General features: G+C 72.9%; 44 protein-coding genes and 1 riboswitch (1 of these 45 cut by a window edge). Of the genes, 25 read left to right on the top strand and 19 right to left on the bottom strand.

The window, feature by feature from the left end; genetic code table 11:
* Window positions 1–347: 347 nt before the first annotated feature.
* Window positions 348–917, bottom strand: coding sequence for a hypothetical protein (locus AB0G63_RS06240; RefSeq protein ID WP_360745051.1), 570 nt, complete (start codon window positions 915–917; stop codon window positions 348–350).
* A complete protein-coding gene (locus tag AB0G63_RS06235) occupies window positions 910–1,707 on the bottom strand; it encodes an alpha/beta fold hydrolase (protein ID WP_360745149.1) in 798 nt (265 codons plus the stop codon). The genes AB0G63_RS06240 and AB0G63_RS06235 overlap by 8 nt, the downstream gene beginning before the upstream one ends.
* Window positions 1,708–1,839: 132 nt before the next feature.
* On the opposite strand from AB0G63_RS06235, the gene AB0G63_RS06230 reads away from it, so the two are divergent.
* The 5 genes from AB0G63_RS06230 to AB0G63_RS06210 all read left to right on the top strand — a co-directional run bounded on the left by AB0G63_RS06230 (window position 1,840) and on the right by AB0G63_RS06210 (window position 6,775).
* Window positions 1,840–2,598, top strand: coding sequence for a lysophospholipid acyltransferase family protein (locus AB0G63_RS06230; RefSeq protein WP_360745048.1), 759 nt, complete (start codon window positions 1,840–1,842; stop codon window positions 2,596–2,598).
* A 35-nt stretch (window positions 2,599–2,633) separates the two neighbouring features.
* A complete protein-coding gene (locus tag AB0G63_RS06225; RefSeq protein ID WP_360745045.1) occupies window positions 2,634–3,911 on the top strand; it encodes a DUF5931 domain-containing protein in 1,278 nt (425 codons plus the stop codon).
* Entirely contained in the window at window positions 3,908–4,585 is a 678-nt protein-coding gene (locus AB0G63_RS06220) for a response regulator transcription factor (protein ID WP_360745042.1), read from the top strand. Before AB0G63_RS06225 ends, AB0G63_RS06220 begins: the two co-directional genes overlap by 4 nt.
* Before the next feature lie 80 nt (window positions 4,586–4,665).
* Window positions 4,666–5,691 (top strand): 6-phosphofructokinase, encoded by a 1,026-nt coding sequence (locus tag AB0G63_RS06215; protein WP_360745039.1) that lies wholly within the window; start codon window positions 4,666–4,668, stop codon window positions 5,689–5,691.
* Window positions 5,692–5,779: 88 nt separating this feature from the next.
* The gene (locus AB0G63_RS06210) at window positions 5,780–6,775 is read left to right on the top strand and encodes a 2-hydroxyacid dehydrogenase (protein WP_360745036.1); all 996 of its coding nucleotides are present in this window, start codon (window positions 5,780–5,782) and stop codon (window positions 6,773–6,775) included.
* Here AB0G63_RS06210 and AB0G63_RS06205 read toward each other — a convergent pair.
* A complete protein-coding gene (locus AB0G63_RS06205) occupies window positions 6,727–8,607 on the bottom strand; it encodes an anthranilate synthase family protein (RefSeq protein ID WP_360745033.1) in 1,881 nt (626 codons plus the stop codon). The genes AB0G63_RS06210 and AB0G63_RS06205 overlap by 49 nt on opposite strands.
* A gap of 108 nt (window positions 8,608–8,715) precedes the next feature.
* Entirely contained in the window at window positions 8,716–8,772 is a 57-nt protein-coding gene (locus AB0G63_RS06200; RefSeq protein WP_078912442.1) for a trp operon leader peptide, read from the bottom strand.
* Between the two features lie 109 nt (window positions 8,773–8,881).
* Here AB0G63_RS06200 and AB0G63_RS06195 point away from each other — a divergent pair, with 109 nt between their 5' ends.
* Together AB0G63_RS06195 and AB0G63_RS06190 are read left to right on the top strand one after the other, a co-directional pair.
* Window positions 8,882–10,234, top strand: a complete 1,353-nt coding sequence (locus tag AB0G63_RS06195) for a class II 3-deoxy-7-phosphoheptulonate synthase (RefSeq protein WP_360745030.1) — start codon at window positions 8,882–8,884, stop codon at window positions 10,232–10,234.
* Window positions 10,235–10,382: 148 nt separating this feature from the next.
* Window positions 10,383–10,616 (top strand): (2Fe-2S)-binding protein, encoded by a 234-nt coding sequence (locus tag AB0G63_RS06190; protein WP_360745027.1) that lies wholly within the window; start codon window positions 10,383–10,385, stop codon window positions 10,614–10,616.
* 51 nt (window positions 10,617–10,667) lie between these two features.
* On the opposite strand, the gene bfr is transcribed toward AB0G63_RS06190, so the two are convergent.
* A complete protein-coding gene (bfr, locus tag AB0G63_RS06185) occupies window positions 10,668–11,147 on the bottom strand; it encodes a bacterioferritin (protein WP_360745024.1) in 480 nt (159 codons plus the stop codon).
* 174 nt (window positions 11,148–11,321) lie between these two features.
* On the opposite strand from bfr, the gene AB0G63_RS06180 reads away from it, so the two are divergent.
* Window positions 11,322–11,969, top strand: coding sequence for a sulfite oxidase-like oxidoreductase (locus AB0G63_RS06180; protein WP_360745021.1), 648 nt, complete (start codon window positions 11,322–11,324; stop codon window positions 11,967–11,969).
* 16 nt (window positions 11,970–11,985) lie between these two features.
* Here AB0G63_RS06180 and AB0G63_RS06175 read toward each other — a convergent pair whose 3' ends face one another.
* The 6 genes from AB0G63_RS06175 to thiO form a co-directional block, all read right to left on the bottom strand.
* Window positions 11,986–12,408 (bottom strand): DUF4396 domain-containing protein, encoded by a 423-nt coding sequence (locus AB0G63_RS06175; protein WP_360745146.1) that lies wholly within the window; start codon window positions 12,406–12,408, stop codon window positions 11,986–11,988.
* Between the two features lie 279 nt (window positions 12,409–12,687).
* Window positions 12,688–13,566, bottom strand: a complete 879-nt coding sequence (locus AB0G63_RS06170; RefSeq protein WP_360745018.1) for a deoxyribonuclease IV — start codon at window positions 13,564–13,566, stop codon at window positions 12,688–12,690.
* A gap of 62 nt (window positions 13,567–13,628) precedes the next feature.
* Entirely contained in the window at window positions 13,629–15,599 is a 1,971-nt protein-coding gene (gene pknB / locus AB0G63_RS06165; RefSeq protein WP_360745015.1) for a Stk1 family PASTA domain-containing Ser/Thr kinase, read from the bottom strand.
* 122 nt (window positions 15,600–15,721) lie between these two features.
* Entirely contained in the window at window positions 15,722–16,516 is a 795-nt protein-coding gene (locus AB0G63_RS06160; protein WP_360745012.1) for a thiazole synthase, read from the bottom strand.
* A gap of 3 nt (window positions 16,517–16,519) precedes the next feature.
* Window positions 16,520–16,720: a sulfur carrier protein ThiS gene (thiS, locus tag AB0G63_RS06155; protein ID WP_360745009.1), complete on the bottom strand. Its 201-nt coding sequence runs from the start codon at window positions 16,718–16,720 to the stop codon at window positions 16,520–16,522.
* Window positions 16,717–17,871: a glycine oxidase ThiO gene (thiO, locus tag AB0G63_RS06150; protein ID WP_360745006.1), complete on the bottom strand. Its 1,155-nt coding sequence runs from the start codon at window positions 17,869–17,871 to the stop codon at window positions 16,717–16,719. Before thiO ends, thiS begins: the two co-directional genes overlap by 4 nt.
* A riboswitch (TPP riboswitch) is annotated at window positions 17,869–17,980 on the bottom strand. (Overlaps the previous gene by 3 nt.)
* Before the next feature lie 52 nt (window positions 17,981–18,032).
* Here thiO and AB0G63_RS06145 point away from each other — a divergent pair.
* The 6 genes from AB0G63_RS06145 (at window position 18,033) to AB0G63_RS06120 (ending at window position 23,134) form a co-directional block, all read left to right on the top strand.
* Entirely contained in the window at window positions 18,033–18,386 is a 354-nt protein-coding gene (locus AB0G63_RS06145) for a hypothetical protein (RefSeq protein ID WP_360745003.1), read from the top strand.
* Between the two features lie 28 nt (window positions 18,387–18,414).
* Window positions 18,415–19,644: an FAD-dependent oxidoreductase gene (locus AB0G63_RS06140; RefSeq protein WP_360745000.1), complete on the top strand. Its 1,230-nt coding sequence runs from the start codon at window positions 18,415–18,417 to the stop codon at window positions 19,642–19,644.
* Between the two features lie 160 nt (window positions 19,645–19,804).
* On the top strand, window positions 19,805–20,170 hold the full coding sequence (locus AB0G63_RS06135) for an Rv2175c family DNA-binding protein (RefSeq protein WP_360744997.1): 366 nt from the start codon (window positions 19,805–19,807) through the stop codon (window positions 20,168–20,170).
* Between the two features lie 219 nt (window positions 20,171–20,389).
* A complete protein-coding gene (gene thiE / locus AB0G63_RS06130) occupies window positions 20,390–21,070 on the top strand; it encodes a thiamine phosphate synthase (RefSeq protein ID WP_360744994.1) in 681 nt (226 codons plus the stop codon).
* A gap of 131 nt (window positions 21,071–21,201) precedes the next feature.
* Window positions 21,202–22,125, top strand: a complete 924-nt coding sequence (gene metF / locus AB0G63_RS06125; RefSeq protein ID WP_360744991.1) for a methylenetetrahydrofolate reductase [NAD(P)H] — start codon at window positions 21,202–21,204, stop codon at window positions 22,123–22,125.
* A gap of 55 nt (window positions 22,126–22,180) precedes the next feature.
* Window positions 22,181–23,134 (top strand): hypothetical protein, encoded by a 954-nt coding sequence (locus tag AB0G63_RS06120; RefSeq protein WP_360744988.1) that lies wholly within the window; start codon window positions 22,181–22,183, stop codon window positions 23,132–23,134.
* Window positions 23,135–23,201: 67 nt separating this feature from the next.
* Here the strand turns inward: AB0G63_RS06120 and AB0G63_RS06115 are convergent, their stop codons facing one another.
* The 4 genes from AB0G63_RS06115 to AB0G63_RS06100 all read right to left on the bottom strand — a co-directional run bounded on the left by AB0G63_RS06115 (window position 23,202) and on the right by AB0G63_RS06100 (window position 28,785).
* On the bottom strand, window positions 23,202–24,740 hold the full coding sequence (locus AB0G63_RS06115) for an NAD(P)/FAD-dependent oxidoreductase (protein ID WP_360744985.1): 1,539 nt from the start codon (window positions 24,738–24,740) through the stop codon (window positions 23,202–23,204).
* Window positions 24,741–25,215: 475 nt separating this feature from the next.
* Complete coding sequence (locus AB0G63_RS06110; protein ID WP_360744982.1) at window positions 25,216–25,848, bottom strand: TetR/AcrR family transcriptional regulator; 633 nt, start codon at window positions 25,846–25,848, stop codon at window positions 25,216–25,218.
* 47 nt (window positions 25,849–25,895) lie between these two features.
* Window positions 25,896–27,980, bottom strand: a complete 2,085-nt coding sequence (locus AB0G63_RS06105; RefSeq protein WP_360744979.1) for a YhgE/Pip domain-containing protein — start codon at window positions 27,978–27,980, stop codon at window positions 25,896–25,898.
* Window positions 27,952–28,785, bottom strand: a complete 834-nt coding sequence (locus AB0G63_RS06100; protein ID WP_360744976.1) for an ATP-binding cassette domain-containing protein — start codon at window positions 28,783–28,785, stop codon at window positions 27,952–27,954. Before AB0G63_RS06100 ends, AB0G63_RS06105 begins: the two co-directional genes overlap by 29 nt.
* A 173-nt stretch (window positions 28,786–28,958) precedes the next feature.
* Here AB0G63_RS06100 and AB0G63_RS06095 point away from each other — a divergent pair, with 173 nt between their 5' ends.
* The 3 genes from AB0G63_RS06095 to AB0G63_RS06085 all read left to right on the top strand — a co-directional run bounded on the left by AB0G63_RS06095 (window position 28,959) and on the right by AB0G63_RS06085 (window position 31,193).
* Complete coding sequence (locus AB0G63_RS06095; protein ID WP_360744973.1) at window positions 28,959–29,525, top strand: SAV_6107 family HEPN domain-containing protein; 567 nt, start codon at window positions 28,959–28,961, stop codon at window positions 29,523–29,525.
* Window positions 29,526–29,699: 174 nt separating this feature from the next.
* A complete protein-coding gene (locus AB0G63_RS06090; RefSeq protein WP_360744970.1) occupies window positions 29,700–30,527 on the top strand; it encodes a methyltransferase in 828 nt (275 codons plus the stop codon).
* A gap of 276 nt (window positions 30,528–30,803) precedes the next feature.
* On the top strand, window positions 30,804–31,193 hold the full coding sequence (locus tag AB0G63_RS06085; protein ID WP_324783737.1) for a DUF3040 domain-containing protein: 390 nt from the start codon (window positions 30,804–30,806) through the stop codon (window positions 31,191–31,193).
* A 715-nt stretch (window positions 31,194–31,908) separates the two neighbouring features.
* Here AB0G63_RS06085 and AB0G63_RS06080 read toward each other — a convergent pair.
* The 4 genes from AB0G63_RS06080 to AB0G63_RS06065 all read right to left on the bottom strand — a co-directional run bounded on the left by AB0G63_RS06080 (window position 31,909) and on the right by AB0G63_RS06065 (window position 37,619).
* A complete protein-coding gene (locus AB0G63_RS06080) occupies window positions 31,909–34,335 on the bottom strand; it encodes a DUF3488 and transglutaminase-like domain-containing protein (RefSeq protein WP_360744966.1) in 2,427 nt (808 codons plus the stop codon).
* Window positions 34,332–35,777 carry a DUF58 domain-containing protein gene (locus AB0G63_RS06075; RefSeq protein ID WP_360744963.1) on the bottom strand — a complete coding sequence of 482 codons (1,446 nt, stop codon included), beginning with the start codon at window positions 35,775–35,777 and terminating at the stop codon, window positions 34,332–34,334. Before AB0G63_RS06075 ends, AB0G63_RS06080 begins: the two co-directional genes overlap by 4 nt.
* Window positions 35,777–36,805 carry a MoxR family ATPase gene (locus tag AB0G63_RS06070; protein WP_360744960.1) on the bottom strand — a complete coding sequence of 343 codons (1,029 nt, stop codon included), beginning with the start codon at window positions 36,803–36,805 and terminating at the stop codon, window positions 35,777–35,779. The genes AB0G63_RS06075 and AB0G63_RS06070 overlap by 1 nt, the downstream gene beginning before the upstream one ends.
* A 268-nt stretch (window positions 36,806–37,073) precedes the next feature.
* A complete protein-coding gene (locus AB0G63_RS06065) occupies window positions 37,074–37,619 on the bottom strand; it encodes a carbonic anhydrase (protein WP_360744957.1) in 546 nt (181 codons plus the stop codon).
* 445 nt (window positions 37,620–38,064) lie between these two features.
* Between AB0G63_RS06065 and rsmH the strand changes: the two genes are divergently transcribed.
* The 8 genes from rsmH to ftsW all read left to right on the top strand — a co-directional run.
* On the top strand, window positions 38,065–39,024 hold the full coding sequence (gene rsmH / locus AB0G63_RS06060) for a 16S rRNA (cytosine(1402)-N(4))-methyltransferase RsmH (protein ID WP_360744954.1): 960 nt from the start codon (window positions 38,065–38,067) through the stop codon (window positions 39,022–39,024).
* A gap of 292 nt (window positions 39,025–39,316) precedes the next feature.
* Window positions 39,317–39,775 (top strand): septum formation initiator family protein, encoded by a 459-nt coding sequence (locus tag AB0G63_RS06055; RefSeq protein ID WP_360745143.1) that lies wholly within the window; start codon window positions 39,317–39,319, stop codon window positions 39,773–39,775.
* Between the two features lie 5 nt (window positions 39,776–39,780).
* Complete coding sequence (locus tag AB0G63_RS06050; protein WP_360744951.1) at window positions 39,781–41,751, top strand: penicillin-binding protein 2; 1,971 nt, start codon at window positions 39,781–39,783, stop codon at window positions 41,749–41,751.
* 161 nt (window positions 41,752–41,912) lie between these two features.
* The gene (locus tag AB0G63_RS06045) at window positions 41,913–43,433 is read left to right on the top strand and encodes a UDP-N-acetylmuramoyl-L-alanyl-D-glutamate--2,6-diaminopimelate ligase (protein ID WP_360744948.1); all 1,521 of its coding nucleotides are present in this window, start codon (window positions 41,913–41,915) and stop codon (window positions 43,431–43,433) included.
* Window positions 43,434–43,437: 4 nt separating this feature from the next.
* Window positions 43,438–44,853 carry a UDP-N-acetylmuramoyl-tripeptide--D-alanyl-D-alanine ligase gene (murF, locus tag AB0G63_RS06040; protein ID WP_360744945.1) on the top strand — a complete coding sequence of 472 codons (1,416 nt, stop codon included), beginning with the start codon at window positions 43,438–43,440 and terminating at the stop codon, window positions 44,851–44,853.
* Window positions 44,853–45,923 (top strand): phospho-N-acetylmuramoyl-pentapeptide-transferase, encoded by a 1,071-nt coding sequence (gene mraY / locus AB0G63_RS06035; protein WP_324783879.1) that lies wholly within the window; start codon window positions 44,853–44,855, stop codon window positions 45,921–45,923. The genes murF and mraY overlap by 1 nt, the downstream gene beginning before the upstream one ends.
* A complete protein-coding gene (gene murD, locus AB0G63_RS06030) occupies window positions 45,905–47,329 on the top strand; it encodes a UDP-N-acetylmuramoyl-L-alanine--D-glutamate ligase (RefSeq protein ID WP_360744942.1) in 1,425 nt (474 codons plus the stop codon). Before mraY ends, murD begins: the two co-directional genes overlap by 19 nt.
* Before the next feature lie 259 nt (window positions 47,330–47,588).
* Window positions 47,589–48,650, top strand: partial view of a putative lipid II flippase FtsW gene (gene ftsW, locus AB0G63_RS06025; protein ID WP_360744939.1) — the 5' portion only. It continues 303 nt past the right edge of the window; 1,062 of the gene's 1,365 nt are visible here — the first part of the coding sequence; it begins with the start codon at window positions 47,589–47,591; its stop codon lies off the right edge, out of view.

The raw sequence follows: 48,650 nt of genomic DNA, 5'->3' as shown, positions 1-48,650 counted from the left end.
CGTGCCGCGCTGTGGTGGCTGGTTGCGTGGTTCCTCGTGCCCCTTGGGGGGCGGCCGCTGAGGCTTCCGGCGGGCTGAGGGGTGTTGTGCTGGGCGTGGCGGGCCGTGCTGTTGGTTGCGTGCCGCGCTGTGGTGGCTGGTTGCGTGGTTCCTCGTGCCCCTTGGGGGGCGGCCGCTGAGGCTTCCGGCGGGCTGAGGGGTGTTGTGCTGGGCGTGCCGGGCCGTGCTGTTGGTTGCGTGCCGCGCTGTGGTGGCTGGTCGCGTGGTTCCTCGCGCCACTTCGGGGCGCACCGCTGCGGACTTCGCCCGGCCCGCTCGGAGTCCCGGAGCCCAGCCGGAGACGGGGCTCACACGACGGCGCCGCGGCCTGGGTCGCCGTCGTCCTCGTCGTCCGTCTTCATCCGCGTCACCAGCGTGGTGAAGCCGCCCAGGAAGCCGCCGATGCCGAGCGTGGCGAGCCACCAGGTCATGTCCCAGCCGAGCAGCACCGCCAGCAGGAGCAGGACCGGGCCGCCGATCACCGCCAGCCAGGCGAACTTCGCGGTCGCGTCGGCGGCGGGCAGCGGCGGCGGCTCCGGCGGGACGAAGTGGCCCTCGTCGTCCTCCTCGAAGTCGTCGTCGGACGCCTCGGGGACCGTGTGGTCCCGCGGGCCGACGCCCGGTGCGAAGGCCACCGACGCGCCCAGCGGCTTCGCGGGCTCGTCCTTCTTCGGCGGGTCGTCACCGCCGTCGCCGTCGTTCGTGACGGTCTCCAGCAGTGCCAGGTCCTCGACCGACTTGAAGGGCTTGCTGCCCGGCGGGTCCGGAGGCTCCTCGCCGTACCCCGCGACGATCGCCGCCCACGCGGCCTCCTCGTCGAACGGCACGCCCTGCTCCTCCGGCTCCCGGTCCTCCCGGTCGGAGTCGTGCTCAGCCACCTGCCGCCGTCCCTTCGTTGCCCACACCGGTCTCCTTGCCGACACCGGTCGCGAGCCGGCCGATGAACGCGAGGCTCTCCGCGAAGATCCGGTCCGCGTCGTGGTCCAACGTCGCGACGTGGTAGCTGTGTTCCAGCAGGATCTCCGTCACGTCCAGCGAGGAGACGCGGCCCAGGATGCGCGCCGAGTCGGCCGGCGGCACCACGTGGTCCTGCGGGCTGTGCAGCACCAGCAGCGGCTGGGTGACCTGCGGCAGCTCGCCGTCGACCAGCCGGAAGAAGGCGCGCAGGGAGTGCGCGGCACCCAGCGGCACCCGGTCGTAACCCAGCTCGGTACTGCCCTCCTTGGCGATGTCGCTGGCGATCCCCTTCGTCGAGCGGACCAGGTGGCGGACGACGGGGAGGGCGTGGGCGGCCAGGCCGTGCATCCGGTTCGCCGGGTTCACCAGCACCAGGCCGCGCACCGCGTCCCCGTGCTTCGCGGCCAGCCGCAGGGCCAGCGTGCCGCCCATGGACAGGCCCGCCAGGAACACCTCCGAGCAGCGCTCCAGCAGGCCGCGCAGCTCCCGGTCCACCTCCGCGTACCAGTCCTGCCAGCCGGTGAGCTGCATGTCCTCCCAGCGGGTGCCGTGCCCGGGCAGCAGCGGCAGCGAGACGGTCAGGCCGCGCGCGGCGAGATGCTCCGCCCAGGGGCGCAGCGACTGGGGGGAACCCGTGAAGCCGTGGCAGAGGAGGACTCCGACCTCGCCGCCCTCGTGGCGGTACGGCTCGGCTCCAGGAAGGACCGGCACCATCGGTCTCCTGTTCGTGGAATGGGGCTGGCACTTGGCATTGCAGGACCTTCACCGTACGCGACGGCACCGACACCGACCAGGCCCGTCGACGCCTTCCGGACGGGCCGGGTTAAGGTCTGACCCACGGACATGGGAGGCACTCGGTTGTTGTACGGCGCGATGAAGGTCGCCATCGGGGGACCGCTGAAGGTCACCTTCAGGCCCTGGGTCGAGGGACTGGAGAACATTCCCGCCGAGGGCCCCGCGATCCTGGCGAGCAACCACCTCTCCTTCTCGGACTCGTTCTTCCTGCCCGCGGTGCTGGACCGCAAGGTGACCTTCATCGCGAAGGCGGAGTACTTCACCACGCCCGGCGTGAAGGGCCGGCTGACCGCCGCCTTCTTCAAGGGCGTCGGCCAGCTCCCGGTGGACCGCTCCGGCGCGCGCGGCGCGGGCGAGGCGGCCGTCAGGAGCGGCATCGAGGTCCTTCAGCGCGGTGAACTGTTCGGCATCTACCCGGAAGGCACCCGCTCGCCCGACGGCCGCCTCTACCGCGGCAAGCCCGGCGGCCTCGCGCGCGTGGCGCTGGCGACCGGTGCCCCGGTCATCCCCGTCGCCATGATCGACACCGAGAAGATCCAGCCGCCGGGCAAGGTGATGCCCAAGCTGATGCGGCCCGGCATCCGCATCGGCAAGCCCCTGGACTTCAGCCGCTACCAGGGCATGGAGCACGACCGTTTCGTGCTGCGCGCCGTGACGGACGAGGTCATGTACGAGATCATGAAGCTCTCCGGCCAGGAGTACGTCGACATCTACGCGACCGCCGCCAAGCGGCAGCTCGCGGAGGCGGCGAAGGCCGGGAAGGAACAGGCCAGGGAACAGGCCAGGAAGGACAAGTCCGGGGCGTGACGCCCCGGGCCCGTCCTGGCCGGGGGGTGGGGGACGTGCCGAAGCGCGAGCGGGTCGTGAGGATGTCGGTCGAGCAGCCGCTGTGGCGTGCGCTGACCGCCTACCGGGTGCTGACCATGCTGTACGCGGTCGGCCTGTTCGTCACCGTCTACGACCGCTACGACCGCCCCGCCGTCGCCATCGCCTTCTACGCCGTCCTGTGCGTGTGGACGCTCGCCACCCTGCCGCGCGTGCAGAACGCGGCCGCCTGCACCAAGCGCTTCCTGGCCGTCGACCTCGCCATCGCGCTCACCGGCATCGTGCTCACCCCCCTCGCCGTCAGCGAGCAGCACATCGACGACGGCGGCCCGACCCTGCCGTCGATATGGACCGCCGGCTCGGTGCTCGCCTACGCCATCAAGGGCGGCTGGCGCTGGGCCGCGTTCGCCTCCACCCCGGTCGCCGCCGCCAACCTGATCGAACGCGGCAGCCCGGCCCGCGACACGGTCCACAACGTGATCCTCGTCTGGGTCGCCTCCATCGCCATCGGCTACGTCGTCGAGGTCGCCCGCGCCTCCGAGCGCACCCTCGCCCGCGCCCTGGAGATCGAGGCCGCGACCAGGGAACGCGAGCGGCTCGCCCGGGACATCCACGACAGCGTCCTGCAGGTGCTGGCCATGGTGCAGCGGCGCGGCGCGGTCATCGGCGGCGAGGCGGCGGAACTGGGCCGGATGGCGGGCGAGCAGGAGGTGGCGCTGCGCACGCTGGTCTCCGGCGGGCTGCTGCCGGCGCCGCGGGTGTCGGCGGACGCCGCCGCGGGGGCGCTCGTGACGGCCGTCGACGAGCCCGACGGACCGGACGGGCCCGGCGAGAACGGCACCGTCGACCTGCGCTCGCTGCTCGCCCCGTACGCCGGCGCCAGGGTCAGCCTCGCCGAGCCGGGCGCGCCGGTGTCGCTGGCGCCCGCGGCCGCGCGGGAACTGGCCGCGGCCGTCGGCGCGGCCCTGGACAACGTCCGCCGGCACGCCGGGGAGCACGCGCGCGCGTGGATCCTCGTCGAGGACGAGCCCGGCGAGGTCGTGGTGACCGTACGGGACGACGGGCCCGGCATCCCCGAGGGGCGGCTCGCCCAGGCGGAGGGGGAGGGCCGGCTCGGCGTGGCCCTGTCGATCCGGGGCCGGCTGCGCGACCTCGGCGGCTCCGCCGAGGTGATCTCGGTGCCCGGGCAGGGCACGGAGGTGGAGCTCACGGTGCCGAAGCACGCGAAGGGCGCGAAGGGCGCGAAGGACGCGAAGGACGCGAAGGACCCACGGGGGAAGGCGGAACAGCGATGAGTGAACAGCAGGACGCGATCAGAGTCATGGTGGTCGACGACCACCCCATGTGGCGCGACGCCGTGGCCCGCGACCTGGCCGAGTCCGGCTTCGACGTGGTCGCCACCGCGGGCGACGGCGAGCAGGCCGTGCGCCGCGCCAAGGCCGCCGCGCCCGACGTCCTGGTGCTCGACCTCAACCTGCCGGCCAAGCCGGGCGTGCAGGTGTGCAAGGAACTCGTGGGCCACGACCCGGCGCTGCGCGTGCTCGTGCTGTCCGCGAGCGGCGAGCACGCCGACGTGCTGGAGGCGGTGAAGTCGGGCGCGACCGGCTACCTGCTGAAGTCGGCGTCCACCGAGGAACTGCTGGACGCGGTGCGCCGCACGGCCGTCGGCGACCCGGTGTTCACGCCCGGCCTGGCCGGCCTGGTCCTCGGCGAGTACCGGCGCCTGGCCGCCGATCCCGCGCCCGCCGCGGACCCCGGCCGGCCGGACGCCCCACGCCTGACCGACCGCGAGACCGAGGTGCTGCGGCTGGTCGCCAAGGGCCTGAGCTACAAGCAGATAGCCGAACGCCTCGTCATCTCCCACCGCACCGTGCAGAACCACGTCCAGAACACCCTGGGCAAGCTCCAGCTGCACAACCGGGTGGAACTGGTCCGCTATGCGATCGAACGGGGGCTGGACGACGAGTGAACCGGCCTCCGCGAGCCGGGCGACGCCGATAGCGTGGAGCCACGAGAAACGGAAGCTGGGGCGAAGGGACGGGGAGATCCATGCGTGTCGGAGTGCTCACCGGAGGCCGTGACTGTCCGGGCCTGAACGCCGTGGTGCGGGCCGTCGTCCGCAAGGGCGTGCAGGAGTACGGCTACGACTTCGTCGGCTTCGTGGACGGCTGGCGCGGCCCCCTCGAAGGGGACACCGTCACCCTCGACATCACCGCCGTGCGCGGCACCCTGCCCCGCGGCGGCACCCTCCTCGGCACCTCGCGCACCCACCCCCTGGAGCACCCGGACGGCGTCCGCCGCATCCGGGACAACCTCGCCAAGCTCGAGGTGGAGGCCCTCATCACGATCGGCGGCCGGGACACCCTCGGCACGGCGGCCGTCCTCGCCCAGGACCACGGGCTGCCCTGCGTCGCCGTGCCCAAGACCATCGACAACGACCTGCACGGCACCGACCGCACGGTCGGCTTCGACACCGCCGTCGGGGTCGCGACCGCGGCCATCGACCGGCTGCACACCACCGCCGAGTCCCACAAGCGAGTGCTCGTGGTGGAGGTGATGGGCGGCGAGACCGGCTGGATCGCCGTGCACTCCGGCCTGGCCGGCGGCGCCAACGCCATCCTGATCCCCGAGCAGCCCTTCGACGTGGACCAGGTGTGCGCCTGGGTCACCTCCCGCTTCCGCGCGTCGTACGCGCCGATCGTGGTGGTCGCCGACGGCGCCGCCCCCCGGGACGGCAAGCCGGTGCTCACGCCGGTGGCGGGCCCCGCCTCCGGCGTGCGGCTGTCCGGCGTGGGGGAGTGGCTGGCCCAGGAGATCGAGCACCGCACCGGCAAGGAGGCCCGCACCACGGTCCTCGGCCACGTCCAGCGCGGCGGATCACCCAGCCCCTTCGACCGCTGGCTGGCCACCCGGTTCGGCCTGCACGCCGTGGACGCCGTCCACGACGGCGACTTCGGCACGATGGTGGCCCTGCGCGGCACGGACATCGTCCGCGTCCCGATCACCGCGGCGGCGGCCGGCCCGAAGACGGTCGACCCGGCGCTGTACGACGAGGTCAGCGTGTTCTTCGGCTGACCACCGGAACCGGATCCGGCATATACGCCGGGCATATATTCGGTGGGGTGCCCCCGGCAGAGGGGCGCCCCAGCAGAACGGAGAAGTCGTGGAGATTCTCGCCTTCGGCGTCCAGGCGGACGAGAAGCCCCTGATCGAGCAGGCCTTCCGGGGCCACCACGAGGTCCGCTGCCTGGACGTCTTCCTCAACCAGGACACCGCCCCCATCGCCTCCGGGTACGAGATCATCTGCACCAGCGTCAACTGCGCCCTGGACAACCACGTGCTGCAGACCCTGGCGGTCGGCGGGACGCAGATGATCGCCCAGCGCTCCACCGGCTTCAACAACATCGACCTCCCGGTCGCCGAACGCCTCGCCATGACGGTCGCCCGGGTGTCGTACTACTCGCCGTACTCCGTGGCCGAGTTCGCCTGGACGCTCGCCATGGCCGTCAACCGCCGCATCGTCCGCGCCTCCATCCGCACCCGCGACTTCGACTTCCGCCTCAACGGGCTGATGGGCCGCGACATGCACGGCCGCACCGCGGGCGTCCTCGGCACCGGCAAGATCGGCGAGGCGTTCGCCCGGATCGCCCACGGTTTCGGCATGCGGCTGCTCGGCTGGGACGTCGCCGAGAACCCGGCCTGCGTCGAACTCGGCATGGAGTACGTCTCCAAGGAGCGCCTCCTCGCCGAGTCCGACCTGATCACCCTGCACGTGCCGCTGATGCCCGCGACCCAGCACCTGATCGACGCCGACGCGCTGAAGACGATGAAGGACGACGCGATCCTGGTCAACTCCAGCCGCGGCGGCCTCATAGACACCGCCGCCCTCGTCGCCGAGCTGCGCGAGGGCCGCTTCACCGGCGTCGGCCTCGACGTGTACGAGGCGGAGGCGGGCCTGTTCTTCCTCGACAAGTCCCTCCAGGCCATCGAGGACGACACCCTGGCCCGCCTGGTCACCTTCCCCAACGTCCTGGTCACCTCCCACCAGGCGTACTACACCGTGGACGCCGTCCGGCAGATCATCGACGCCACGGTGCGCAACGTCCTGGACTACACGGAGGGCCGCCGCTCCGAGAACGTGCTGGTGCCGCGCAGCTGACCCATCAGCCGGCCGACGACGGCCGCGCCGTCGAGGGTGAGGACGGACTCGGGGTGGAACTGCACGCCGGCGAAGCCGGGCCCGCGCAGGGCGTGCACCTCCCCGCCCGCGGTCCGCGACACCTCCACGCCGTGCGCGGCCAGCTCCTCGGCCGCCTCGTCGTCGCAGCGCGCCACGAAGCTGTTGTAGAAGCCGACGGTCTCGCTGCGCCCGAACAGGTCGATCGTCGTCTGCGCCCCCTGGTACGGCACCTCCTTGCGTACGATCTCCAGCCCCAGCTCGGCCGCGATCAGCTCGTGCCCGAGACAGACGCCGAGCACGCCGTGCCGGTGGTCGCGCACCACCCGCGCGGTCAGGTCCCGCAGGAAGCGCATCTTGGGGTCGGCCAGGTCGGACGGGTCGCCGGGGCCGGGGCCCAGCACGACCGGCCCAGGATGCGCGAGCACCGCCTCCCGCAGGCCGGGCTCGTCGTAACGCCGGACGGTGACCTCCAGCCCACCGGAGCGCAGCACGTGGGCGAGCATCGCCGTGAAGGTGTCCTCCCCGTCGACGACCAGGGCGTGGCCCTCGAGCTCGTCCGACCGCTCCTGCATCCGCAGCCAGAACGGCGCCAGCGACGCGCGGCGTCCGTCCAGCGCCGCCCGCACCCGGGGGTCGTCGGCCAGCCGGGGGCGGGTGCGCTCCGACCGGGGCCGGGGCGGCCGTACGCCGAGGGCCGCCAGCACGCCCGCGGCCTTCGCGTGCGTCTCCGCGACCTCACCCGCCGGGTCCGACCCGCGCACGAGCGTGGCGCCTACCGGCACCCGCAGCCGCCCCTCGGCGTCGATGTCGGCGGTGCGGATCAGGATGGGGGAGTCGAGGGTCTGGGCGCCGCCGGAGTCCCGGCCGAGCAGGGCCAGCGCGCCGGCGTAGTAGCCGCGCCCGCCTGCCTCGTGGCGCTCGATGACCCGGCAGGCGTTCTGCACGGGCGAGCCGGTGACCGTCGCCGCGAACATGGTCTCCCGCAGCACCTCCCGGACGTCCAGCGAGGACTTCCCGCGCAGCTCGTACTCGGTGTGCGCGAGGTGCGCCATCTCCTTCAGCCGTGGCCCGACGACGACCCCGCCCCGGTCGCCGACGGTGCACATCATCTTCAGTTCCTCGTCGACGACCATCGACAGCTCCTCGATCTCCTTGCCGTCGGCGAGGAAGCCGAGCAGGTGCTCGGGGGAGGGGCCCTCGGCCGGATACCGGTAGGTCCCGCTGATCGGGTTCATGACGACGGTGCCGCCGGACATCCGCACGTGCACCTCGGGACTCGCGCCGACCAGCGTCCGGTCCCCGGTGCACACGACGAACGTCCAGTACGCGCCGCGCTCCCCCTCCAGCAGGCGCCGGAACAGGGCGAGGGCGTCATCCCGGCGGAAGCCCGGGATCTCGCCCTGGTACGTCCGCCGGATCACGAAGTTCGCGCCCTCGCCGCGCCCGATCTCCTCACGGAGGACACGCCCGACGATCCGCGCGTACTCCTCGTCCGGCACGTCGAAGCCGCCGCCGCGGACCTCGACGTCGTGGGCGGGGAGCTGGGCGAGCGCGGCCTCCAGCGGCAGGACGTGCGTCTCCTCGGGCCTGAGCACCGCCAGCGGGGTGCCGTCGTCGCGGACGTCGAAGCCGCGCTCGCGGATCTGCCGGAACGGCACGAGCGCGAGGCCCTCGTCGGGGAGGTCGGCGAGGCGGTCGTGCACCGTGACCGGGCCGAGCAGCAGCTCGACGACGTCCTGGTCGTGGCCGGGGGTGCGGCGGCGCAGCAGGGCGAACGGGCGGGGGTCGTGCAGCAGGTCCGTCAGGTTCATGGGTCCGTGTCCTGTCCTTCTCGGTCTCGATCGACGGAGAGGAACGGCCCGGAAAACGCGGAAGGCCGCCCCTCGGGCGGCCTTCGCGAAGTCTGTGCGTACGCGCAGTCAGTGGGCCGCCGGATGAGCGGTCCACCACCAGTTCTGGGTCGAAAGCGCGAACATGCCAGGCACCCTACCGCACCGGCGGGCGGCCCGTCCGGCCATTGATCGCTCCGTCTCACCAGGCGAACCGGAGACAAACCACGCGACACGACCCCGTAGTGTTTACAGGGTGACCGTGAACGCTAAGACCAGCGCGAGTGCTGGCAACACCTGGCGAGACCTGCCCGCGGCGCAGCAGCCCGAGTACCCCGACACCGAGGCTCTGCGCGCAGTGATCGCGGACCTCGAGTCGTATCCGCCGCTCGTCTTCGCGGGCGAGTGCGACCAGCTGCGCGCCCGGATGGCGGCCGTCGCCAAGGGAGAGGCGTTCCTCCTCCAGGGCGGCGACTGCGCCGAGGCCTTCGACGCGGTGTCCGCCGACCAGATCCGCAACAAACTCAAGACGCTGCTCCAGATGGGTGCAGTTCTCACGTACGCGGCCTCCGTGCCGGTCGTGAAGGTGGGCCGCATCGCCGGCCAGTACTCCAAGCCGCGCTCCAAGCCGGTCGAGACGCGCGACGGCGTGACGCTCCCCAGCTACCGGGGCGACTCCGTCAACGGTTTCGAGTTCACCGAGGCAGCCCGCATCCCCGACCCCGAGCGCCTGAAGCGGATGTACAACGCCTCCGCCTCCACGCTCAACCTGGTGCGCGCCTTCACCACCGGCGGCTACGCCGACCTGCGCCAGGTGCACGCCTGGAACCAGGACTTCGTGAAGTCCTCCCCCTCCGGCCAGCGCTACGAGCAGCTGGCCCGCGAGATCGACAACGCGCTGAACTTCATGCATGCCTGCGGCGCGGACCCGGAGGAGTTCAAGACCGTCGAGTTCTACTCCTCGCACGAGGCGCTGCTGCTGGACTACGAGTCGGCACTCACCCGCGTCGACTCGCGCACCGGGCACCTCTACGACGTCTCCGCGCACATGGTGTGGATCGGCGAGCGCACCCGGCAGCTGGACCACGCGCACATCGAGTTCGCCTCGAAGATCCGCAACCCGGTCGGCGTCAAGCTCGGCCCGAGCACGACGGCCGAGGAGGCGCTGCAGTACATCGAGCGCCTCGACCCGGACCGTGAGCCGGGCCGGCTGACCTTCATCGTCCGCATGGGCGCCGACAAGGTCCGCGACAAGCTCCCCGAGCTGGTCGAGAAGGTCACGGCGTCGGGCGCGACGGTGGCCTGGGTGACCGACCCGATGCACGGCAACACCTTCGAGGCGGCCTCCGGCCACAAGACGCGCCGTTTCGACGACGTGCTGGACGAGGTCAAGGGCTTCTTCGAGGTGCACAAGGCGCTGGGCACCCACCCGGGCGGCATCCACATGGAGCTCACCGGCGACGACGTCACCGAGTGCGTGGGCGGCGGCGACGAGATCTTCGTCGACGACCTGCACCAGCGCTACGAGACGGCCTGCGACCCGCGTCTGAACCGCAGCCAGTCGCTCGACCTGGCGTTCCTGGTCGCCGAGATGTACCGGGACCAGTGACCGCTCACCCCGTCACCGGGACATGAGGTGGGGCGCGGATCACATACGATCCGCGCCCCACTCCGCTTTCGCGGGCCGACCCCGACAGGTAAGGTTAGGTTAGCCTCACCGATCAACGGGGACGGCGTCATCTGGATCCGCTCGGGAAGTGAACCGCGTGTACGTCTGCAGTTGCTTCGGCATCACCGAACAGCAGGTCAAGCAGCACGCGGAGAGCGGCGCCTGCACGCCCCGCCGGATCGCCTCGGCCTGCAAGGCGGGCACCGACTGCGGTTCGTGCGTACGGCGCATCCAGGCCATCCTCGGGCGGGGTGCCGTCCCGGCGCGCGAGACGGCCGACCAGGGCGGACCGCTCCTCACCGGCCTCGACGAGGCGGCCTGACCGGCGCGGACGCCGCGGGTCGGTACACCCGGACGCCGCGGGTCGGTACGCCTAGCTCTCCGGCTGTTCGATCACCTGGGCGATGTAGAGCGCCTCGCCCAGCTTCTCCACCAGCTCCAGCTGGGTGTCGAGGTAGTCGATGTGGTGCTCCTCGTCCTCCAGGATCGATTCGAAGATGTTCGCGGACGTGACGTCGCCCTTCTCCCGCATCATCCTGATGCCGCGCTTGAGACGGTCGATCGCCTCGACCTCGATCTGCCGGTCGGCCTGGAACATCTCGGTGACGGTCTGGCCCACCCGGACGTGGAAGAGCCGCTGGTAGTTGGGCAGCCCCTCCAGCAGCAGGATCCGGTCGGTCAGCACCTCGGCGTGCTTCATCTCGTCGAACGACTCGTGCCGGGTGTACTTCGCGAGCTTGGTCCAGCCGAAGTTCTCCTGCATCTTCGAGTGCAGGAAGTACTGGTTGATCGCGGTCAGCTCACCGGTGAGCTGCTCGTTGAGGAATTCGATGACCTCGGGGTCGCCCTGCATCGCGAAGGCTCCTTCCAAGCCGGGGGTCAGGCGGAATGCGCCGCATGATTGCACCGGCGGCGAAGATCGTCCAGTAAGTCTGCGCTTACCACGTAGGTGCATACTTGGTGCCACTTGCCCGAATTTGAGTGGGGCCCGTCAGGTGCAGCGTCCCCGGTCTGTCAGGATGGAGTCATGGGTCAGCCGGTGGAGCGCGAGTCGGGAGAGCGCGATTCAGGAGGAGCGGCACAGCCCGAGCTACCGCCCGGACAGCGCCTCCAGCGCGGCTGGCCGGTCACGCACTACGGGCCGGTCCCGAAGTTCCGCCCCGAGCGCTGGGAGTTCCGGGTCTTCGGCGCCACCGCGGGCGGCGAGAAGCACTGCTGGAGCCACGAGGAGTTCACCGCGCTGCCGTACACGACCGTCGTGGCGGACCTGCACTGCGTCACGCGGTTCAGCATGCTCGGCGCCGAATGGGGCGGGATCCCGGCGCGCACGATCCTCGAGATCGCCCCTCCGGCGCCGGCCGTCACCCATGTGATGGTGTGGGCCGAGTACGGCTTCAGTGCGAACCTGCGCCTGTCGGACTTCGCGTCCGAGCGGACCGTCTTCGCCACCCACAAGGACGGTGAGCTGCTGACCGCCGAGCACGGCTTCCCGCTGCGCCTGATCGTCCCCCACCTGTACGCCTGGAAGGGCCCCAAATGGGTGCGCGGTGTGGAGTACATGACCACCGACCGCCGGGGCTTCTGGGAGGAGCGCGGCTACCACAACATCGGCGACCCGTGGAAGGAGCAGCGCTACTCCTACCAGGAGGAGCCCGGGGAGGGTCCCGAGCTCTGACTCCCGGCGTCCGCCGTCAGTGATGGTGGGCGTGCACCACCGCGTGACCCTTGCCGCGGCCGATCATCCACTTGTTGACGGGTGTCGTGACCACGAAGGCGATCACCAGGGACAGGGCGAGGGAGATCCAGAACAGCGCGTCGGCGAGTTCCGCGTCCATCGCATTCGGCCACAGCACGATCACGCCGTTGTCGATGAGTTCCATCACGGCGATCGACACGGTGTCCGCGGCCAGCGCCACCCGCAGGGCCGCCCGGAAGCCGAGGCCCGCCCGCAGTACCCCGCGCAGGGTGAGCGAGTAGCCGAAGAAGAAGGCAAGCACGACCGCCAGTACGGTCGTCGGGGCGTTGCCCCAGCCGAGCGCGGTGCCGATCACCATGCCGAGCACCTCGCCGATGGCGCACCCGGTCAGGCAGTGCAGGGTGGCCTGCGCGGCCATGGCCCAGCCGGCGGGGGAGCGGCCGTGGTCCGCGTGCGCCGCGTGGTCGTGCGCCGTGTGGTCGTGTGCCGTGTGGTCGTGCGCTGCGGGGTGGTGTGCCGTGCTCTGAAGCGCTGTGTGCTGATGTGCCGTGTGCTGGTGCGCTGTGTGCTGATGTGCCGCCGTCGCGTGCGCCTCGTGCGCCTCGTGCGCGTCGTGGTCCATGGGTGGCCCCCAATGCCGGGTGACGGTTTCTGTACCGGACAGGAACCAGATACCCCCGGGGGGTATTCCCATGCTTCAGGAGTCGCGGAGTTTCTTCAGCCGCTCCACGTCCGCCGCGTGTCCCTCCTTGCCGCCGGGCGTCTCGATGACCAACGGCACGCCCGCGGTCGCGGGGTGGGTCATCAGCGCGCGGAAGGGGTCCTCGCCGATGTGGCCGGCGCCGATGTTCGCGTGCCGGTCCTTGTGGGCGCCCGCCACGTCCTTGGAGTCGTTGGCGTGGATCAGCTTCAGCCGGCCCTCGCCGACGGTCTCCACCAGCAGGTCCAGCGTCCGGTGCATGCCGTCGGGACCGGTCAGGTCGTGGCCCGCCGCGAAGACGTGGCAGGTGTCCAGGCAGACGCCCAGCTTCGGATGGGAGTCCAGCGCCTCGAAGTACGGCGCGAAGTCCGCCGTCCGCGAGCACAGGGAGGCGCCCTGTCCCGCGGTCGACTCCAGCAGCAGGTACGGATCGTCGTCGTGGGTCAGCTCGTCGAGCAGCGGCAGCAGGCGCTCGCGCACCTGCGCCAGGGCCACGGCCCGCTCCCGGCCGCCGGTCGCGCTGCCGGTGTGCACCACCACGCCGAGCGCGCCTATCTCCCGCCCGCGCCGCAGGGAGTGCCGCAGCGACCGCACCGAGTGGTCCACCGTCGCCTCGGTGTGCGAGCCGAAGTTGATCAGATACGGGGCATGGACGTACGCCGGGATCGACCGCGCCGCGCACGCCGCACGGAACTCCTCGTCCTGCCGCGGATTGCCGGCGGGCGTGGCCCAGCCGCGCGGGTTGGCGACGAAGACCTGCACGGCCTCGGCCCCGAGGTCGCGGGCGTAGGCGAGCCCGACGGAGTTCAGGCCGCCGGCCACCGGGACGTGGCTGCCGACGGGGTTGCGGGCGGGACCGGGGTGCTGGCTGTTCACCCGTTCAGGGTGCCACGCCGCCGGTCCCGCGCCGTCACCGGATGTCGATCACCGGATGTCGATCACCGGATCTCGATGGTGATCGTCGATCCCTTGGGCGCCTTCTCGCCGCCCGCCACGGACTGGCCCTTGACCGTGTCGCCGAACAGGCCCAGCAGCCCGCGGTCCTCCTCGACCTTGAAGCCGGCCGCCTCGAGCGTCTTCGTCGCGTCGTCGACGCTGTCGCCGGTCACGTCCGGGACCTCCACCATCTCCGGGCCCTTGGAGACGGTGAGCGTCACCGTGTCGCCCTCGGCGAGCTGCTTGCCGCTCGCCGGTGTCTGCGCGGCGACCTTCCCCTTGTCGTACTCGGAGTTGACCTGCGTGGCCGCGACCTTCACCTTCAGGCCCGCGGCCGCCAGGTCCGCCTTCGCCTTCGCCAGGTCCTCGCCGGTGACGTCCGGGACGTCGACCGGGCTGCCCTTGCTGACGGTCAGCGCGATCGCCGAGCCCGCGTGCCGGCTGGTGCCCGCCTCCGGGTCCGTGGAGATCACGAAGCCCTTGGGAAGGCTGTCGCTGAACGCGCTGGTGACCATGCCCGGCTCCAGCCCCTCGGCCTTCAGCCGGGCCTTCGCCCTGTCGAGCCGGTCGCCCTGCAGGTCGGGCACCCGCACCAGCTCCGGGCCGTCGGAGATGGTGAGCGACACCGAGGCGTTGTCCCGGACACGGGCGCCGGGCGCGGGGTCCGAACTGATCACCGTGCCCCGCTTCACGGTGTCGCTGTAGGCGTGGCTGACCTTCCCGAGGTCGAGGCCGGCCTGCTGCAACTGCTGGGTGGCCTGCGTCTGGGTCTTCGCCAGCACCGCCGGGACCCTGGTGAACTGGCCGGAGTTGATGTACCAGACGCCCGCGGTGACGCCGAGCACCAGCAGCACGGCCGCGACGACCATGAGCGGGCCGCGCGTCAGGAGCCCCGGGCGGCGCCGCGGCGGCAGGGGCGGCGGCGACTGAAGCCGGCTGGTGTGCTGCACGGGCCCGGCGGGATCCGCGCCGTTCCCGCCGGCCGGGAGCGGCCACGGCGGGGGTGGTCCCCCGGCGAGGCCGGGTGCGGGGGAGGTCAGCGGGCGCGGGATGACGCTCGTACGATCGTCGGAGATGTCGCGGTCCTCCGGGCCGAGGGCCCCCGGCGGGACGGCGTCCAGCTGGTCCGCGCTCAGCGCGTCGCGCGCCTGACGGGCCAGCGCGAGCAGCGCCACCGCGTCGTGCGGCCGGACGTCGGGGGTGCGGGCGGTGGCCGAGGCGACCAGCTGGTCCAGCGCGTACGGCAGCCCCGGCACGGCGGCGGACGGCGGCGGGACGTCCTCGTGGATGTGCTTGTACAGCACGGTGGCCGTGGAGTCGCCGGCGTGCGGACGGTCACCGGTCAGCATCTCGTACAGGACGACACCGCACGCGTACACGTCGACCCGGGTGTCTGCGGTGCCGTGCTCGATCTGCTCCGGCGCGAGATAGGAGGCGGTGCCGAGCACGGTGCCGTTCGTGCTGGTGATCGTGTCCACGGCGCGCACCAGGCCGAAGTCGGCGACCTTGACCCGGCCGTCGTCCGCGATCAGCACGTTCTCCGGCTTCATGTCCCGGTGCACGAACCCGGCGCGGTGCGCGGCGCCGAGCGCGGCCAGCACCGGCTCCAGGATGTCCAGCGCGGCGCGCGGCTGCAGCGCCCCGCGCTCGCGCAGCACGTCACGCAGGGTGCAGCCGGGCACGTACTCCATGGCGAGGTAGACGTACGACCCGTCGGCGCCCTGGTCGAAGACCTGCACGACGTTCGGGTGCGCGAGCCGTGCGACCGACTTCGCCTCCCGGATGAACCGCTCGACGAAGGAGCCGTCGGCCGCGAGCGTCGGGTGCATCACCTTGAGCGCGAGCACGCGGTCGAGGCGGGTGTCCAGGGCCCGGTAGACCGTGGCCATCCCGCCGACCGCGATCCGCGCGTCCACGCGGTAGCGCCCGTCGAGCACCTGCCCGACCAATGGGTCCTGAAGGGTCGTATCCACGCAGGTGAGTGTACGAGCCGCAACCGACACGGCCGCCAATTCGCCCGATCCGGGGACGGAATGCAGCAGACCTGTGACTGTTGTGCGACGAGAACGTCGGGGGTGCCGAGCGCGCGGGGTGTTCAGAACGCGGGGCGCTCGGGATCCAGGCGGGCGCGTCCCCCGGTGGGAGAGGACGCCTCGGCGAAGTGGCGTCGCGGGATGCGTCCCGCCCGGTACGCCAGGCGTCCCGCCTCCACCGCGTGCCGCATCGCCTCCGCCATCAGCCGCGGCTGGTGCGCCCGGGTCACCGCCGAGGCGAGCATCACGCCCGCGCACCCCAGCTCCATCGCCAGCGCCGCGTCCGAGGCGGTGCCGGCGCCCGCGTCCAGGATCACCGGCACGCGCGCGTGCTCGATGATCAGCTGGAAGTTGTGCGGGTTGCGGATGCCGAGCCCGGAGCCGATCGGCGAGCCCAGCGGCATGATCGCCGCGCAGCCGGCGTCCTCCAGCTTCCGGGCGAGGACCGGGTCGTCGTTGGTGTACGGCAGCACGGTGAACCCGTCGTCGACCAGCGTCTCGGCCGCCTCCAGCAGCTCGATCGGGTCGGGCAGCAGGGTGCGCTCGTCGGCGATGACCTCCAGCTTGACCAGGCCGGTGCCGAGCGCCTCGCGCGCGAGGCGGGCGGTGAGGACGGCCTCCCGGGCGGTGAAGCAGCCCGCCGTGTTCGGCAGCACCCGGATGCCCAGCCGGGTGAGCACGGACAGCACCGAGCCGTGCACCGAGGGGTCCACGCGCCGCATGGCGACCGTCGTCAGCTCCGTGCCGGACGCCACCAGGGCGCTCTCCAGCACCTCCAGGCTGGGGGCGCCGCCGGTGCCCATGATCAGGCGGGACGTGAAGGACGTGCCGCCGAGGACGAAGGGGTCGTCGGCCATGGGTCAGCCTCCTTGGACGGCGGTGAGGACCTCGACGCGGTCCCCCTCGGCGAGGGGGGTCGAGGGCCACTGCGCGCGCGGGACGACGGTTTCGTTGAGGGCGGCGGCCACCCCGGAGGACGCCGGGGTGAGCGCCCTGACCACGGTGTCGAGAGCGGTTCCGGGAGCGATCTCGCGGGGCTCGCCGTTGACGGAGATGTTCATGCCGGCTGCTCCGTGCGGGCGAACCGCCGCGGGGTGAAGGGGCGTGCCTCCTCGGGGAGTTCGCCGGTGGTCAGGACGTGCGCCATGGCGTCGCCGGTGACCGGTGCGAGCAGCACGCCGTTGCGGTGGTGCCCGGTGGCCAGCAGCAGCCCGGGCAGCCCGCTCGGGCCGAGCAGCGGCGCGTTGTCGGGGGAGCCGGGGCGCAGCCCGGCCCGGGTCTCGGTCAGCGGCAGCTCGGTGATGCCGGGGACCAGCTCGTGGGCGTCGCGCAGCAGCTCGTACACCCCGCCCGCGGTGACCGTGGTGTCCCAGCCCAGTTCCTCGCTGGTCGCGCCGACCACCAGCTCGCCGTTCTCGCGCGGCACCAGGTAGACGTGGCTGCCGCGCACCATGGCCCGGACGGTACGGCTGAGGAAGGGCGCGTACCGCTGCGGCACGCTCAGCCGCAGCACCTGCCCCTTGACCGGCCGCACCGGCGGCAGCACGTCGTCCGGGACGCCCGCGAGCCGTCCGCTGAGGCTGCCGGCGGCCAGCACCACCCGGTCCGCGGCCAGCGCGGTGCCGTCCGCCGCGGTGACGCCGACGGCCCGGTCCCCGGCGCGGTCGAGCCGTTCGGCCCACACCCGGTGGAAGACCACGCCGGCCAGCTCGCAGGCGGCCACCAGCGCGCGGGTCAGCCGCCGCGGGTCGATCTGGTGGTCGCCGTCGACCCGGAGGCCGCCGCGCACGCCCGGCGCGAGCATCGGCTCCAGACGCCGGCACTCGCGCCCCGACAGCCATTCCGACCCCAGGCCGGACTGCTGCTGCAGGGCGTGCAGTTCGCGCAGGTGGGCGCGGTCGTCGGCGTCCAGCGCGACGGCGAGCGTGCCGCACCGGCGGTAGCCGAGGTCGTGGCCCGTGAGGTCGGCGAGCTCGGCCGCGAAGTCCGGGTAGCGGCGGGCCGAGGCGAGGTTGAGGCCGAGCAGGGTCTGCTCGCCGTGGTGCAGTTCGGTGACCGCGGCCAGCATGCCGGCCGCCACCTGGGCGGCCCCGCCGCCCGGTTCCGGGTCCACCACGGCGGTGGCGAAGCCGCGCTGCGCGGCGCGCCAGGCCGTGACCAGGCCGATGATCCCGCCCCCGACGACGAGGACGTCTGACGTACGTGACGGCATGGGCGTCCAGCCCCTCCCTTCGCCGGCATGACCCGGATCAGGTTCGTACGGTCGGAGGCCGCCAGCCTCCCTCTCAGCCCGGTGCGTCCGGGCTCCCGCGAGTGCTTGTACGGTGGCCACCCTAGCCCGCGCCCCGTCGCCGTCGTAAGGGAGCCTTCCCCATGCCGCGCTCGCTGGACGGCCTCGTCCTCGCCCCGGTCGCCGACCAGGCCCCCGGCCAGGTGGGCACCCGGACCCGCTTCACCTACCACGAGGCCGACGGCGCGATCTGGGCCGAGTACGCGGGCGGCGACGTCGTACGCGGCCGTCTGGTGGGTACCCGGGAAGGTGACCGGCTCGACTTCCGCTACGTGCAGCTGAGGAACGACGGCACGACGTCCTCCGGGCACTGCGTGTCGACGGTCGTGGAGCTGCCGGACGGCCGGGTGCGCCTGGAGGAGACGTGGGAGTGGGAGTCCCGGCCGGGCGGCGGCACCAGTGTTGTGGAGCAGGTCACTGACGGGATCCGCGACTGACGTGACGTCAGGTGTCTATGGTGATCAGGTGAGCGAGCAGACGCAGGAACGGCAGACGCCCCCGCAGCGGCGAGTCGTCGTGGCCGGTGCGGGCATGGCCGGTGTGCAGACCGCGGTCGCCCTACGCGAGCAGGGCTTCGCCGGGCCGGTGACCCTCATCGGCGCCGAGCCCCACCAGCCTTACGACCGGCCGCCGTTGTCCAAGGCAGTCCTGCTCGGCAAGGCCGAGGGGTCCGCCTTCGACGTCGACTTCGAGGCGCTCGGGATCGAACTGCGGCTCGGGCGCGAGGTGCTGGGCGTCCGGGTCGGCGACCACGAACTGGACACTGCCGAGGGGCCGGTGCCGTACGACGTGCTGGTCCTCGCGACCGGTGCCGAGCCGGTGCTGCTGCCGCAGGCCGAGGGCGTGCCCGGCGTCCATCTGCTGCGCACCCTGGACGACGCCGAGCGGCTGCGGCCGGTGCTCGCCCGGCAGCACGACGTGGTGGTCGTCGGCGCGGGCTGGATCGGCGCGGAGTTCGCCACGGCGGCGCGCGAGGCGGGCTGCGCGGTGACCGTCGTGGAGGCCGCCGACCGGCCGCTCGCGGGCGCGCTGCCCGCCGAGGTGGCCGCCCCGATGGCGTCCTGGTACGCCGACGCGGGCGCCGTGCTGCGCACCCACGCGCGCGTGGCGCGTGTCGAGCCGGGCGAGGTCGTCCTCGAGGACGGCACCCGGCTGCCCGCGGGCGCCGTCGTGGTCGGCATCGGCGCGCGCCCCGCCACCCGCTGGCTGGCCGGCTCCGGCATCGTGCTCGGCGCGCACGGCGAGGTCGTCGCCGACGACGGTCTGCGCACCTCGGCGCCGGACGTCTACGCGGTCGGCGACTGCGCTTCCTTCCCCTCCCGCAGGTACGGGGAGCGCCTGCTGGTGCACCACTGGGACAACGCCCTGCAGGGCCCGCGCACCGTGGCCGCGAACATCATCGGGGAGGAGCCCGCCGTCTACGACCCGGTGCCGTACTTCTGGTCCGAGCAGTTCGGCCGGTTCGTGCAGTACGCCGGCCACCACGCGGGCGCCGACACGACCCTGTGGCGCGGCGACCCGTCCGGCCCGAGCTGGTCCGTCTGCTGGCTGCGCGACGGCCGCCTGGTGGCGCTGCTGGCGGTGGGCCGGCCCAGGGACCTGGCGCAGGGCAGGCGCCTGATCGAGGCGGGCACGCCGATGGACCCGGCCCTGCTGGCGGACGCGAGCAAGCCGCTGAAGGCCGCCACCGCGTAGCCGGGACGTGAGCGGACCGGGACCGGGACCATATGGCCGGACGGGAGCCGGGACACCTGGCCGGACGGGAGCCGGGACACCTGGTCGGACGGGAGCCGGGACCACCTGGTCGGACGGGCCTGGCTTCCGACTGTCGGTGCGGGATGGCAGGCTTGTTTCCGTGACCGAGATTGACGCAAAGATCGATGCTCTCGTCCCCGCCTGGCTCACCCTCCCCGACATCGCCGAAATGCTCGGCGTCGAGGTGACACGTGTGCGGCAGCTGGTCAAGGAGGGCCAGCTCATCGCCGTACGCCGTGGTGAGAACCGCGCGCTGCACGTCCCCGCCGCCTTCATCGACGGGGACAAGGTCGTCAAGGGCCTGACCGGCACCCTGACGCTCCTGCGGGACGACGGCTTCACGGACGAAGAGATGATCGAGTGGCTCTTCACCCCCGACCCGAGCCTGCCCGGCACCCCCGCGCAGGCTCTGAGCGAGAATCGCGGCACGGAGGTGAAGCGTCGCGCCCAGGCGCTCGCCGTCTGACCAGGACAGGCCGACCAGCAGACCTGCTGCCGGCAGGCCGACGAACAGGCCGAGCAGCAGGTCAGTCGGCAGACCTGCCGACAGGACGAACAGCAGGCTGAACACCGTCCGGCGTCCGGGCCGGGGCCGCACCGGGCCCCGGCGCGGCCCGGTGCGGCCGGACCCGGCCCGCCGGGCCCGTCCCGGCCCGCACGCCGCCGACAACGGGGGGACACCACCATGCCCGACACCGCCGCCACCGACGACGCCCGCGCGCACCTCGCCGACGCCCGCGTCTACCTCTGCACGGACGCCCGCCGGCGCCAGGGCGACCTGCCCGAGTTCCTGGACGCCGTCCTGGCCGGCGGCGTCGACATCGTCCAGCTCCGCGACAAGGGCATGGAGGCGGCGGAGGAGCTGCGGTGGCTGGAGCTGTTCGCCGACAAGTGCCGCGAGCACGGCAAGCTCCTCGCGGTCAACGACCGCGCCGACGTGGCCCACGCCGCCCGCGCCGCGCACCCCGCGGGCCCCTCGGTGCTCCACCTCGGCCAGGGCGACCTCCCGGTCCCCGCGGCCCGCGCGATCCTCGGGGACGACGTCCTCATCGGCCGCTCCACGCACGCGGAGGCCGAGGCGGAGGCCGCCGCCGTCCAGGAGGGCGTGGACTACTTCTGCACCGGCCCGTGCTGGCCCACCCCGACCAAGCCCGGCCGGCACGCGCCCGGCCTGGGTCTGGTGCGTCACACGGCGGGCCTCGGCACCGACCGCCCCTGGTTCGCCATCGGCGGCATCGACCTCGGCAACCTCGACGAGGTGCTCGACGCGGGCGCCCGCCGCGTCGTGGTCGTCCGCGCGATCACTCAGGCCGACGACCCGGGCGCGGCGGCGGCGGAGTTCGCCAAGCGGCTGCGGCAGCTGTAGCGGCACCGGCCGACGGCCCGCGGGTCCCTGACGAGCGCGAGTCTGTCCAAGGAGTGGACAACAAGTCGGCAAATCGGGCAAATATCCCAGGTTTGGTTGGGTGGCCTGCGGCCCCTGGCTAACCTGCGAGTATGGCCCTCGGCACCGCATCCACCAGGTCGGACCACGCTCGCACCGTGCGCGACATGCTCGCCACGGGCAAGACGACGTACTCCTTCGAGTTCTACGCCCCGAAGACCCCGAAGGGCGAGCGCAACCTGTGGACCGCGCTGCGCCGCGTCGAGGCGGTGGCCCCCGACTTCGTCTCCGTCACCTACGGGGCGGGCGGTTCCACCCGCGCGGGCACGGTCAAGGCGACCGAGGCGATCGCCTCCGACACCACGCTGACGCCGATCGCCCACCTCACCGCCGTCGACCACTCGGTCGCCGACCTGCGCAACATCATCGGGCAGTACGCCGACGCCGGGATCCGGAACATGCTGGCCCTGCGCGGCGACCCGCCCGGCGACCCCATGGGCGAGTGGGTGCCGCACCCGCGGGGCCTGACCTACGCCGCCGAACTCGTCGAACTCATCAAGGCGTCCGGCGACTTCTGCGTGGGCGTCGCCGCCTTCCCGGCGATGCACCCGCGCTCCACCGAATGGGACACCGACGTCCGCCACTTCGTCGACAAGTGCCGCGCGGGCGCGGACTACGCGATCACGCAGATGTTCTTCGATCCGGAGGACTACCTCCGGCTGCGCGACAAGGTTGCCGCCGCCGGCTGCGAGACCCCGATCATCCCCGAGGTCATGCCGATCGGCAGCGTCAGGACGCTGGAGCGCATCCCGTCACTGACCAACGCCGCGTTCCCGGACGCCCTGAAAGAGCGGATCCTCGCAGCGAAGGACGATCCCGCCGCTGTACGCTCCATGGGGATCGAATTCGCCACGGAGTTCTGCGCACGGCTGCTGGCCGAGGGAGTGCCCGGACTGCACTTCATCACGCTCAACAACTCCACGGCGACGCTGGAAATCTACGAGAACCTGGGCCTGCACCACCCCCCGCGGGCCTAGACCGGCCGCACGGGTGTACGACACACTCGTAGCGGCGACTGGGAGAGGGGCGTACATGGGCTATACGGTCCTCTACATCGCGTTCGGCATCGTCGCGCTGTGGCTGCTCGGTGAGGTGCTGCTGCAGTACAAGGCGCGCCTGCGCTGGAGGCTGATCGCGTTCGTCGGCTTCCTCGGCGTCGTGCTCGGGGTGATGATCCCGTCCGTCGTCGTCATCGGCCTGGGCGCGGCCGCCTTCGCGGTCGGACAGACCTACGTCACGCTGTCGTTCCGCCGCGGCTTCTCGTCCGGCTGGGCGGTCAAGCGCCCTGACGCGGACGCCGACGGCGGCGGCAGCAAGCGCCGCCGGGGCCGGGCGGACCGTCAGGACCCGACGCTGGAGGCCTCCGACCTGGACGCGGCCGACGGCGGGTACGGCTCCCATGCCGGGAGCGACCCCGCCTACGGCCAGGGCGACGACTACGACCGCGACGACGTCTTCACTCCGGTCCGCCAGTCCGAGCCCGCCGCCGCCGAGACCACCGCGGTGTACGAGCCGCAGCCCATGCCCGACGACACCGGCTCGTACGGCGTCTACGGCGACGACGGTTCGTACGCCGCCGGCGGCCAGTCCTTCGCCGCCTCCGGCCAGGCCCAGGACCAGTACGCGGCGGCCGACCAGGGCTACGCCTACGACGGCTACACGGGCTACGACCAGCAGCAGTACGGCTACGACGCCGGCGGCCAGCAGCAGTACGCCGCCTACTCCGACCCCTACATCGGCACCCAGACCTACGGCGCCGGCTACGACGCGGGTTACGACCAGTACGGACAGCAGGGCTACGGCCAGGACCAGTACGCCACCGGCGCCTACGACGGCGAGACCCCGGCCGGCGGCGTGTGGGTCCCGCAGCAGCGCACCGACGAGTCCTACGGCGGCGACCTCCCGCCGGAGCAGCCCTACCCCTACCAGGGCGACGGCCAGGGCCAGGGGCAGGGCAACGGCTACGACGAGCAGTACCGCTACTGACGAGCAGTACCGCTACTGAGGACGTCCCGGCGGCGGGCGGCCCGCACCGCGGGGCGCCCGCCGCCGTTCACTGCGAGCCGCGGAACTCCGGTCCCTCCACGATCAGTCCGGCCACCAGCGCGCCCGACATGCCCGAATGCGGGAGCCCCCCACCCGGATGCGACCAGCCGCCGACCCGGTACAGCCCCGGCAGCCGGGTGGTGTTGGCCGGGTGCAGGAAGCGGCCCTCGCCGGCGGCGAGCGCCGGAGCGGACACGGCTCCACCGGGGGCGCCGGTGGCCTCCTCGCCGTCGAGCGGAGTGCGCACCTCACGCCAGACCAGACGCTCGCGCAGCCCCGGAATCGCGGCCTCGGCCGCGGCGAGCACCAGGTCCGCAACGCGTTCGCGGGTCTCGGGGCGGCTCCAGTCGGCCCGCGCCGGCACCATCGCCGACACGACCGCCGACTCGTGGTCCGCGTCGGGGCGCAGGTCCGGGTCGTCCGGCCGCAGCACCGTCACCGTGGGCGGCACGGGCTCGTCGGGCCGCGCGTGCAGCCAGTCCAGTTCGGCCTCCCGGTCGGGGGCGTGTACGACCGTGCGGTGCGCCGCGCCGGCCTCGCGCGGCCCGCGCAGGGCCAGCAGCACCCCGAACCGCCCGGCGTGCGGCGCGGTGAGGCCGGCGGACACGTCGCCGGCGGCGTCCAGTTGACGCTCCGTCAGTGCGTGCAGCCGGGCGGGGTGCAGACCGGCGACCACGAAGTCCGCCTCGGCTACCGTTCCTCCCCCAGAGCCGAATGCCTGGGAGGTGCCCCCAGCGAGTTCCACGCCCGCCGCCCGGCCGTCCTTCTCCACGATCCCCGTGACCTCGGCGCCGAAGACGAACTCGACCCTCCGGGCCGTGCAGCGCTCGTACACCGCGCGCGCCAGCTCCCGCAGGCCGCCGCGCACGTACCAGGTGCCGAAGGCGTGCTCCAGGTACGGCAGCACGGCCGCGCTCGCCGGGGTGACGCGCGGGTCGAGCCCGAAGGCGAGGGCGTGGCTCTCCAGCAGCGCGGCCAGCCGCGGGTCGCGCAGCTCCCAGGCGCCGACCTCGGCGAGCGTGCCGGCCCGGCGGGTGCGCAGCAGCCGCTTGTGCGGGACGGCGGGATACGGTTCCCGCCCGGCCAGCACAGCCCAGTTCGGCCACAGCGGTTCCTCCAGCAGCGGGCGGCGCGTGCGGTCCCAGGCCTCGCGGGCGCGCACCAGGAAGTCGCCCCATCGTCCGCCCGCGCCCGCGCCGAGCGCCTCGTCCAGGGCGGCGACCACTCCCGCGCGCGAGGCGTTCGGCAGCGCGAACTCGGTGCCGTCGGCGAAGACGTGCCGTGAGGACGGGTCGACCTGGACCAGCTCGACGCACGCCTCCAGCGGCTCCTTGCCCGTCTTGACGAACAGGTCGCGCCAGACCGCGGGCAGCGGCAGCAGTCCGGGACCGGTGTCGAAGGCGAAGCCGTCCCGCTCGAAGCGGCCGACCCCTCCGCCGTAGGTCCCCGCCCGCTCGTACACCGTCACCCGGTGGCCCGCGACGGCCAGCCGGGCGGCGGCCGCCATCGCGCCCATCCCGGCGCCGATCACCGCAATCCGTCCCATGCCCGCGACTTTATCGACCGCCGCCGGCACCCCGGCCGCCGAGGTCGGCGCGGCGACCGGCCCGCCGGGCCCGGTCGTGGGGTGTGTGCGGAGCTGAGTACCCGTACCTAGAAGGGGAGATGAGTACGCGCGCGGATGGGGCCCGGCCCGCCGGGAAGAGAGAGTGGGGGCACGGAGACGGGCACGGCCGCGGCACCGGCGACACGGGGCGCCGGAACGCGGCGGCCCGCGATCCGCTCCTTCCGTCGGCCGGTGCCGGCGGGAGCGAGGCACGGGGGGACCCGGGGGAACGACCACAACGGGGGTCCGACGGGGGTCCGACGGGGGAACACAGGGGGAGCACGGGGGGAGCACGGGAAGGCGCCGGTCCGAGGCGGCCCGCGGGGGACGCGGCCACAGCGGACCGGCGCCTTCCCGTGTCATGTCCGGCGGGTCATGTCCGGTGTGTCATGTCCGGTGTGTCATGTGCGGTCGGTCACGTCCAGTGGCCGCTCACCCTGCCCTGCAGCAGCCTGGACAGCGACGCGTGGACGTCGTCCAGGGAGCGCTCCGGCTGGAACGACTGCCAGTCCAGCGCGGCCACCAGGACCATGCCGACCAGTGCGGCCGCGGTCAGCGGGACGTCGATCTCGTCGCTGAACTCGCCGCCCGCCACGCCCTCGCGCAGCACGTCCTCGATGACGGCGACCACCTGCTGCCGCACCACCATGAGGGTGGACTGCCAGGCGCGGTTGGTGCGCCACAGCTCGGCCACGTACAGCTGGGTGAAGGACGGGTAGCGGGCGATGAAGGCGAGCCCGGCGCGGATCATCGCGTCCAGGGCGTCGACCCTGCTGCCGCCGTCGCGCGCCGTCCGCTCGGCCGCTTCCTTCAGGGACGCGGTCAGCAGCCCCACGCCGTGCCGCAGCAGCTCCTCGAACAGGACGGACTTGCTCGCGAAGTTGTAGTAGACCGTGCCCTTCGCGACCCCGGCACGCTCGGCGATCTCGTCCACCGTGGTGGCGGAGAACCCCTGCTCGGCTATGAGCGTGACGGCCGCCTCGTAGAGCTTCTGGCGGGTGGCCTCGCGGCGCGTGCTGCCGCCCGTCGTGGCGCTGCTGCTTTCCATGGTCCCGATTCTCACAGGAACCGGGCGCGCGGCACTCCTCTTGCGGATCACAGGCTCAGCTCCGGGTGCAGCCGGGCGGGCGTCCACACCTGCCGGCGGCGCGCCGCCAGCGCGGTGAGGGCGAGGGAGCCCGCCGTGAAGACCACCAGCACGGCGCACGCCGTCCACACCGGCGCCAGGCCGCCGCCGGTGACGAGCCTTCTGAGCGCCTCGACGATGTAGCTCATCGGCAGGAAGGGGTGGATGACGTTGAAGAAGCCGGGGCTGGTCTGCACGGGGTAGGTGCCGCCCGCGGACGTCAGCTGCAGCATCAGCAGGGCGAGCACCAGGATGCGGCCCGCCGCGTCGAAGCGCGCGTTCAGCCACTGCACGATCGCCGCGAAGCACGCCGTCACCAGGAACAGGAAGCCCACCGTGCCGGCCGCCCGCGCCATCTGCAGGCCGATCGCCCAGTGCAGCACCGACATCAGGGCCGCGGTCTGCAGCACCCCGATCGCCACCACCGGCAGCCAGCCCGCGAACGCGATCCGCCAGGCCGAGGCGCCCGCGGCGAGCGCGCGCCGGTTCATCGGCGGGATCAGCATGTACGCCACCATCGAGCCCACCCACAGCGACAGCGGGATGAAGTACGGGGCGAAGCCGGTGCCGTAGTTGGGCGCCTTGTGCAGGTCCCGGGAGGCGAGCCGCACGGGATCGGCCATGACCTCGGTGCGCCGGTCGCGGTCCTTCTTGTCGTAGTCCGGGATCTTCGCGGCGCCGTCGTGCAGGCCGCCGGCGAGCTTGCCGGAGCCGTCGACGAGCTTGTACAGGCCGCCGTTCAGGGTCTCGGCGCCCGACTTCAGCGTGCCGATGCCCTTGTCGAGGTCCGCCGCGCCGCTGTCGGCCGTGCCGAGCCCCTTGTGCAGCATCTTCGCGCCGGCGGCGACCTGTCCGGCGCCCTCGTTCAGCTTGTCGATCTTCTTGACCGCGTCGTCGAGGTCCTCGGACAGGTGCGGGGCGCGGTCGGCGAGTGCCTGGGCCTGCTCCTGGAGGACGGCCAGCCGGGCGTCGAGCTTCTTCAGGTCGCCGTCCTGGTCGCCGACCAGCGTGTTCACGTCGTCGGCGACCGTCGCCACCTCCGCGGCCGCGTCCTTGGCCTTCTTCAGGTCGGTGCAGGCGGCGTCCGGCGGTACGGCGTCCTCGCAGCGCGCCGTGTAGACGCGGTCCAGCGTGCGGGAGGCCGTGCGGGCGCCCTTCGCGGCGGCCGGCGCCGTCTTCACCAGGGTGCCGAGGTGCTCGCGGACGATCTTCGCGGAGTCGGCGACGAGCTGGGCGGTGTCCCCGATGGTCTTCTCGTTGTCCTTCAGGAAGGGCCCCACCTCGGCGTCGACCGCGTCGACCTTGTCCGCGAGCGTCTGCGTGCCGTCCGCGACCTGCCGGGAGCCGTCCTGGAGGTCGCCCGCGCCCTTGTCGAGCTTCTTCAGGCCCTTCGCCAGCCTGCCGCTGCCGTCCTTGGCGTCCTTCAGCCCGTCGGCGAGGGCCTTGGAGCCCTTCTCCGCCTTTTCGGTGCCGCTCTTGAGCTTGTCGGCCCCGTTCGCGGCCTTCACGGTTGCGCCGTGGATGTCGGAGAAGGAGACGAAGATCCGGTCCAGGTACGAGCGCGACGTCCTGGTGGACGCGGCCCGGCGGACCTCGCTGAAGACCGTCCGTGAGATCTGTCCGACGATGTAGTTGTTCGCGTCGTTCGTGCGCACCTGGAGCGCGCCCGTCTCGGGGGAGTCGCCTGCGCTGGAGGCGACGCGCCGGCTGAAGTCGGCCGGCATGGTCAGCGACAGGTAGTACGTGCCGTCCTCCACGCCCGCGCGTGCCCGGTCCGCGCTCACCTCGTGCCAGTCGAACGTCCTGCTCTCCCGCAGGCCCGCGGCGATGTCGTCGCCGGCCGTGATCCGCCTGCCGTCCACGGTGGCGCCCTCGTCGGCGTCGACGAGCGCCACGGGGATGCGGTCCAGCCGTCCGTAGGGGTCCCAGAACGACCACAGGTACAGGGCGCCGTACAGCAGCGGCAGCACCAGCAGCGCCACCAGGGCGGCCCGCGGCAGCCTGCCGCGGCCGAAGCGGCGCAGCTCAAGCGCGGCCAGTCTCGGCGAGCGCATCGGCCTCCTCCTTCCCGCGGGCGGCGGCGGATTCCCCGGTGGCCACGGTGACCGTGCCCCCGGCGTCCCCGGGCGCCTCGCTGCACACCGCCACCACCGTGGTGCCGGCCTCGGCGACCGACCTCAGCAGCGCCCACACCTGCGCCCGCTCGGCGTCCGAGAGCTTCAGGTCGGTGTCGTCGACGCCGAGCAGGCCCGGCCGGCCGATCAGCGCGAGGGCGACGGACAACCGCAGCGCCTCCAGGCGCTCCAGGTCCCGTACGGCGGTGCGGGTGCCCTTGGGCAGGGCCCCGGGGTCGAGACCGGCCGCCTCCAGCGCGGCGTCGATCCGCAGTCTGGCCCGCAGGGACCGTTCGCCACGCGGCTGCAGCAGCCCGCGCAGCGAGTCGCCGAACCGCCGCTGCAGCAGCGCCCGTTCGCCCAGGTGCTCGCCGACGGTCAGCGCCGGGTCGAGGTCGGTGACCCCGGCGACGTGCGCGAGCCCGCTGACCTGCCGCACGGCCGCCATCTGCTTCGGCAGCCGCCACTCGCCCACCAGGGCCGACCCCTCCGTGGGCTTCATCCTCCCGGCGAGCGTGAGCAGCAGGCATGTGCGGCCGGAACCCGACGGTCCCTCGACCGCGATCAGCGAGCCGGGCTCCGCCTGGAACGTGACGTCGCGGAAGGCCCAGCCGCGCGGGCCCCGGACCCCGAGGCCGTGGGCCGTGACTCCGAGGCCGCCGTCCGTGACTCCGGCGGCCGTGACTCCGCCGTCCGTTACTCCGGCGGCCGTGACTCCGGCGGCCGTGACTCCGGTTCCGGGCACGGTCTTCCCCCCTCCCCAATATTTGAACTGACTGGTCAGTGCAAAAACTAGCCCGAACTTCAGATCGATGCAAAAGCCCAGGTCGGAACGGATTGTCAGTGGCATACCGCACGATGGGCACATACGGCATCCCGTAGCAGGGCATGCCGTCCGTAGACGACAGGAGGTTCGTCATGGCCAGCTACCACGCAGCCGCCGCCCGTCGGCGCCGCGCCACCGGCCCTGCCCCCTCACTGACCGGACCGGCGAGCGACGTTCACCCCGTGCTGCGCCGGGCCACCGCCCCGCCCGCGGCCCTGGACCTGCTAGCCCAGGCCCGCGCCGGACTCGACGAGGCCGCCGTCCTGGAGACGCCGAACGAGCGCTATGCGACGGCGCATCTCGCCGCCCTGCGCACCGCCGCCGCGGTGCTCGCCGCCCGCGGACGCCCGGAGACCAGCGCCCGGCGCCGGGCCCGCATCCGGAGCGCCTGGGAAGTGCTCCCCGAGATCGCGCCCGAACTCGCCGAGTGGAGCGCGCTGTTCGCCTCCGGCGCCCGGCGCCGCGCGCTGGCCGAGGCCGGCATCCAGGGCGCGGCCAGCCGCCGGGACGCCGACGACCTGATACGCGACGTGGCGATGTTCCTGCGCCTCGTCGAGCGCATGCTCGTCCTGCAGCCCGTCCTGCCGCAGCCGCGCCAGGACGCCGACCGGCCGGAGCACGGCCCGGACGACCCCCACGACATGCCGGACGCGGGGTGAGCGGCCTGCACCGGTGCGCGGCGCGGCCGGGCACGCCACCGCGGTGACCAGGGACGGCGGACAGGCAATAGGGTGGAAGACGCCTGAGGCCTTACCGTCCCGCCACCCCGGGCCGGAAGGCAGCCCGTTCGCTCCGCCCCGCACAGGCGGTGCCGCGCCGAGGAGTCAACTGCCGTGTCGGACCCGATGCGCCCGCCCGTCTCCCACCAGCACGCCCACACCGCGTCGCTGCGCTCCGATCCCCCTCGGCCGCGTGCCTCGCTGCGTACCGCCGTGGTCTGGGAGGTCCTCCAGGACGCCCTGGACCGCCTGGTCAAGACCACCGGACGGCAGACGCTGGACGTCCTCGACACCGGAGGCGGCAGCGGCAGGTTCGCGGTGCCCGTCGCCCGCCTCGGCCACCAGGTCACCGTCGTGGACCCCAGCCCGAACGCCCTGTTCGCGCTGGAGCGCCGGGCCGCCGAGGCCGGCGTCGCCGACCGCGTCCGGGGCGTCCAGGGCGACGCCCACGGCCTGTTCGACGTGGTCGAGCGCGGCGGCTACGACGTGGTGCTGTGCCACGGCGTCCTGGAATACGTCGACGACCCGGCCGAGGGCCTGCGCAACGCGGTCGCCGCCCTGCGTTCCGATGGCGTCCTGAGCCTCCTCGCCGCCGGCCTCGGCGGCGCCGTCCTCGCCCGCGCCCTCGCGGGGCACTTCAAGGAGGCCAAGCAGGCCCTGGAGGACCCGGCCGGCCGGTGGGGCCAGGGCGACCCGATGCCGCGCCGCTTCACCGCCGGGCAGCTCACGGAGCTGGTCGAGGGCGCGGGCCTGCGGGTGGGCGCGGTGCACGGCGTGCGGGTCTTCGCCGACCTCGTGCCCGGGGTGCTCGTGGACACCGAGCCGGGTGCCCTGGAGGCCCTGCTGAAGCTGGAGGAGGCGGCGGCCGAACTGCCCGCCTTCCACTCCGTGGCCACGCAGCTGCACGTGCTGGGGGAGACGCGGGGGGCAGGCGAGGCCTGAGTGGCTGCGGTGCCGCGCCGCTGATCAGGGACTTGTGTGCGGATGGAGTACGCCACAGGCCACCCGATCGGGCGGGTAGCGCCGTATGATCGGAGGAGACCGCCCGGCATGACGGGTCGGCCGCTGGGGAATGGAAGACTCAGCGAGCCGGGACGTCCATGGCGGGTTCCGGTTGGCCAATTGGCGCAGAGGGGCGGGTTTCACGGGGGCGATTCCCTGCCTATCCTGAAGGGACCCCCCGGGTCGCCCCGGCGACTGCACGATGAGGAGGACTCCGTGCCGCTCTCGGAGCACGAGCAGCGCATGCTCGAGCAGATGGAGCGAGCGCTGTACGCCGAAGATCCCAAGTTCGCGTCGGCGCTCGAGGGAAGCGGGCTGCGTACGTACACCCGGCGGCGGGTCTACCAGGCGGTCGCGGGCTTCCTCGTAGGTATCGCGCTCCTCATGGCCGGAATGGTCGCGAAGCAGGTCTGGCTCAGTGTGGTGGGGTTCCTCGTCATGCTGGGCTGCGCCGTGCTCGCCGTGACCGGCTGGCGCAAGGCCCCCAAACCGGGCGAACACCCCGCCGGCGCGCCGCACGGGCGCCGTCAGGGCCGGCCGAAGCGCTCCATGATGGACCGCATAGAAGAGCGCTGGCAGCGGCGCCGCGACGAGCAGGGCCACTAGCCGCTTCCGGCCGACGCATCCCCAGACATCGCAGAGGGGGTGACCACCACGGTGGTCACCCCCTCACGCATACCCCGCCCCGCGCACACAGGCGCGGCATCACGCCGCCTACCGCCCGGTGCGAGCCTGCGACTCGGTGCCTGCGGTCGGGTGCCTGCGGTCGGGGGCCTGCAATCCCGTGATCGCGACCCGGCGCCCACTATGCGGATCCCGAAGGCCGGTGCGCTTCGGCCTCCTGCCCGCGATCTGCGTCCGCGGCCCGGGCGGCTGGTGGACCGACGCCCGCGACGCACCGCCCGCGGCTCGGTGCCTGTGGCCCGGCGGCGTGGCCGGGTGTCCGTGGCTGGCGCCAGTGGTCCGGCGTCCGTGACTGGCGCCAGTGGTCCCGCGTCGGCGGTCGGGCGCCTGCTGCCCGCGCCTGCGAGTCGGCGTCCGCGATGCGGCCCTTGCGGCTCGGTGCCTGTGGCCCGGCGTCCGCGATCCGGTGTCCGTGGCCCGGCGCCAGCGGCTCGGCGTCGGCGGTCGGGCGCCTTCCGGGCTGGCATCTGCGAACCGGCGCCTGCCGGGCCGGGGTCCGCCGGCCCGGGGCCTGCGGTCCGGCGGGCGCCGGCCTGCGGCTCGGTGTCCGTGGCCCGGTGTCTGCCGGACCGGAGCCTGCGGTGTGGCCGGTGTCTGCGAGTCGGGTCCGCCGGGGCGGTGGTCGGGGCGTTGGTGGTCAGTTGGTGTGCTGGCCTGAGGGGCGGTGGGGCAAGGTGGACCAGCGTTCGGCGGTGCGGGTCTTCAGGGCTGTCCATCGGTCGGCGAGTTCCCACAGGGCGCGGACGGCCGAGCGGGGTGCGATCACCGCCCGTACCCGCGTGGTGCGGCCGGCCCGGGAGCGCAGTGCCGCGCGCATGCGGCGGACGGCGTCGGGAAGGCCCGGCACGGCCTGCGGGCGGGGAGCGAACAGGACCTGCTCCACGGCGCCCGCGACCCGGTGCACCGACTCCGCCGCCACCGGGTCCAGCTGCCCGAGCCGTACGATCCGCGCGGCCGCCTTGCGCGGGGTCAGCGCGTCGTCCGGCACGATGCCGTAGTCCCAGGCCGTGTCGACGAGCTCGCGCCAGACGGCCAGCACCTGGCCCGCGGCCGCCTCCGCCACGTACCCGGCATCCGGCTCGACCCCGCCCGACGCGGCGTGCTGGGCGGACGCCAGCCGCACCGAGCGCCGTCGCAGCCGCCAGACCATGGGCAGCAGCGGCACGGCGACCGCCAGCAGGCCCAGCAGGGCCCAGCCGCCGATCTGGTACCAGGGCGGGCCGGCGTCGTCCTTCTGCGTCGGCCCCGCCGGCAACGCGCTGCTGCACGCCTCCAGCTTCTTGTCCTCCGCCCCGCAGCCGGCGCTCGCCGAAGGCTCCGCCGACGCGGACGCGCCCGCCGACTGCGAGGGCCGCGCCACGTCGGGGAGACTGTTGCCCGGCGTGTCCGTCTGCGTGTACGCGGGAGTCGAGCCCCGGCTCGGGGTCGGCTCGAAGCGGGTCCAGCCCACGCCCTCGAAGTACAGCTCGGGCCAGGCGTGGGCGTCCTTCAGCCCCACCGACACCGAGCCGTCCGCCTGCGGTGTCCCCGGCGCGAAGCCCACCGCGACCCGGGCCGGTATGCCGAGGCTGCGGGCCATCGCCGCCATCGCGAAGGAGAAGTGGACGCAGAAGCCCTGCCTGTCCTTCAGGAAGCGGGCGATCGCCTGCGGCCCGGTGCCGACCTGCACCCGGGTGTCGTAGTCGAAACCGCCGGTCACGGCGAAGTAGTCCTGGAGCCTGACCGCCTGCTCGTAGTGGCTCGCCGCACCGTCGGTGACCTCGCGGGCGGTCCGGGCGACCACCGCGGGCACGGAGTCCGGCAGCTTGGTGTACTCGCGCTTCAGCTCCGCGGACGGCTCGGGCGCTTCGGCGAGCTGCTGCGCCGTCGGCTCCACGTCCAGGCTCTTGACCAGGTAGGTCTTGCCCCGGGTGGTCTGGCCGTGGTCGCCGACCAGCGTCATGCCGACCGGTTCGTAGCGCCACCTGCCGTCGATCTCCACACCGCTGGGCGGGTAGGGCATCGGCAGCCAGTCCTGGGCGTACCAGTCGGCCGCCGTGATACGGGTCCGGATCTGCGTGCGCCGGACGTCCGCGCCGAGACCGGCCGGCGTCGGGAACTCGTCCGGCACACCCTCGATGTGCCGCTTGGCCGGCTTCCACGTGCTGCCGTCGAAATCGTCGAGGGAGACGATCCGCAGGTACAGGTTCGAGATGTCGTCGCTGTCGGTCTTCAGGGACAGGACCTGACGGTCCGAGTCCACGTTCAGGCTGTCGCGCAGCGACACCAGCGGGTTCACCGCGGAGATCGTGCCGCCGCTCCCGCTGCCTGCGCCGACCCCCGTGCCGGCGCCGTCCAGCAGACCGCCGTTCATCGCGGGCAGGGCCAGCGGCGCCGCGAGGGCGATGCCCAGCGCGACCGCGCCGATGCGCCGTCCGGTGCGGACCGGCGCCACCGCGCCGCTGTCCCGGCCGGGCGTGCGCGGCACGGTGGCGAAGACGCGGCCCCACTGCGAGAGCCGGTCCCGGCCCTCGGCAAGCAGCAGCATCAGGTAGCCCGCGGCGGCGACGAGGAACCACAGCCAGTCGGCGCCGCCGTCGGACAGACCCGCGGCGACCGAGTACAGCGCCAGCAGCGGCAGTCCGGCCGGGGCTGCGCTGCGGAACGTCACCGCCACGGTGTCCACCGCGAGGCCGATCACCAGGACCCCGCCGATCAGCATCAGCCGTATGCCGGCGGACGTCAGCGGGGCCGGGACGGCGTACCGCGCGATGTCGTCGGCGCCCTGCCGCAGCAGGTCGGCGAAGTGGCGGAAGGCCTCCGGACCCGGGACGAAGCCGGCCACGGCCTGCGCGCGCGCGAAGACCAGGGTCAGCAGCATCAGCGTCACCAGCGCCTGCGCCGCGATCGTCAGCGGCCGGGCCAGCGGCACCCGCCGGGTCGCCGCGCCCACGCCCGTCTGCACCGCCAGGAGGACGGCCGCCTGCAGGATCCAGGTGGCCGGGTCGACCAGGGGCAGCAGGGCGCACGACGCCATCAGCGTGGCCGCCCAGGCGCACAGCGCCAGTCGTGCCCGCCCGCTCATGAACCCGCCCCCTCCGTGCTTGTCCCGCCCGCCCCCTCCGTGCTTGTCCCGCCCGCCCCCGCCATGCTTGTCCCGCCCGCCCCCTGCGCGCTCGTCCCGCCCGCAGCGGCCAGGCCCGTGCGCTCACGGTCCGCCTGCCGCCACAGCGCGTCCAGCGAAGCGCCGCGCGGCACGCCCAGCGCCGTCCAGCCCGCCTCCCGCAGCATCCGCAGCCGCTCCCCGCTCCGGTCCGGCAGCCCGGGCACGTCGGTCGGCTCCCGCACCCACGAGCCGCTGTCCAGCACGAACGCGAGGGCGCCTCCGCTGCGCTGGCGCATCTTGGCCGCCACCGCGGCCTGCTCCTCGTCGAGGTCGCCGAAGAAGGCCACCAGCAGCCCCTCGTTCCCGCCGCGCAGCACGTCGTACGCCCGCGACAGGCCCGTGCCGTCCGAGTGGTCGATCACCGCGAGGGTGTCCATCATCAGCCCGGCCGCGTCGGCCGTCTCCTGGCTCGCCCCGGCGAACCCGTCGGCGCCCTCGCCGGGCACCGAGTTGCCGGTGTCGGTCAGCAGCCGCACCGAGAACCCCCGCTCCAGCATGTGCACCAGGACGGACGCCGTGCCCGAGACGGCCCACTCGAAGGCGGAGTCCGGGCCCGCGCCCCGGAAGGCCAGGCCCCGGGTGTCGAGAAGGACCGTGCAACGGGCGCGCTGGGGCTGCTCCTCGCGGCGCACCATCAGCTCCCCGTAGCGGGCGGTGGAGCGCCAGTGGACGCGGCGCAGGTCGTCGCCGTGGCGGTAGCCGCGCGGGATGACGTCGTCCTCGCCCGCCAGGGCCAGCGAGCGCTGCCGCCCGTCGCCGTACCCCTTGGACTCGCCGCTCAGCCGCACCGGCGACAGCGCCTCCACCCGCGGTATCACCGTCAGGGTGTCGTACGTCGAGAACGACCGGGTCAGCTCGCACATGCCGAACGGGTCGGTCAGGCGCAGCTGCAGCGGGCCCAGCGGGTAACGGCCGCGCAGGTCGGAGCGGACGCGGTAGGAGACCTCGCGGCGGCCGCCCGGTTCGACCCGGTCGAGCACGAAGCGGGGCCGCGGGCCGAGCACGTACGGCACCCGGTCCTGGAGCATCAGCAGCCCCGTCGGCAGCCGCGAGACGTTGTCCATGCGCAGGTGGACGCGGGCCTCGCTGCCGGCGGGCACGCGCGCGGGGGAGAGGCGCCGGCTGCCGGCCACCCGGTAGCGGGTGCGGTAGAGGACCAGCGTGCAGACCAGGGGCAGCGTGGCGAGCAGCAGGCCGACCCGGAGCAGGTCGCTCTGCCCGAGCACGTAGGCGCAGACGGCGGCCGCGACACCGGCCGCCAGGAAGGAGCGCCCGCGGGTGGTCAGGCCCGCCAGGGCGGCCCGGACGCCGCCCTTCTCGCCGCGGTCGGCCTCCGGGTTCCCGGCCTGGCCGGTGGTCATCACAGCGTCCGCGGCTGCCGGCCGTACGCCGGGCCGTGGCCGCCGAAGCCGTGCTGCTGCTGGGGCGCCGCGGGCACCGGCGTGCGCTGCAGGATCTCTTGGACGACCTGCTCCGCGGTGCGGCGGTTGAGCTGGGCCTGGGCGGTGGGCAGCAGACGGTGGGCCAGTACGGCGACGGCGAGCGCCTGCACGTCGTCCGGCAGCGCGTACTCCCGCCCGCCGAGGGCGGCGGACGCCTTGGCCGCGCGCAGCAGATGCAGCGTCGCGCGCGGGGATGCGCCGAGTCTGAGGTCGGGGTGGGTACGGGTGGCGGCGACCAGATCCACCGCGTACCGCCGGACCGTTTCGGCGACGTGCACGCCGCGGACGGCCTCGATCAGCTTCACGATGTCGTGCGCGTGCGCCACCGGCTGCAGGTCCTCCAGGGGGGACACCCCGCCGTGCACGTCGAGCATCTGCAGCTCGGCCTCCACGCTGGGGTAGCCCACCGACACCCGGGCCATGAAGCGGTCGCGCTGCGCCTCGGGCAGCGGGTAGGTGCCCTCCATCTCGACCGGGTTCTGCGTGGCCACCACCATGAAGGGGCTGGGCAGCTCGTAGGTCTGCCCGTCGATGGTGACCTGGCGCTCCTCCATCGACTCCAGGAGGGCCGACTGCGTCTTCGGCGAGGCGCGGTTGATCTCGTCGCCGATCACGATCTGCGCGAAGATGGCGCCCGGCTTGAACTCGAAGTCGCGGCGCTGCTGGTCCCAGATGGACACGCCGGTGATGTCCGAGGGCAGCAGGTCGGGCGTGAACTGGATACGCCGCACCGAACAGTCGATGGACCGCGCGAGCGCCTTGGCCAGCATCGTCTTGCCCACACCGGGGACGTCCTCGATGAGCAGATGGCCCTCGGCGAGCAGCACGGTCAGCGAAAGCCGTACGACCTCGGGCTTGCCCTCGATCACTCCTTCCACGGAACTGCGGACCCGCTCCACAGTGGAAGTCAGATCACCAAGGCTCGCTCGATCGTCATAGGTCGTCACCCGGCCCTCCTCGGCCCGTTCTTTCTCCGGGCCGACGCGCCGCGATGCGGAACGGCCCACCCCTGGAACACGGACACCACACGTGAATGGTTCCGTGTGACACCCCACCACGCATTCTTGCTGCCGTTACCGATTCGTGTCACTCGCCTGTGGACAAGTGCTTTCGATATGTCGGGTCTTACGACCTTTTGGGCAGCCCGCGGGCGGAATCGGCAACGGAACGACGACGACGGCGGCGGCGGACGGTGACGAGGGGTGGGGCCGGTGCTCAGGACGGGTCGATCTCGCGCAGCAGACCCGTCTTCACGTCGAAGACGAAGCCGCGCACGTCGCCGGTGTGCAGCAGGAACGGCGAGGTGCGCACGCGCTGCATCGACTGCCGCACGTCCTGGTCGACGTCCCGGAATGCCTCGACGGCCCAGGCCGGACGCTGGCCGACCTCCATCTCCAGCTCGTGCCGGAACTCCTCGGTGAGGGACTCCAGACCGCAGCCGGTGTGGTGGATGAGGACCACGCTGCGCGTGCCGAGCGCGCGCTGGCTGATGGTGAGGGAGCGGATCACGTCGTCGGTGACGACGCCGCCGGCGTTGCGGATCGTGTGGCAGTCGCCCAGCTCCAGGCCGAGCGCGGCGTGCAGGTCGAGGCGGGCGTCCATGCAGGCCACGACCGCGACCTGGAGGACCGGGCGGGCGTCCATCCCGGGGTCGGTGAAGGCGGCGGCGTACCGCTCGTTGGCCTCGACGAGGCGGTTGGTGACGGTGTCGCCCGTTATGGCGCTCTGGGGGTTTGCGGGAACCGATGCAGAAGTCGTCATACCCATGACGGTACTGGTCACCCGCTGTCCGGTCGCGGTGTGAGGGTGGGAAAAGAGCGTCATCACGTTCTTCTTGTGAGGTACCCCACAGGGGTGACGGGAGGGCGGCCGTGCGGGTGCTTTTCGCTGATTTGCCGCTTCGCGTGCCCGCCGGACCACGACGCGCAGGCCGGTTGATTGACCGTGGGACCAGGTGGACTAAAGTGGCGCGAAAGCGGGAGGCGAGGCTCTCCCTGCTGGACTGAAACCCCGGAGACCCCGGCGACCACCCGGAGATCTCCCCACGTGCGCGGCGCGTACGTACGGCTCGGCCTCCTCCCGCTCTCCGGTCGGCTGACGCTTCCGGCGCCGGCGGGCCTCCCCTCCGCGCGGGGGTCCCCGGCGTCAGCCGGGGAGGGCGTGGACCCGGCGGTGCGTGCGGCCCCGCCGGACCTGAGAGGGCCCCTTGAGCAGCCAAAGTCGACACGTCCCGGTGATGCTCCAGCGGTGCCTGGACCTGTTGGCCCCCGCCCTGCAGCGGCCGGGAGCGGTGGTCGTCGACTGCACGCTGGGCCTCGGCGGCCACAGCGAGGCGCTGCTGACCCGGTTCCCGGAGGTCCGGCTCGTCGGCCTCGACCGGGACAAGGAGGCGCTGCGGCTGTCCGGCGAGCGGCTGGCCCCGTTCGGCGAACGGGCCACCCTCGTGCACGCCGTGTACGACGAACTGCCCGAGGTGCTGCGCCGGCTCGGCATCCCGCGTGTGCAGGGCGTCCTGTTCGACCTCGGCGTCTCCTCCATGCAGCTGGACGAGGCCGACCGCGGCTTCGCCTACGCCCAGGACGCCCCGCTCGACATGCGCATGGACCAGACGACCGGCATCAGCGCCGCCGAGGTCCTGAACACCTACCCGCCGGGCGAACTCGTCCGGATCCTGCGGGCCTACGGCGAGGAGAAGCAGGCCAAGCGGATCGTGTCCGCCGTCGTGCGCGAGCGGGAGAAGGAGCCGTTCACCACCAGCGCGCGGCTGGTGGAAGTGATCCGGGACGCGCTGCCGCAGGCCGCCAAGCGCACCGGCGGCAACCCGGCCAAGCGCACCTTCCAGGCCCTGCGCATCGAGGTCAACGGCGAACTCGCCGTCCTGGAGCGGGCGATCCCGGCCGCCGTGAAGGCGCTGGACGTCGGCGGACGGATCGCCGTGCTGTCGTACCACTCGCTCGAGGACCGACTCGTCAAGCAGGTGTTCGCGGCCGGAGCCGCCTCCACCGCGCCGCCCGGGCTGCCCGTCGTCCCGGAGCGCTACCAGCCCCGTCTCGAACTGCTCACGCGCGGCGCCGAACTCCCCACCGAGGAGGAGGTCGCCGAGAACCGCAGGGCGGCCCCGGCACGACTGCGCGGTGCCGTGCGGGTCCGGGAGGACGCCGAATGAGCCGGGGCACGGGACACCTGAGGAGTGAGTACGGCGGGGAACCGGACTCACTGGAGGGCGCGTGAGCACCAAACCCGAACCCAGGAAACCCGAACCGAGGAAACCCGAACCGAGGAAACCGGAACGCAAGACCCCGGAACGGAAGACCCCGGAACGCGAGAAGCCGGAACGCCGGAAACCCGAAGCGAACAAGCGCGAACCGGGGAAACGCGAACTGCGGAAACGCGAACCCGATGAGCCGGGGGCCGGGGCCGGGAGGCCCGAGCCCGGCAGAACGGCGAAGAAGCCCCAGCTGCGCGGCCGGGCGGCCCGGCTCGCGCGGCTCATCCCGGGCGCGACCGGACAGGGGCACGCCGCCCGCACCCCCTTCGTCCTGCTCGTCGTCGTCCTCCTCAGCGGCGGCCTGCTCGGGCTGCTGATGCTGAACTCCGCGATCAGCGAAGGCTCGTTCAAACTGGACGACCTGCAGAGGGACACCAAGAACCTCACCGACGAGCAGCAGGCGCTCCAGCGGGACATCGACTCCTACTCCGCCCCCGACGCCCTCCAGCGCCGTGCCCGCGAACTCGGCATGGTCCCCGGCGGCGACCCCGTCTTCCTCGGCCCCGACGGCACCGTGAAGGGCGTCCCCTCCGCCGCCGCCCGGCAGTCCGCGGCCCGCGCGCCCGGCGTCGTGCTCCCGCCCGAGGCCCTCGCCGCGACCTCCGTCCCGGCGGCCGCCCCCGCCCCGACCACTAGCCCCGGCAGGTGACGGAAGTGTCCGACAGGCAACCGCCGCGCCGCCGGGTCCCCGGCCCCGCCCGGCCCGAGCGCTCCGCCCGGCCCGTCGTCGGCCAGCGCCGTCCGGGCGCGGGAGCCCGCCCCGCCCGCCGCCCGGCGCCGGGCCGCGGCACCGCCCCGCGCCCGCTGAAGCTGGGCAATCCCCGCCCCCGCCTGCGCATGGTCGGCGTCGCCCTGGCCCTGGTGCTGACCGCGTTCACCGTCCGGCTGTTGCAGGTGCAGGCCGTCGACGCGAGCACGTACGCGGCCAAGGCCGAGCAGAACCGGTACGTGGGCCACGTCCTGGCCGCCGCCCGCGGCGGCATCACCGACCGCAACGGGGTGGCCCTCGCCACGAGCGTGGACGCGTACGACATCACCGCCGACCCCACGATGTTCACCCGTAAGCAGCTGAAGGTCGGCGACGGCCCCGAGCAGGCGGCCGCGCTCCTCGCGCCGATCCTCGGCCAGGACCAGCAGACGCTCGTCAGGAAGCTGCGCCCGAAGAACAAGAAGCTGCAGTACGTCCTGCTGGCGAGCCGGCAGACCCCGCAGGTGTGGACCCAGATCAAGGACCTGAAGTCGGCGCTCGCCGCGAAGTCCGGGACGGACGCCTCCACCGTCAACGTCCTCGCCGGCGTCTTCTCCGACCCCAGCAGCAAGCGGGTGTACCCCAACGGCGACCTCGCCGCCGGGATCCTGGGCTGGGTCAACGCCGCGGGCAAGGGCGGCGGCGGCATCGAGCAGCAGCTCGACAAGCAGCTCACCGGCAAGGACGGCAAGATCCGCTACGCCCAGTCCGGCGGCCGGCAGGTGCCCACCGCGGGCTCCACCGAGACGCCCGCCGTGCCCGGGGCCGACGTCGAGCTCACCATCGACCGCGACATCCAGTGGGCCGCGCAGCACGCCATCACCGAGCAGGTGAAGAAGTCCAAGGCCGACCGCGGCTACGTCATCGTCCAGGACACCCGCACCGGCGAGATCCTCGCCATGGCCGACTCGCCGGGGTTCGACCCCAACGACCTGACGAAGGCCGACTCCTCCGCCATGGGCAACGCGGCCCTGCAGGACGCCTACGAACCCGGCTCCACCGCCAAGGTGATGTCGATGGCCGCCGTGCTGGAGGAGAACGTGGCCACCCCGCTGACGCACGTCGTGGTGCCCAACCGGCTGCACCGCGGCGACCGCCTCTTCAAGGACGACATCGACCACGCGACATGGAACCTGACGCTCAACGGCGTGCTCGCCAAGTCCAGCAACATCGGCACCATCCTGGCCACCGGCCAGCTCGGCAGGACCCAGCGGCAGGCCAACAAGGTCCTCTACTCGTACCTGCGCAAGTTCGGCCTCGGCAGCTACACCGGGCTGGATTTCCCCGGCGAGACGAAGGGCATCCTCGCGCCGCCCGACCAGTGGTCCACCTCGCAGCAGTACACGATTCCTTTCGGCCAGGGCGTGTCGATCAATGCGATGCAGGCGGCGTCCGTCTACTCGACCATCGCCAACGGCGGCGTACGCGTGGAACCCACCCTCGTGCGCGGCACGAAGGGAGCCGACGGACGCTTCGAGGCCACGCCGAAACCCGGGAAGACACGGGTCATCAGCGCGAAGACGGCCAAGGCCCTGGCCGAGATGCTGGAGTCGGTCGTGGACGACCAGGAGGGCACCGGCACCAAGGCACGCATCCCCGGCTACCGCGTCGCGGGCAAGACGGGCACCGCGAACCGGGTGGATCCGGCCACCGGCAAGTACCGCGGTTACACCTCCTCGTTCGCCGGATTCGCCCCCGCCGACAAGCCCCGCATCACGGTCTACTGCGCCATCCAGAACGCCACCGAGGGAAGCTACTTCGGCGGCCAGATCTGCGGACCCATCTACAAGCAGGTGATGGAGTTCGCGCTGAAGACCCTCCAGGTGCCGCCCACCGGGACCAAGCCCGCCAACCTGCCCGTCAGCTTCACACCCTGATCAGCGCCGACCAGCCAGGACCCTCCGTGACCATGATCACTCCCGACCCCGGGAACCAGACGCCGCCCACTCCCTCGCTTCGCCCGCAGGCGGGTGCGCCCGGTACGCTCACCGCCGTGCCACACGCTGATCAGTACCAAACCACCCAGAAGGGCGTATCCGTGACATACCCGGGTCCGCCCAGACCGGTGCGGGTCCCCGCGACACCCCTCGCGGAACTCGCCGGTCAGCTGGGTACCGCCGTGCCGGAGACGACCGCGGAGGTCACGGGCATCACCCACGACTCACGAGCCGTGCGCCCCGGCGACCTCTACGCCGCGCTGCCCGGAGCCCGGCTGCACGGCGCCGACTTCGCGACCCAGGCGGCCGGCCTCGGAGCCGTCGCCGTGCTCACCGACCCGGCCGGCGCCGAGCGCGCCGCCGCGACCGGCCTGCCGGTCCTGGTCGTCGACGACCCGCGGGGGCGGATGGGCGAACTGGCGGCCGCCATCTACGGCCACCCGGGCCGCGACCTGCTCCAGATCGGCATCACCGGCACCTCCGGCAAGACCACCACCGCCTACCTCGTCGAAGGCGGCCTGCGGACCGCGCGGAAGACCGGCCTGATCGGCACGGTCGAGATGCGCGTCGGCGACGAGCGCATCAAGTCCGAGCGCACCACGCCCGAAGCGACCGACCTGCAGGCGCTGTTCGCGGTCATGCGCGAACGCGGCGTGGAAGCCGTCGCCATGGAGGTCTCCAGCCACGCGCTGGTCCTCGGCCGGGTCGACGGCTGCGTCTTCGACATCGGCGTGTTCACCAACCTCAGCCCGGAACACATGGAGTTCCACTCCGACATGGAGGACTACTTCCGGGCCAAGGCACGGCTGTTCACCCCCGAACGCAGCCGCCTCGGCGTCGTCAACACCGACGACGAGTACGGCCGCCGGCTGGCGAAGGAGGCCGGCGTCCCGGTCGTCACCTACTCCGCCGAGGGCCACCCCGACGCCGACTGGCGCGCCGAGGACGTCGAGATCGGGCAGCTGGACTCGAGGTTCACCGTGGTCGGCCCCCAAGGCGAGCGCATCGCCGCCAGGTCGCCGCTGCCGGGCCCCTTCAACGTGGCCAACACCCTCGCCGCGATCGTCGCCCTCGCCGCGGCGGGCCTCGACCCGCAGGCCGCCGCCGACGGCATCGCCGCCGTGCCCGGCGTGCCGGGCCGCCTGGAGCGGGTGGACGCCGGGCAGCCCTACCTCGCGGTGGTCGACTACGCCCACAAGACGGACGCCGTCGAATCGGTGCTGCGCGCCCTGCGCAAGGTCACCGAAGGCCGGCTGCACGTCGTGCTCGGCTGCGGCGGAGACCGGGACCGGACGAAGCGGGCCCCGATGGGCGCCGCGGCGGCCCGGCTCGCCGACACCGCCGTACTGACCTCCGACAACCCCCGCTCCGAGGACCCCCTGGCGATCCTCGCGACCATGCTCGAGGGCGCGGCGTCCGTTCCGGCGCACGAACGCGGCGAGGTCCAGGTCTTCGAGGACCGGGCCGCCGCGATCGCCGCGGCCGTCGCCCGCGCCCGGCCGGGCGACACGGTGCTGGTCGCCGGGAAGGGCCACGAGCAGGGCCAGGACATCGCCGGGGTGGTCCGTCCCTTCGACGACCGCCAGGTGCTTCGCGAAGCTATCCAGAAGACCCAGGGATGAACTTGTGATCGCCCTCTCCCTCGCCGAGATCGCAGAAGTCGTCGGCGGGCAGACACACGACATACCGGACCCGTCCGTCCTGGTGACCGCCTCGGTCGTCCGGGACTCCCGGGAGGTGCAGCCCGGAAGCCTGTTCGTCGCCTTCGTCGGCGAACGCGCGGACGGCCACGACTTCGCCCGGCAGGTCGTCGAGGCGGGCGCGGTGGCCGTGCTGGGCTCGCGCCCCGTCGGCGTGCCCGCGATCGTCGTCGACGACGTCCAGGCGGCCCTCGGCGCCCTCGCGCGGCACGTCGTACGACGCCTCGGCGCGACCCTCGTGGCACTCACCGGCTCCGCCGGCAAGACCAGCACCAAGGACCTGATCGCCCAGGTGCTGCGCCGCAAGGCGCCGACGGTGTTCACCCCGGGCTCGCTCAACAACGAGATCGGGCTGCCGCTCACCGCCCTCAGCGCCACCGAGGAGACGAAGTTCCTGGTGCTCGAGATGGGCGCCCGCGGCATCGGCCACATCCGGTACCTGACCGGCCTGACGCCCCCGCGGATCGGCCTGGTGCTCAACGTCGGCACCGCCCACATCGGCGAGTTCGGCGGCCGCGAGCAGATCGCCCAGGCCAAGGGCGAACTCGTCGAGAGCCTGCCCCCGGCGGACGAGGGCGGCACCGCGATCCTCAACGCCGACGACCCCCTCGTGCGCGCCATGGCGTCCCGAACCAAGGCGAAGGTGCTCCTTTTCGGAGAATCCGACGAAGCGGACGTACGTGCCGAGAACGTGCGACTCACGGACAGCGGACAGCCCGCCTTCAGGCTTCGCACACCCTCCGGTGCAAGCGATGTGACCATGCGCCTGTACGGTGAGCATCACGTGTCGAACGCGCTCGCCGCGGCCGCCGTCGCCCATGAGCTGGGCATGTCCGCGGAAGAGATCGCCACCGCGCTCTCCGAGGCGGACTCCCTCTCCCGCTGGCGGATGGAGGTCACCGAGCGCCCGGACGGCGTGACCGTCGTCAACGACGCCTACAACGCCAACCCGGAGTCCATGCGGGCCGCGCTGCGCGCGCTGGCCGCCATGGGCCGGGGGCGGCGGACCTGGGCGGTGCTCGGCAAGATGGCCGAGCTCGGGGACGAGGCGCTCGCCGAGCACGACGCGGTCGGGCGGCTCGCCGTCCGGCTCAACGTCAGCAAGCTCGTCGCGGTCGGGGGCAGGGAAGCGTCCTGGCTGCAACTGGGCGCATATAACGAGGGTTCGTGGGGTGAGGAGTCGGTGCACGTGTCCGACGCACAGGCGGCGGTCGACCTGTTGCGCAGCGAGTTGCGCCCGGGGGACGTCGTACTCGTGAAGGCGTCCCGTTCGGTCGGTCTGGAGAGCGTCGCCCAGGCGCTGCTCGCGACCGGTACCGAGGGTGAGGTCGCCGCCCGATGATGAAGCAGATCCTGTTCGCGGGCGTCATCGGCCTCTTCCTGACCCTGATCGGCACCCCGCTGCTGATCAAGCTGCTGGCCCGCAAGGGGTACGGCCAGTACATCCGCGACGACGGCCCGCGCGAGCACGCCAGCAAGCGCGGTACGCCGACGATGGGCGGCATCGCCTTCATCCTGGCGACGATCGCCGCGTACTTCCTGAGCAAGGTCATCACCGGCTACCCCCCGACCTACTCCGGACTGCTCGTCCTCGGGCTGATGTTCGGCATGGGTCTGGTCGGCTTCCTCGACGACTACATCAAGATCGTCAAGCGGCGTTCGCTGGGTCTGCGGGCCAAGGCGAAGATGGCCGGCCAGCTGATCGTCGGCATCGCCTTCGCGGTGCTGTCGCTGATGTTCGCCGACTCGCGCGGCAACACCCCGGCGTCCACGAAGCTGTCGTTCATCACCGACTTCGGCTGGTCGATCGGCCCGGTGCTGTTCGTCGTCTGGGCGCTGTTCATGATCCTGGCGATGTCCAACGGCGTGAACCTGACCGACGGTCTGGACGGCCTGGCCACCGGCGCCTCCGTCCTGGTCTTCGGCGCCTACACGTTCATCGGCGTCTGGCAGTTCCAGGAGTCCTGCGCCAACGCCACCACGCTCACCAACCCGGGCGCCTGCTACGAGGTGCGCGACCCGCTGGACCTGGCCGTCGTCGCCTCCGCGCTGATGGGCGCCTGCCTGGGCTTCCTGTGGTGGAACACCTCGCCCGCCAAGATCTTCATGGGCGACACCGGCTCGCTCGCCCTCGGCGGCGTCCTCACCGGCCTGGCCATCCTCTCCCGCACGGAGCTGCTGGTGGCCATCATGGGCGGCCTGTTCGTCCTCATCACCATGTCGGTGGTCATCCAGGTCGGCTCCTTCCGGCTCACCGGCAAGCGCGTCTTCCGGATGGCCCCGCTCCAGCACCACTTCGAACTCAAGGGCTGGTCCGAAGTCCTCGTGGTGGTCCGTTTCTGGATCATCCAGGGCATCTGCGTCATCGTCGGACTGGGCCTCTTCTACGCGGGATGGGCAGCGGACAAGTGACCGACTGGCAGGGCAAGCACGTCACCGTCGCCGGGCTCGGCGTCTCCGGCATCCCGGCGGCCAAGGTGCTGCACGGGCTCGGCACGAAGGTCACCGTCGTCAACGACGGCGACGACGCGCGCGCGCGTGAGCAGGCCGCGGAGCTGGAGGCGCTCGGCGTCACCGTCCGCCTCGGTGACGGCGGGACCCTGCCCGACGGCACGCAGCTCGTCGTCACCGCGCCCGGCTGGAAGCCGGACAAGCCGCTGTTCGCCGCGGCCCGCGCGGCCGGCGTCGAGATCTGGGGCGACGTCGAGCTGGCCTGGCGGCTGCGCGGGCCGGACGCCGCCCCCTGGCTCGCGGTCACCGGCACCAACGGCAAGACCACCACGGTCCAGATGCTGGCGTCGATCCTGAAGGCGGCCGGGCTGCGCACCGCGGCCGTCGGCAACATCGGCGTCTCGCTGCTCGACGCGGTGCTCGGCGACGAGCCGTACGACGTGCTGGCCGTGGAACTGTCGAGCTACCAGCTGCACTGGGCGCCCTCGCTGCGCGCCCACTCCGCCGCCGTGCTCAACCTCGCCCCCGACCACCTCGACTGGCACGGCTCCATGGAGGCGTACGCCGCCGACAAGGGCCGCATCTACGAGGGCAACCGGGTCGCCTGCGTCTACAACGTCGCCGACAAGGCCACCGAGGACCTGGTGCGTGCGGCGGACGTCGAGGAGGGCTGCCGGGCGGTCGGCTTCACGCTGGGCACCCCCGGGCCGTCCCAACTCGGCGTCGTGGAAGGCATCCTGGTCGACCGCGCCTTCGTCGAGAACCGGCACAAGAACGCCCAGGAGCTCGCCGAGGTCTCCGACGTCCGCCCGCCGGCCCCGCACAACATCGCCAACGCCCTTGCCGCGGCGGCCCTGGCGCGCGCCTTCGGCGTCCCCGCCAGGGCCGTACGGGACGGCCTGCGGGCCTTCACGCCGGACGCCCACCGCATCGCGCACGTGGCCGACGTGGACGGGGTCGCCTACGTCGACGACTCCAAGGCCACCAACACCCACGCCGCGGAAGCCTCGTTGGCGGCGTACGAGTCCATCGTCTGGATCGCCGGCGGACTCGCCAAGGGCGCCACCTTCGACGAACTCGTCGCCAAGTCGGCAAAGCGACTTCGCGGCGTGGTGCTCATCGGCGCGGACCGCGCCCTGATCCGGGACGCCCTGGCGCGACACGCCCCCGAAGTACCCGTCGTCGACCTCGACCGGACCGACACTGGGGCGATGCTCCAGGCTGTCCAGGAGGCCGGTCGGCTCGCCGTCCGGGGCGACACGGTCCTGCTGGCGCCCGCCTGCGCCTCCATGGACATGTTCGCCAACTACAACAAGCGCGGTGACGCGTTCGCGGAGGCGGTTCGCGAACTCGGCGCGGGCACCTGACGACCGGCCTCGGCCACGGCGGGTGCCTCGGGACCCTTGGAGGGACGCGTGACTCGGATGTGGCCCGGGTGTGGCCGGCGGTCGCCCGCCGGCGGTGCGGGGCGGCGGCCGGCCGCCGGGGTGCCGGAGGAGGGCGTCGCGGGGACCCCTGCGCCACGGTCCGCCGACGGCCGTCCGGGGACCCGTGCGCCACGATCCGCCGACGGCCGTCCAGGGACCCATGCGCCACGGTTCCCCGGCGGCCGTCCGGGAGCGCGCCGTGCCCGGTAGCCGCACCGGCGGACGCCCGCCCGTCCAGCGGGCCGTCCGGCGTCCCGCCGCCTCCCGGCCGCCCCGCGACAACCCCGTGCGCCGCCTGTACGCCAGGGCGCGGCGCGCCTGGGACCGGCCGCTGACCGCCTACTACCTGATCCTCGGCGGCAGCATGCTGATCACGGTGCTGGGGCTGGTGATGGTCTACTCGGCGTCCCAGGTCACCGCGTTGCAGATGTCCCTGCCGGGCTCGTACTTCTTCCGCAAGCAGCTGCTCGCCGCCGTCATCGGCGGGGTGCTGCTGCTGGCCGGCTCCCGCATGCCGGTCGCCCTGCACCGGGCGCTGGCCTACCCGATCCTCGCCGGAGCGGTGTTCCTGATGGCCCTGGTGCAGGTCCCGGGGATAGGGGTGTCGGTCAACGGCAACCAGAACTGGATCTCCGTCGGCGGCCCCTTCCAGCTCCAGCCCAGCGAGTTCGGCAAGCTCGCCCTGGTGCTGTGGGGCGCCGACCTGCTCGCCCGCAAGCAGGACAGGAAACTGCTGACCCAGTGGAAGCACATGCTGGTGCCGCTCGTGCCGGTCGCCTTCCTGCTGCTGGGGCTGATCATGCTCGGCGGCGACATGGGCACGGCGATCATCCTGACGGCGATCCTGTTCGGCCTGCTGTGGCTGGCCGGTGCGCCGACCCGGCTGTTCGTCGGGGTGCTGTCCGTCGCGGCCGCGATCGGGGCGGTCCTGATCAGGACCAGCCCCAACCGCATGGCCCGCCTGTCCTGCATCGGCGCCACCGAACCGCAGTCCGGACCGGTCGACTGCTGGCAGGCCGTGCACGGCATCTACGCCCTCGCCTCCGGCGGAATCTTCGGGTCCGGGCTCGGCGCGAGTGTGGAAAAATGGGGCCAACTCCCGGAAGCGCACACGGACTTCATCTTCGCCGTCACCGGTGAGGAACTGGGCCTCGCGGGGACGCTGTCGGTGCTCGCCCTCTTCGCGGCTCTAGGCTATGCGGGTATCCGCGTGGCCGGACGCACGGAGGACCCCTTCGTCAGGTATGCCGCGGGAGGCGTG

Origin of the sequence: Streptomyces sp. NPDC020996 (assembly GCF_040641355.1) — a bacterium.
GTDB lineage: Bacteria > Actinomycetota > Actinomycetes > Streptomycetales > Streptomycetaceae > Streptomyces.
This window is presented reverse-complemented; position numbering and strand designations above follow the sequence as displayed.

What these genes read in the sequence shown, in the direction of transcription:
- AB0G63_RS06230 (WP_360745048.1), top strand. Translation starts at nt 1,840, where the DNA reads ATGGGAGGCACTCGGTTGTTGTACGGCGCGATGAAGGTCGCCATCGGG.
- AB0G63_RS06220 (WP_360745042.1), top strand. Translation starts at nt 3,908, where the DNA reads ATGAGTGAACAGCAGGACGCGATCAGAGTCATGGTGGTCGACGACCAC.
- AB0G63_RS06215 (WP_360745039.1), top strand. Translation starts at nt 4,666, where the DNA reads ATGCGTGTCGGAGTGCTCACCGGAGGCCGTGACTGTCCGGGCCTGAAC.
- AB0G63_RS06205 (WP_360745033.1), bottom strand. Translation starts at nt 8,607, where the DNA reads ATGAACCTGACGGACCTGCTGCACGACCCCCGCCCGTTCGCCCTGCTG.
- bfr (WP_360745024.1), bottom strand. Translation starts at nt 11,147, where the DNA reads ATGCAGGGCGACCCCGAGGTCATCGAATTCCTCAACGAGCAGCTCACC.
- AB0G63_RS06180 (WP_360745021.1), top strand. Translation starts at nt 11,322, where the DNA reads ATGGGTCAGCCGGTGGAGCGCGAGTCGGGAGAGCGCGATTCAGGAGGA.
- AB0G63_RS06175 (WP_360745146.1), bottom strand. Translation starts at nt 12,408, where the DNA reads ATGGCCGCGCAGGCCACCCTGCACTGCCTGACCGGGTGCGCCATCGGC.
- AB0G63_RS06160 (WP_360745012.1), bottom strand. Translation starts at nt 16,516, where the DNA reads ATGGCCGACGACCCCTTCGTCCTCGGCGGCACGTCCTTCACGTCCCGC.
- thiS (WP_360745009.1), bottom strand. Translation starts at nt 16,720, where the DNA reads ATGAACATCTCCGTCAACGGCGAGCCCCGCGAGATCGCTCCCGGAACC.
- thiO (WP_360745006.1), bottom strand. Translation starts at nt 17,871, where the DNA reads ATGCCGTCACGTACGTCAGACGTCCTCGTCGTCGGGGGCGGGATCATC.
- AB0G63_RS06145 (WP_360745003.1), top strand. Translation starts at nt 18,033, where the DNA reads ATGCCGCGCTCGCTGGACGGCCTCGTCCTCGCCCCGGTCGCCGACCAG.
- thiE (WP_360744994.1), top strand. Translation starts at nt 20,390, where the DNA reads ATGCCCGACACCGCCGCCACCGACGACGCCCGCGCGCACCTCGCCGAC.
- metF (WP_360744991.1), top strand. Translation starts at nt 21,202, where the DNA reads ATGGCCCTCGGCACCGCATCCACCAGGTCGGACCACGCTCGCACCGTG.
- AB0G63_RS06120 (WP_360744988.1), top strand. Translation starts at nt 22,181, where the DNA reads ATGGGCTATACGGTCCTCTACATCGCGTTCGGCATCGTCGCGCTGTGG.
- AB0G63_RS06115 (WP_360744985.1), bottom strand. Translation starts at nt 24,740, where the DNA reads ATGGGACGGATTGCGGTGATCGGCGCCGGGATGGGCGCGATGGCGGCC.
- AB0G63_RS06110 (WP_360744982.1), bottom strand. Translation starts at nt 25,848, where the DNA reads ATGGAAAGCAGCAGCGCCACGACGGGCGGCAGCACGCGCCGCGAGGCC.
- AB0G63_RS06105 (WP_360744979.1), bottom strand. Translation starts at nt 27,980, where the DNA reads ATGCGCTCGCCGAGACTGGCCGCGCTTGAGCTGCGCCGCTTCGGCCGC.
- AB0G63_RS06095 (WP_360744973.1), top strand. Translation starts at nt 28,959, where the DNA reads ATGGCCAGCTACCACGCAGCCGCCGCCCGTCGGCGCCGCGCCACCGGC.
- AB0G63_RS06080 (WP_360744966.1), bottom strand. Translation starts at nt 34,335, where the DNA reads ATGAGCGGGCGGGCACGACTGGCGCTGTGCGCCTGGGCGGCCACGCTG.
- AB0G63_RS06075 (WP_360744963.1), bottom strand. Translation starts at nt 35,777, where the DNA reads ATGACCACCGGCCAGGCCGGGAACCCGGAGGCCGACCGCGGCGAGAAG.
- AB0G63_RS06065 (WP_360744957.1), bottom strand. Translation starts at nt 37,619, where the DNA reads ATGACGACTTCTGCATCGGTTCCCGCAAACCCCCAGAGCGCCATAACG.
- mraY (WP_324783879.1), top strand. Translation starts at nt 44,853, where the DNA reads ATGAAGCAGATCCTGTTCGCGGGCGTCATCGGCCTCTTCCTGACCCTG.
- murD (WP_360744942.1), top strand. Translation starts at nt 45,905, where the DNA reads ATGGGCAGCGGACAAGTGACCGACTGGCAGGGCAAGCACGTCACCGTC.